The following is a 57671-nucleotide window of genomic DNA, read 5'->3' on the forward strand; positions in this document are numbered from 1 at the left end:
GTCCTCCCTGAGGGTCCGTCGGGCACGGCGTCGGAAAACTCTGGCGCAGCGGAGTTGAAGGTTCGCAGCGCCCGGACGATGTCGTCGTCGGCCATCCGCAACGCGCGCAGCCGTTCCACAAGGCCGGTCACGTTGGCGGCGGGCGCGCCGTCGACCGCCACCGGACCGAAGCAGCCGAAGCAGCCGCGGCTGTATGCGGGGCAGATCGCACCGCAGCCGGCCTGGGTGACCGGCCCCAGGCAGGGCGTCCCGTGCGCCACCATCACGCAGGTGGTGCCGCGCGCCTTGCATTCGAAGCACACGCTGTGCCGCGGGATGTTCGGTTTCCGCCCGACCAGGTAGGCGGTGAGGACCTCCAACAGCTGGCGCTTGTCGATCGGACAGCCGCGCAGCTCGAAGTCGACCCGAACGTGCGCGGACGCCGGCGTGGAACGGTCAAGGGTCTGCACGTATTCGGGACGCGCGTAGACCACTGACCGGAACTCGTCGACGTCGGCGAAGTTCCGCAGCGCCTGGATGCCGCCGGCCGTCGCGCAGGCCCCGATCGCCACCAAGACCCCGGACACCTCTCGGATCCGCTTCAACCGGTCGATCTCATCCGGTGTGGAGACCGAACCTTCGACGAGCGAGACGTCGTACGGTCCGGGCAACGATTCGCGGGAGGCCTCCAGGAAATGCGCTATGCGTACCTGTCCGGCGAGCGGCAGCAGCTCGTCCTCGCAGTCGAGCAACGTCAGCTGGCACCCGTCGCAGGAGGTGAACTTCCACACGGCCAGCGTGGGGAGGCGGCGAGCCGAGGTGTCGGTCATGACTACAACTCCCTCACGGTGAGCAGGTCGGCGGTGCGGTCGTAGGTCACCACGGGCCCGTCCCGGCAGATCAGGTACGGACCGAGCTGGCAATGTCCGCATAACCCGCCCCCGCAGCGCATGTTCCGCTCCAGCGTGAGCTGGATCCTTCCGGCCGGTACACCGAGACGCAGCAGCGCGTCGGCGGTGAACCGCATCATGACCTCTGGGCCGCAGACGTAGGCGTCGGTCAGCTCCGGATCGATCGGTGCGTCGGCCAGGAGTGTCGTCACCACGCCGGTGCGCCCCAGCCATTCGTTCGAGGCCTGGTCGACGGTGATGTCGACGTGGACATCGCTGCGTTCGCGCAGCTCGGCGATCTCCGCACCGAAGACGATGTCGCGCGGCGTGCGGGCGCCGATCAATACGGTGACCCTGCGGTGAACCCGGCGGTGGGCCAGCACGGCCTGCAACACCGGCCACACCGGTGCGATCCCGATGCCGCCGGCGACGATCACCACGTCCCGCCCGCGCGCGGCGGACAGGTCCCAGCCCACTCCGTACGGTCCGCGCAGTCCGACCACGGAACCGGGGGTAGCGTGGTACAACGCCCTGGTCACAGCGCCGACCGCGCGTAACGTCTGCGCCAGACGACCGTCCGGAGCCGCGGTGCCGCTGATCGAGATCGGCACCTCACCGATGCCGAACGCGGTCAGCATCGTGAACTGCCCTGGCGCGGACGCCGGGAGCGACCCGTCCATCGGCTCCAGCGTGAGGGTGACGGTGTCATAGGTCTCCACCTCGCGTCCGTGGACTCGGTACAGCAGCGGCAGCGCCGTCGTCATCGCGGTCCCTCCGCCCCGTCGCCCGCTGTCGTGCGCTCATCGGGTGAGCCGGCTCGCAGCATCGCCACCTCCTCGGTGATGTCGATGCCGACCGGGCACCACGCGATGCAGCGGCCGCAACCCACGCAGCCGGTCGAGCCGAACTGGTCATGCCAGGTGCTGAGCTTGTGCGTGATCCACTGGCGGTATCGGCTCGCGCCGGACATCCGGACGCTGCCGCCGTGGATGTAAGAGAAATCCAGGTCGAAGCAGGAGTCCCAGCGCCGCCAGCGTTCGGCGTGCTCGCCCGTGAGGTCGGTGACGTCCTCGGTGGTGGTGCAGAAACACGTCGGACAGACCATGGTGCAGTTGCCGCAGGTGACGCATCGAGCTGCGACGTCGTCCCAGTGCGGTGACTCGCGATTCTCGACCATCAGCTCGCGCAACCCGTCGGCGGGAAGCGAACGTCCCATTCGCTCAGCGGCCGCGTCGACGGCGTCGCGGGCGTGCGCCACGAGTTCGGCGTCCGCGGGTGTGGCCGGTAGTTCGGCCAGTACATCTGTCCCTGCTGGTGACCCGGAACGGATCAGGTAGGTCGGCGTGCCGGGCGAAGACGATACGCTGCCGGATCCGTCGAGGAGCTCGGTCAGCGCCAGGTCGTAACCCTCCTCGGCGGCCGGTCCGCTGCCCATCGAGCCGCAGAAGCAGGTCCGGCCGGGCTCGATGCACTCGACGGCGACGATGAAGACGCCGTCCCGGCGCCGCGCGTAGCCCTGATCCGGATGCCGGCCCTGACCCAGCACCCGGTCGAGGATGCCGAGGGCCCGCAGGTCGCACGGGCGCACGCCAAGGAACGCGTACGGACGGCGTGGCGTCTCGTCGGCCGCCACCACCGGGCCGTCGCCGTCCCGGGACCAGAGCCTCTCCCGCGCAGGATGGACGTACGACTTCCACGACTGCGGACCTGCCGCGTGTCCGAAGGCGGCGCCGTCGTCGCGCCGGCGCAGGCGGTACGTGCCGGCGTCCAGGGTCACCCCCCAACCGAACGGCAGGCGTTCGGCGGAGTCCAGCTCGTCCAGGACGATCGCGCCATCCCGGACCGTCGGCCCGATCACCGCATAGCCGCGGTCGCGTAAGACGTCGACGAGTACGCAGAGCGCCGACACATCCATCACCGATACACCTGCTGCTGTAGGTGTGCTCATGCCAGGACCTCCTCGTCTCCCACGCTTCTCCTGTCGGCGAGGATCGGGTAGATCCAGAAGTCCCGTGCGGATGTGCCACTCGGACGTGGCCGCCACTCGCCTGCGGAGCCTTGGCGTGCGCACCCGGCTATGAGGAACCTCGGTGGCGCTTCGGCGTCTCTGTGGAAGCGTGGGTGTTCGCGCACCCAGACGTTGAGGAAGCTCGGTGCACAGGCGGCGAGGAATCCGACCGCCGGTCAGCAGATGCGCGGGAGCTGCTCACCGATCAGCATGTCGACGATGCGTTCAGCGCCGATCAGCGTCCGTGCGGTCACCCGGCCGGGATGGTCTGCGACGACCTCACCGATTCGGACCGCCTGCCGTCCCGCCGGGTCCGATCGCATGGCGGCCAACACGGCGTCCGCGTCCCCCGGATCCACGAAGGCGACCAGGCAGCCTTCGTTCGCCACATGGAGCGGATCCAGCCCGAGCATCTCGCAGGCCGCGGCGACCGGCGTCGGAACCGGGACGGCCGGTTCGTCGATCACCACGCCGACCTCACTCGCCTGAGCGATCTCGTTCAGCGCGGACGCCAGGCCACCACGTGTGGGGTCCCGCATGACGTGGACTGAGCCGCCCGCCGCGTCCAGCATGGCTGCGGCGAGCCGGTGAAGCGGACGGGTGTCGGATGCGACGTCGCCGTCGAACCCGAGTCCTTCCCGGGCGCTGAGGATGGTCACGCCATGCTGGGCGATCGGTCCGGACAGCAACACAGCGTCACCTGGACGGGCGAGCGCCGCAGACAGCCGCGCCGCCGGCAGCCGGCGGCCGATGCCCGTGGTGGTGATGAACAGACCGTCCGCCGAGCCGCGGTCGACCACCTTGGAGTCGCCGGTCACCACCGGTACGCCTGCCTCGCGCGCGGCCTCGCCGACGGATGCGGTGATCCGCCGCAGATCCTCGAGCGGGAAGCCCTCCTCGATGATGAACGCGAGCGAGAGCCCCAGGGGATCGCCGCCCATCATCGCCACGTCGTTGATGGTCCCGTGGACGGCGAGCTTCCCGATGTCCCCGCCGCTGAAGAACAATGGGCTGACCACGAACGAGTCGGTGCTGACGACGACGTCCACGACGCCCAGGCCCAGCACTGCCGCGTCTTCGAGCGGGCTGGTCTCGGTGGCGCCGCCGGAGCCATGCACCTCACCGCGCGGGTCGGTGCCGGCGAGCTTTGTGGCGTCGCCGAGGGCCGGCACGATCACATCCCGGATCAGCGAGGCGGACAGTTGCCCACCTGAGCCGTGCCCGAGCAGGACCCGTTCGGTCTCGGTCAGCGGGGCCGGGCACGATCCCTGGGCCGGGTCGACTGTCTCGGTCGCCGTCTCGACGTTCATCATGACATCTCCTTGAGCGTTCGGTCCTGGACGGTTCGGCCCGCGCTGAAGAAGGCGGCACACGTTCCTTCGGTGGAGACCATGGGTGCGCCGAGTGGAGTACGGGGTGTGCACCGGGTCCCGTAGGCGGCGCAGTCGGTGGGCAGTCTCGTCCCGGTCAAGATCTCTCCGGCGATGCAGCTGGCGTTCTCCTCCGCATGCAGATCGCGCACGTCGAAGCGTTGTTCGGCGTCGTAGCCGGCGTATCGATCGGTCAAGGCGAGCCCGCTGGTCGGAATCGTGCCGATACCGCGCCAGGCACGATCGGTGATCCGGAAGACCTCGCCGACGGCGAGCTGGGCCGGACGGTTGCCGTCGCGGCGGACCGCCCGTGCGTACTGGTTCTCCACCGCGTACCGGCCGGTCTCCAACTGCCGGACCGCCATCAGGATCCCTTCCAGCAAGTCCAACGGCTCGAATCCGGTGACGACGATGGGCACCCGGTACCGTTCGGCGATCGGTTCGTACTCGGTCCATCCCATCACCGCACAGACATGCCCGGCGGCCAGGAACCCCTGCACCTGGCACGTCTCCGATTCCAGGATCGCGGTGAGCGCCGGGGGAACCAGCACGTGGCTGACCAGCAAGCTGAAATTGTCGATCCCGGCGGCCGCGGCGTGCAGCACGGCCATCGCGTTGGCCGGAGCGGTCGTTTCGAACCCGACGGCGAAGAAGACCACCTGGCGGTCCGGGTGCTGTTGGGCCAGCCTTACCGCGTCGATGGGGGAGTAGACGACGCGGACATCGGCGCCGCGCGCCTTCAGTGACAGCAGGTCCGTGTCGGAACCCGGGACACGCAGCATATCGCCGAAGCTGGTGAAGATCACTTCGGGCCGGATCGCGATCGCCATCGCTCGATCGAGCAGTTCCAGCGGTGTCACGCATACCGGGCATCCCGGACCGTGGATCATCCGCATGCCGGCAGGCAGCAGCTCGTCGATCCCTTGCCGCACCAGTGTGTGGGTCTGGCCGCCACACACCTCCATCAACGCCCATGGCTGGGTCGCGGTGGCGGCAAGTTCGTCGAGCAGCCTGCGGGCCAGCGCGGGGTCGCGATACTCGTCCAGGTACTTCATGCCCGGTTCACCCCGCCGTTCCGTCGGTGTTCCAGGCGTGTGAGGGCGCAGCCGGCATAGGGAGTGGCCGGCCGAGCTCGCCTTCGACGGCGCCGTCCATGGCGCGCAACACATCGAGCGTCCGGCGGGCCTCATCCTCATCGACCTGCGTGATAGCGAAACCAACATGCACTATCACGTAATCGCCGACGGTCACGCCGGGAACGTACGTGAGGCAGACATCCTTGCGGATGCCGCCGAAATCCACCGTGCCCATGGTGAGCTCGTTCCGCTCGGACATCTCGATGATCTGTCCCGGTATCCCCAGGCACATAGTCTGCGCCACCTTCCGTGTCATAGGTTCATCCGCGCGGACGCGACCGCGGCCTGTCCGTAGCTGATGCCGCCATCGTTCGCCGGTACCGTCTCGTTGACGTAGACGGTGAAGCCCTCATCGCCGAGCGCGGCCCGCAGCTCCGTCACCAGCCGGCGATTCTGGAACACACCACCGGACAGGCACACCGTGCTGACTTTGGAGAGCTGCGCGGCCCGGATGCACAGAGCGAGCGTCACGGCGGTGACGGTGGCGTGGAACGACGCAGCCAGCCGGTGGACCGGGGTACCGTCCGTCACGCCGCGCAGCAGGCCCATCAGCGTGGGTGCAGGGTCATACACCCACATGCCGGACGAGCTGACGACCTTCCAGGGCAGCTCGCCGGTGTCCACGGGCCGCCCGCCGGATCCGCCGGCGGTCGCTTCCAGCACGATCGCCGCTTCGCCCTCGTACGAGACGTCGTCGCACAGCCCCAGGATGCTGGCGGCGGCATCGAACAGCCGGCCTGCGCTGGAGGCATACGGGCTGTTCACGTGCCGATCGATCATTCGCCGGACGGTGGCGACCTCCTGCTCGTCGAACCGTCCGGCGAACGACGCGGCCAGCTCGGGGTCGACCATCCCGGCACCGATCCGTTCGCCCCCGAACAGGTAACCCATCGCCATCCGCGCCGGTCGGCGGACGGCGAGCTCACCACCCGGCAGCGGAGCGGTGCCGAACCGGCCCACCCGCCGATACGCCGTCAGGTCCGCGAGGAAGACCTCGCCGCCCCAGAGGGTGCCGTCGTCGCCCCAGCCCAGACCGTCGTACGCGACGCCGATGAACGGTTCGGTGACGCCGTGCTCCGCCGCGCACGAGGCGACATGCGCGTGATGGTGCTGGACCGGGAGCCGCCGATTGCGCGGCCAGCGCGCGGCGTACTGGGTGGAGATGTAGGCCGGATGGAGGTCATGTGCGACGCACGTGGGCCGGATCGACAGCAGCGTGGAAAGATGGGCCAGGCCGTCGGTGAACGCGGTGAACGTGTCCTGATTGGACAGATCGCCGATATGTGGGCTCACGATGGCGTCATCCGCGCTGGCCAGCGCAAAGGTGTGCTTCAACTGTGCGCCCACGGCCAGCAGCGGTCGCGGCGCCGGGCGTGGAAGCGGTGTCGGCGCCGGTGCGTAGCCACGGGCACGCCGCACGACGGAGCCGGTTCCGGCCACTACGCGCGCCACCGAATCGTCGTATCGCGCTCGGATCCGACGGTCGTGGGTGAGAAAGGCGTCGGCGACCTGCCCGAGCCGGGTGCGGGCCTCGTGGTCATCGATGATGATCGGTTCACCGGAACGATTGCCGCTGGTCACCACTAGTGGGCGAGCCAGGTCGTGCAAGAGCAGGTGGTGCAGTGGCGTGTACGGGAGGAACAGACCTACCTCGTCGAGCTGCGGGTGTATGCCCGCTGCCAAGGCGTGGCGGTCGCCTTGGCGGGCCAGCAGGACGATCGGCCGCGCCACCGAGGTCAGCAACTCCGCTTCCACGTCCGAGACGCGGGCCAGCTGCCGAGCCGCGGCGACGTCGGCGACCATGACGGCCAGCGGCTTGGCGGGCCGGTGCTTTCCGGCTCGCAGCCGAGCCACGGTGTCGGTTCTGGTGGCGTCGCAGACGAGCTGGTACCCGCCGAGCCCTTTGACCGCCACGATGCCACCCGAAGCGATCGTCCCGACCGCGGCAGTGAGCGCGTCGTCGCCACTGGCCGTGCTCTCGTTGCTGTCCGACGTGTCGCACGACGTCGCCCAGCGCAGTGTGGGCCCGCAGGCGGGACACGCCACCGGCTCCGCATGGAACCGGCGGTCGGCAGGGTCGGTGTATTCCGCGGCGCACGCGGCACAGAGCGGGAACGGCGCCATCGTCGTCTGGGGACGGTCGTAGGGCAACTCGGTGATGATCGTCGCCCGAGGGCCGCATGCGGTGCAATTGACGAACGGATACCGGTAGCGGCGATCCGCCGGATCGAACAGCTCCCGCAGGCACTCCTCACAGGCGGCGAGGTCGGGCGGGAAATCGCGGCGGCCGCTGCGGGCGATGCTCGCACCCACGGTGAAGCCGCGGCGCCCGTGCAGCCGCGCCATCCGGTCGTCCAGGTCGGTGACGATGACGTCGCGGACGACAGCCTGCGCCGGAGCCTCCGCAGGCAGCCGGGCGGCCAGCGCGTTCAGTGACTCGGGCGTCCCAGCGGCCTCGATGATCACGTGGCCTCCGGCGTTGCGCACCCAGCCGTTCAAGCCGAGTTCGCGTGCCAGCCGCACCACGTACGGTCGGAAGCCGACCCCCTGGACTGCGCCGTGCACATCCAACCGCCGGGCCGCCGCGTTCAGCGGCAGGGTAGAACCCTGGAGCCGGTCCTGGTAGGAGTCTGCGGTCATGCAGCAACCCTTCCGAAGGATGCGACGACCGGCGTAGGGCCGGAAGTCCCGGCCCTGCCCAGCGATCGCCCGTTACTCGACCACCAGCCGATGGCTCAGACGGCGGACGCCACCGCGGACAACTCGTCGATCGTGAGCGCCGCGATCCGGTCCAGCGCGGCCCGCACAGCAGGGGTCAGGCCGCGCCCGACGCTGAAGTCCGCACCCTCGACGGCCAGGATCACCAGCCGTCGCGGCATCCGGTCCAATGCAAGCGCCAGGTCGACCGCTTCACCCATGCCCATACCGTGCGAGCTTGCCAGCGGTCTGTGGCCGGTGAGCGGGCGATCGACCACGACGCGGTGGATCCGTCCCGGCTCGCCGCCGTCCGCGTGCAAAGCGTCGACCACCACCGCCACGTCGGCATCGCCCCACAACTCGATCAGCCGGCTGGACTCACCGTCGGTGATGGCCAGGGTCACCTGGGGCAGTGTGCACCGGTGCAGTCTGCGTACCACGGCCGCACCGACACCGTCGTCGCGGCGGTATTCGTTGCCGACGCCGATCACCACCGCCGGAGCCGTCATGGCCGGCCCTCCCCGTCGATGACCTCGCCTTCGGGCAGGCGGTCGCCGTGCATGACGATCACCGTGCAGTATGCCCGGTGCAGAAGGCTCTGGCTGACCGATCCCAAGAGCAGACCTGCCAGCCGTCCGCGCCCCCGCGAGCCGACGATGACCAGGTCCGCGCCGCGTGTCTGCTCCGGCAGCAACTCGGCCGGATCGCCCACCATGAGTCGCGTCTTGACCTGGACCGACGGATGCCGTTCGCGGTGCGCCAGCAGTGAGCTCGACAGGCCGGGAAGCACTCCGGCGAACGACAGCTCGCCGGCGCCGCTCTCCCGGCAGTGCAAGACCGTCAACGGGCGCCGGCGTTTCGCGGCCTCGGTGAACGCGTAGGCCAACGCGTGGTAGGCATCCTCCGAACCGTCCACCCCGACGACGATCGGTCGCGCCGTGCCGGCCAGCCCACCTGGGCCGCGGACCACGACGGCCGGGCAGGGTGCGTGGGCGGCGACGGTAGCGCTGACGGAGCCAAGCAGCGCGGATGCCGCGGTGGAACGTCCGCGTGAACCGACCACGACCATCGCCGCGTCCCGGGCCTCGTCGAGCAGCACACTCGTGGCTCGTCCCGGGGTGTGCACACCGCTGAGCGTCCCCGCAGGGAGACGATCGCGCGCGTACGCCATGGCACGGTCGAAGTCCTCGATCGCGCGCTTGGTCTGGGGAGGGCCCTCGACGACGAACGTCTCCGAGGTGAGCGGCGGCGTGTATGTCTGATACGTGGTCGGCTGGTCGGTGGCGAGGACGATGCGGACCGGCAGCCCGCGCAGTCGTGCTTCGTTCACCGCCCAGTGCAGCGCGAGCTGGCTGGCCGGCGTGCCGTCCACTCCGACGACGATCGGCCGTGTGGCCTGCCTGGTTCCCGATGGCCCTCGCTGGGAAGGCAAGAATTCGGTGTTCGGCTGGGTGTACGACATCGTGAACTCCTCGGGTGGCGCCGTGCCGCGCCGGGAAACGCGGGCATGTCTCGGCGTCTCCACTCTCGCGCGCGGGGTATACCTCCACCTAGTGGCGGAAGTCCCGGCGGCGGGGTCGTTCGGCCCTATCCGCTTCGATGTGGGAGGACGACTGTGAAGACATGAGACGGCTGATCGTGGGCGATGTGATGACCACCGATGTCATCACCGTGACGGCCGCGACCTCGTTCAAAGAGGTGGCGCGGCTGCTCGACGAGAACGACATCAGCGCCATGCCGGTGCTGGATGAGAATGGCCGCATCGTGGGCGTGGTCTCCGAGGCGGATCTGATGCTCAGGCATGAGTACCGGGACACCCGGCTGCGAGCGGGTTGGCTCACCTCGTCCCAGGCCCGCGCCGTGCACACGAAGGTGTGTGGGGTAGCGGCGCGGGAACTGATGAGTTCGCCCACCGTCACGATCCGGCAGACCAGTTCGGTCGCTGAGGCGGCCCGGCTGATGGACGTCCACCGCGTGAAGCGACTGCCGGTGGTGGACGGGGACGGTCGGCTGGTCGGCATCATCAGCCGGTCCGACCTGGTGACAGTGTTCCTCCGGGCGGATGACGAGATCCGGGAGAACGTTCGGCGGGAGATCTCACAGCGAGTGTTGCTGACCGAGACCGGAACCGTCTACGTCGACGTCGCCGACGGCGTCGTCGTTCTCCGCGGGGAACTGGACCGGAAGAGCAGCGTGGACATCGCCGAGCAACTGGCGCGCCACGTGGACGGCGTGGTGGATGTGGTGAACCAGTTGGGGTTCGACCGAGACGACTCGGAGAACCGGATCGCATGGAGAATCGGGACCACGTAAACCATTCCGCGTGGGAGCCGGGGCGGCGCGGAGCGTCGGCCCGTCCGGCCGATGGGGCCGTTGGGCCCGCGACCCGAGGTCCTGATCCTCTACGGTCGCCGTCGACTCGCTGGTGTGCTGGTGGCATGACAGCCAGCGACCCTGAGATGCAGAGCATTGACCGACCTGCAACGGATAACCGGCCGATCGCCGTCGGCGTCAACGATTCCGCCGGAGCCCTTCTCGCCGTCGAGTGGGCGGCGCGTGAGGCGGTCCGGCTGGGCTGTTCGCTCCGGCTGGTACATGCGTATCCGGTCAACGTGCTGCACGAACCGCTGACGGCTCCGATCGGGCATGAGCGCGCGGAGATCCTGTTCGGTGCCGCCCGCGAACGCATCCACATCCCCGCCAATGACGGCTTGCCGGTCAGCAGTACCGCTCAACAGGGCAGTGCCAAGCGCGTCTTGCTGCACGTGGCGGACGGGGCGCGGATGCTCGTTGTCGGCCGGGAACGGGTCGGACGACTCGCCGAACTGGTCCTGGGCTCGACGGCACTGGCGTGTGCCGGCCACACACCGGTTCCGGTGACGGTAGTTCCACGGATGTGGATGCCGGCGGCCCTCGACGGTGGCGCGATCATTCTCGGTGTCGACGGCTCGGTCCGCTGCCGGCCGGCGATCGAGTACGCCTTCGCCACCGCGGCACGGTGCGAGCTCCCGCTGACCGCGGTGACCGTCGTGGGCGAACGGATCGGCCCCCGGCTCGGGTGGGCCTCCGGCGACAACCCGCTCCGTAGCCGCGCCGACGGGCATCGAGTGCTGGAAGAGGCGTTGGCCGGCTTCCGCGAGACGTTCCCTTCCGTCGAGGTCCGGACCGTGGTCGATGACCGCACGCCGGTCGATGCGCTGTCTGCTCAGCTGGCTCGCACGGCCGATGCCGGGGGAGACGAATCCACGATCGCCGGAACCGGGACCGCAGGGCGGGCCGCTGCCGCTGCTCTTGCCGGACGTGTGGTGATCGGCGGACGCGGGCACGGCCTGGTGACCGGTGCGATGCTCGGCTCGGTGGCGCGCAGTCTGCTGCGCGGTCTGCCCTGCCCGGTGACGGTCGTGCACGCCGGTGAAGGAAGGAGAACGGAATGACGGTGACGCGAGAGCCCGCGCTGTATCTGGAGCGGATCGCTGGAATGATCTTCGACGTGGACGGTGTCGTGACCGACACCGCGGCGTTGCATGCCGAAGCGTGGAAGCGGACCTTCGACGAGTTCTTCGAGCGCCGTGCACAAGAGATCGGCGTCGAGTGCACCCCGTTCGACACGTCGGCGGATTACCCGCGCTTCGTCGCCGACCGGCCCCGCCGGGAAGGGCTGCGCGCGCTCCTGTCGTCTCGCGGCATCGCGCTGGCCGAACGGAACGGCCCGTCGGGCGCCGACCCGGACACCATGTGGTCGTTGGCCGAACGGAAGGACCGGTATTTCGCCGAGCAGCTTGAGGCCCACGGCGTGCGTGCGTATCGCGACGTGATCGCGCTGTTGCGCGATATCCAGTACCGAGGGGTCGCGACAGCGGCCGTCTCGGCGGGCCGCACCTGCGGGCGGCTGTTGGCGGCGTCCGGTATGACGCAGATGTTCGATGTGTGCATCGAAGGCGGGCGGGCCGACCGGCTCCGGCTGCCGGGTAAGCCCGACCCGACGGTCTTTGTCGAGGCGGCGCGTCGGCTCGGCGTCGCACCGCCGGACGCCGTGGTCGTCGAGGATGCGCCGGCCGGTGTCGAGGCCGGGCGCCGTGGTGGCTTCGGGCTGGTGATCGGGCTGGATCGCACCGGTACGTCGGCGGAGGGGTTCCTCCGGAGCGGTGCGGACACGGTGGTCGGCAGCCTGCACGATCTGATGCTCGTCGGGCAGCGCGCGGTGGCCGGGATGGCACGCACCTGACAGCTCAGCGGTGGTGCCGTCGTGGCGCGATAGCCGCGAACGTGAGCGAAAGGCGAGTGCGTTGCGGCGAAGGATGCACGCCGCGGTGCGAGGGTAGAGAAAACTTGCACAGTCAATTAGTAAGTCTTGCGAAGAAAAGTGTGTGTCAACCTCTTAACGTGCGCCGCTTGAGGCGATATGTTAACGCTCACAGGTGATTCTGCCGGGTCATCGCGTCACCCGGGCACCCACAGAGCAGGGGGTGGAGTGCAACGTCGGCCACCGGCCGCGTTTCTTGTATCGGACATCGTCGAGTTTCGTGCCCGAGATCGGCCCGGCACCGCATGGTCAATGGAACCGCATCGTCAATGGAGAGGAGTGCGGCACACATGTCGAACGATCACGCGAGAATTGGACACGATCATCCGACGCCCGGACCACAGCGGATTGCGGCCCGCGCACGGCGGCTTGTGCGCCGCGGGCGGCGGCCGGGGCGGCTACGGCGGCTCGGCCTCATCGCGGCGCTGGTGGCGGCAGCCGGACTCGTCGCGGCGCCGTCGTCGGGAGCGGATCTCAGCGCGAAACATGCCGCGCATCCGCGGCCCAGCATCTCCAGCGAGCCCTTCGGCACCTTGCCGGACGGTACCGACGTGGAGATCTACACGCTCCGGAACTCGCTCGGGATGGAGGTCACCGTCCTCACCTACGGCGGGATCCTGCAGCGGATCTCGGTGCCGGACCGCCGTGGGCGGCTGGACAACGTCACGCTCGGATTCGACAACCTCGACGACTACGTCGAACGTAACGACCCGTACTTCGGCGCCATCATCGGCCGGTACGGCAACCGGATCGCCGGCGGCGAATTCACCCTGGACGGCGTCGAGTATCAGCTGGCGACCAACAACGGACCCAACCACCTGCACGGCGGTGACGTCGGGTTCGACAAGCGGGTCTGGGAGGTGACCGACACCTTCGCCGACCGGCACAGCGCCGGACTCGAGCTGGAATACACCAGCCCGGACGGCGAGGAGGGATATCCCGGGACGCTGGAGACGACGGTCGCATACACCCTGACGAACAAGAATGAGATCGTCATCGACTACGAGGCGACGACGGACGCGCCGACCATCGTCAACCTCACCAACCATGCCTACTTCAATCTCTCCGGTGAAGGCAGCGGCACCATCGAAGACCACAGACTGCGCCTCAACGCCAGCCATTACACGCCGGTCGACGAGACGCTGATTCCCACCGGTGAGATCGCGCCCGTCGCCGGGACACCGTTCGACTTCCGCAGATCCACCGAGATCGGCGCCCGGATCCGCGAGAGCCACCAACAGCTGCTCTTCGGTCAGGGCTACGACCACAACTTCGTGCTGGACCGCGAGAGCGACGGGCTGGAGCTCGCCGCCGAACTGCGGGACCGGTCCAGTGGCCGGACGTTGTCGATCCACACCACCGAACCCGGTATCCAGTTCTACTCGGGCAACTTCCTGGACGGCTCGCTCGTCGGGACCGGCGGCCAGACCTACCGGCAGTCCGACGGACTTGCCCTAGAGACGCAGCACTTCCCGGATTCGCCGAACCAGCCGGACTTCCCGTCCACGGTGCTGCGGCCGGGCCAGACCTACGAGACCACGACCGTCTACCAGTTCTCGCCCGTCAAACGCGGACGCTAGCGATGCGTTGCCCGCGGAGGATGGCCGGAACGGACACATTCGGAGCCACGAGTAGGTCAGACGAGGAGGACACACGGCGCACGAGCACCTGAGCCGGCGGTGGAGCCGCCGGCCGGTTGGAAAGGAGTCGATGATGACGAAACAGCTGCGGACCGGGCGGCGCCGAGCCGTCCGTCCGGTCCGGGCCGGCTTGGCGGTGCTCGCCACGGCGGCGCTGGTGGCCGCGTGTACGGGTGCCGACGATAACGGCGACGAGAACGACGCACAGGACACCGAGGACGGCCAAGCCGCCGCCGACGAGGACGAGGCCGGCGGGGAGACACCCAGCGGCGACCAGTGGTGCTCCGACGTGAGCATCGCCGCGTTCCCCGGCGGCGGGCAGGGGACGCCGTTCACGAACAACGTCCATAACGGCTACATGGCGGCCGAGGCCGACCTCGGTCCGGACGTGACCTATTTCTTCTCCGAGTGGAGTGAAGAGCAGATGGTCGCGCAGTTCCGGGAGGCGATGGCGCTGGAACCGGACGGCATGGCCGTCATGGGGCACCCCGGTGACGCGGCGATGGGGCCGTTGATCGACGAGGCGTACGAGAACGACATCCAGGTGACCGTCGTCAACGTGGAACTGCCCGAGTCCCAGGAGCAGTACGCCGCCGACGGCACCGGCTACGTCGGTGCGCCGAACTACGACGCAGGCAAGCGGCTGGCCGAGGAGGCGGTCAACCGGTCCGGTGCCGAGTCCGGCGAACAGGCCTTCGTCTGGGGGCTACTCGCCCAGGAAGGGCGCGGCCAACGCACCCAGGGCATCGTCGACGGGTTCGAGGAGGCCGGCCTGGAGGTGGTGTATCAGGAGATCGACCAGGCGACCAACTCCGATGCGCCGGCCGGGACGCCGACGTTCACCGGAGCGATGGCAGCCAACCCGGACATCTCCATCGTGGTGACCGACCATGGCGACCTGACCGCCACGGCGCAGACCTATATGGAGGCGGCCGGGCTGCAGCCGGACGACGTCTACTTCGCGGGCTTCGACCTCAATCCCGCCTCAGTGGACGCGCTGGACAGCGGCTACCTCGACCTGCTGATCGACCAGCAGCCGTTCCTGCAGGGCTACCTGCCGATCCTGCAGATCTGCCTCACCCAGGTCTACGGGTTCTCGGGGCTGTTCATCGACACCGCGGGCGCGTTCATCGACGTGGACAACGTGGACGCGATCCGGGGTCTGGTCGAGCAGGAGATCCGATGACGCGGCGACGTCGTCGCACACACCAGGGAGGTGATCGGCACCACGCGTGAGGAGAGCCCGAGGGCCCCGGGGCGCAGCGTGACTCGTCAGCCGGCGCGGCGCGCCCCGGTGCCGGGCAGGCGTTTGCTCGACGGAGGTGAAGATGGACGCAACCGAACCACCGGTGATGGAACTGCGTGGCGTATCGAAGACGTTCGGCGAGGTGCGTGCGCTCAGTGACGTGGACTTCCACGTCCGGCGCGGCGAGATCGTCGGACTGCTCGGTGACAACGGCTCCGGCAAATCCACCATGGTCAAGATGATGATGGGCTACCACCGGCCGGACCCCGGGGGCGAGGTGTGGTTCGAGGGGGAGCGGGTGCAGGGCTGGTCAGTGGCGAAAGCACGCGCACTCGGCATCGAGACCGTCTACCAGGAACGCGCCCTGGCCGACCTGCAATCGGTGTGGCGGAACATGTTCATGGGGCGCGAGCCCGTGAACCGGTTCGGCCTGCTCGACATCCGGCGGATGCGCCGGGAGGCGGCGGCGCTGATGAAGGGGCACATGGGCTTCACCTCCGGCGCGGTGCACCCGGACAACGTGGTGCAGACCATGTCCGGTGGCGAGAAGCAGGGCGTCGCCATCACCCGGGCGCTGTTCTTCGAGGCCCGGCTGGTGGTGCTGGACGAGCCCACGATGGGACTATCGCTGTCGGAGACCCAGAAGACGCTGGACTTCGTCCGCTCGATCAAGGAAGCGGGGCGGTCCGCCGTGTTCATCGACCACAACGTCTACCACGTCTACCCGGTCGTGGACCGGCTCGTCCTGCTGGATCGTGGACGGATCGCCGGGGAGTTCACGCCGGCCGGCATCACGCTCGAGCAGTTGACCGACCGGCTGCGCACGGTGGCGCGCACCGGACGACTGGAGGGCTGAGATGGCCAAGACCGGTATTCCGCCGCGCGAGGAGGTCGCGGCCGAGGCGGTGCCGCGGATCACCCCTCGGTTGTTCTTGCGGCGACATGCGCTGACCACGGGCACGATCGGCATCGCCGTGGTGATGTGGACCATCTTCATCGTGGCGGCGCCGGACGTGTTCTTGAACTCGCGGATCTACAGTGCCTTCGGCATCACCACACCGCTGTGGGGCATGATGGCGCTGGCGCTGACCTTCGTCGTCATCACGCGGGAGATGGACCTGTCGTTCGTCTCGGTGATGGCGCTCGGCATGGTGGGGTTCGTCCGGGTGCACGAGTTCACCGGCAGCGTCCTGCTGGCGATACTCGCATGCCTGCTGGTGGGCCTCGCCTGCGGACTGTTCAACGGGTTCCTGGTGGCGGTGCTCGGTATCCCGTCGTTGGTCATCACGCTCGGCACGATGTTCTTCTTCCGCGGCATCGAACTCGCCTTGCTGGACGGCACCGGCGTGCCGCTCACCGACGACGCATTCGGCACGCTGCGCGACGTCCTCAACGGCAAGACCGCCGGCATCCCGAACGAGTTCGTGTGGATGGTCATCATCGGCGTGCTGCTCTGGGTGGTGCTCAACCGCACCCGCTACGGTGCACACCTCTTCGTCGTCGGGGACAACGTGGACAGCGCCCGGCTGATGGGCATCCGGGTGACGCGGGTCAAGATGACCGCGTTCGGCACGCTGGGCGTCGTCGCGGCGTTCAGCGGCATGGTGGCCAGCATGCAGTCGTCGTACCTATGGCCCACCCTGGGCGATGGATCGCTGCTGCTCCCGATCGCCGCGGTGTTCCTGGGCGGAACGTCGGTCTTCGGTGGAATCGGCACGATCTTCGGGACCTTCCTCGGCGCGCTCATGGTCGGTTCGATCCAGGCGGGCGTCATCAGCGCCGGTATCTCCGGCTTCTACACGCAGCTGTTCTTCGGCCTGATCATCATCGTCTCGCTGGTGATGCAGACGCTGATCAGCCGACGAATGCGCAGCTGACCCCGAAGCCCGCCGGACAGCGATGATCATCGAGTATTCGAGGCGCTATGGCACCGCGGATCCTTGATGATCATGGCAGATCCAGTGACGTTCGGCCCTGTCGCGGCGGGCGGAACCGCGTCACCGTGGATATGGGGGAGGAAGCGAGGACATCATGCACGCGCAGATCGGCGACCGTTTGCTCATCTGGGAGCGCTACTTGGGCAAACGTGTCCGCGACGGGGAGATCATCGAAGTCCACGGTCCGGCCGGCGCACCGCCGTATGTGGTGCGCTGGGACGACAGCGGCCGTCCCGCGCTGGTGTACCCGGGCCGCGACGCCATGGTCAGGCACCTCGCCGACACGGTACGAGCAACCGGGGAGTGACGAGCGCCCGCAGCATGGCGGGTCCTGATTCACCACATGGACACACTCGACCGATGCATGCGCCGATCGATCCGTTCGATGAGATCACTACGGATGCGCATAAGCACGCCTGCGTGATGCACAGCGTGGATGCGGGAGCCGGAGGCCGCCGCCGATGATCGCCGCGACGACGTCGCGCAGCTTGGCGCCCGCGGAGGACATGTCGACGCCCCAGTTGCGGATCCCGGCCACGACATCCTCGCCCTGCGCATCCTGCAGGTAGTCGCCGTAGATGCCGGGTTTGCCGGTGGCAGGGTCCCGCGTGAACGCCACTCCGGTGCCCGAGTCGAGGCCGAGGTTGCCGTACACCATCGCCATCACGTTGACCGCGGTGCCGAGATCATGCGGGGATGCGTTCCTGCCCGGCGGTAGATCCGCGCCCGTTCGGTGTTCCACGAGTCGAAGACCGCTCGGATGGTCATGTCCAGCTGGGCCCGTGGATCCTGAGGGAACTCGCGTCCGGTCTCGTCGATGATGATCTGCTTGAACTCCTCGACCAGTGTCTTGAGATCGGTCACGTCGAGGTCGAGATCGCTGGCGGCGTTCTTCGCCCGCTTGCGGAGCTCCAGCGCGGTGGCGAACAGCCCGCCGTCCACCCCGAGCACCGTGTCGCCGAACATCTGCAGCAGCCGGCGATAGGAGTCCCAGGCGAATCGCTCGTCGCGGGCCTCGGCGGCTAGCCCGACGACGGAGGCGTCGTTCAGTCCGATGTCGAGGACGGTGTCCATCATCCCGGGCATGGAGAACTTCGCCCCCGAGCGTACGGAGACCAGGAGCGGATCGTCTGCCGCGCCCAGTGCCTTCCCGCGCTCGCTCTCCAGCCGGCGCAGATGAACGTCGACCTCGTCGCGGAGCCCGGGTGGTTCTTCGCCGTGGGCCAGGTAATAGCGGCACGCTTCGGTGGTGATGATGAATCCCGGAGGCACAGGCAGGCCGAGATTGGTCATCTCGGCGAGGTTGGCGCCCTTCCCACCCAGGAGATCCTTGTGATCCTTGTCGCCTTCGGCGAACTCGTACACGTACCCGTGACCGTTGGTGTTCATGGGACCTCCGCAGACGCGTGCCACTCCTTGCTTCTACCGTCGTCGCAGCAGGTGAGCGCGAGATAGAGCCCAAGGTCCCGGAACGGTCGGCTAAGGTCTGGCCAGGTCCGGTCCGGGGCCAGGTCCAGATCCGCATGCGAACGCGAGCGCGGAGCACGGCGCCGTCTCGAACGTCGATGGCGAATCCTCGGGTCTCCTGCCCGACGAGACCGCCGAGATAGTCCGCACGGAACGGGCGTCATTGCAGCGCATCGGGCGGATAATCGGAGTAGGGCAAGGGCAGCCCATGGGGGTGCATGGCCATGATCAGCAGTATCCGTCTCATGTACGCAGCCGTGTGTGCCACGACGGCGGCCTTCGCGCTGACCGTGGGCGCTCTGGTCTCCCCTGCTGCCGCCGAACCGGACACACCGGTCAGGTATCCAACCGGATCGTCGGCCAATCGCGCCGGCGGCCTGGGCTTCGACACCTGTACCGCGCCGTCGCTCGACGCGTTGCGGGCTTGGAAGTCGTCACCGTATCGGACCGTGAACATCTACTTCGGTGGAATCAACCGTGGCTGCACCCAACCGAACCTGACGGCTGCGTGGGTGCGCGAGGTCGCCGCGATGGGGTGGAAGCTGCTGCCGACCTATTTCGGTCGGCAGCCGTTCTGCAAGTTCGGTTCCAGCAAGCCGTACCGCTACACGGCGTCGAACGCGGCCTACTATGGGCGGCTGGGTGCGCAGATCGCCGTCGGCAACGCGAAGGATCTGGGATTGCTGCCCGGCAGCGCGCTCTACGCCGACGTCGAACACTATGACCGTACGAACGCGGACTGCCGCAGGGCGGTGCGTCGCTACGTCTCGGCGTGGACGACGACGCTGCACGCGTCCGGCTACCTGGCCGGTGTCTACGTCCATCAGGACTCCGGCCTGCGGGACCTGTCCTATACGTACAACTCCACCACCTACGCACGCCCGGACGCGGTGTGGATGGCGCGGTGGGACGGGAACACATCGCTCACCGGGTGGCCGACCGCGCCCGACTCGCACTGGGCGGTACACCAGCGTGCGAAACAGTATCGCGGCGATCACGACGAGACGTGGGCAGGCGTGCGGCTGAACATCGACAGCGACTCGCTGAACGCGCCGGTAGCCCTGGTGGCCCGCTCGTACAAGGTCACCAGCAGCACAGCGCTGAACGCGCGCAGTGGGCCGTCGACGTCGTACCCGGTGGTGCGCACACACGCCCCCGGCAGCACACTACGAGTGACGTGTCAGGGCCACGGTCAGAAGGTCGGCACCAGCGCGGTCTGGGATCGGCTGAGCAACGGCACCTGGGTCAGCGACTACTACGTCTCCACCTCGTCCAGCACCGGCTTCTCGTCGGCGCTGCCGCGGTGCACGTATCCGGGTCAGGTGACCGCGAAGGTGGCGCTGAACGCCAGGACGGGGCCCGGCTCGTCATATCCGAAGACCGGCACGCCGCTACCACGAGGTTCGCTCGCATGGGTGATGTGCCAGAAGAGCGGCAGCAAGGTGCAGACCTCGAGTGTGTGGAACCGGCTTTCGGACGGGCGATGGGTCAGTGACTACTACGTGTCCAACAGGTCCGACACCAGTTGGAGCGCGCCGATCCCGCGGTGCCCGTGACGATCCGCGTCGTACCCACGACGGCGTGCGTGGCGGTGACGATCAGTCGGCGGATTCCGCCTCGGAGGCGTGCCGCATCAGGCGCGCGGCCAGTTCGCGCGCCTCCTGCGGGCTGAGGCTGAGCCAGAGGTCGTCGTACTCCGGGTTGTCCCGCGGGACATCGAGGATGACGCGGTCGACCGGAGCCGTCAGGCCGGGCAGCCGAAGCCTGCCGACCTCAACTGTGCGTCCGTAGCTGGTGCGCATCGTCTCGTGGCCAATGCTGTTCGACATCTCGTCCCGTCCTCTTCCTCTTTCGCTCTCGTGCAGAGACCTACCCACGGCGGTGCGGGCCTAAGCTTCGATCGCCTGGGCGAGTCACGTTCCCGCATGGTGTTGGACGCCTGGCGACTGCATTGGGTTCACTCGTGTGGAACATGAGTCTTCGCCGTGAGACGTGCTCGGCCCGGGGAGCACTCGACAGTGCAGGTCAGGAGTGAAAGACTAGGCTGAATGCCAGGGGAGGGTAAGGCATAAGAGGATGGATCACGAGGCCGGGCAACTGCTGCCGAAGCTGCCGCTAGACGAGTTGCTGACAGAAGTCCAGACGCGGCTGCAGGCGGTTGTGGCCGCGCGCGACGGCGTGCATTCGCTGCTGGAAGCCGTGGTGGCGATCGGCCGGGACCTGGAACTGGAGACGGTCCTCGGACGGATCGTGGAATCGGCGACGAACCTGGTGGACTGCCGTTACGGAGCGCTGGGCGTCATCGGCGACGACGGCCAGCTGGCCCAGTTCATTCCGGTGGGTCTCAGCGAGGAGGAGATCGCGCGGATCGCCGAGTGGCCACACGGCCGCGGACTGCTGGGCATGCTCATCAAGGAGCCGCAGGCGCTGCGGTTACAGGAGATCTCCGACCACCCGGAGTCGTACGGGTTCCCACCTGGGCACCCGCCGATGCGCAACTTCCTGGGCGTGCCGATCCGAGTCCGGGACGAGGTGTTCGGCAACCTCTACCTGACCGAGAAGAACGGCGACCGGGACTTCGACGAGCAGGACGAGACCATCGTGTCGGCGCTGGCGACGGCGGCCGGGATCGCCATCGAGAACGCCCGTCTCTACGACGAGACGAGACGCCGCGAGACCTGGTTGAACGCCTCAGCCGAGCTCACTCAGGCACTGCTGTCCGGTACCGAGCTGGACGAGGCGTTCCGGTTGGTGGCCAGGCGTGCCCGGGAGATGGCCGGCGCGGACACGTCGGTGGTGGCCGTGCCGGGCGGTGCGATGGACCTGATGACGGTGCTCGCCGTCGACGGGGAGCGCGCCGAACAACTGGCTGATGTGGAGTTCTCCTCGACCGGGACCCTGGCCGGTGCCGTGATGGAAGCGGGGGAGCCGCGTGCGGTCAACGAACTCCGCACGGGTGGCGAACCGTCACCGCTGGTCGAAAGGTTGCCGTCCGGTCCGGGCCTGATCGTGCCGCTGGGCACGAAGCAGCATGCTCGGGGCGTGCTCCTGCTGTCTAAACGTAGAGGAGGGTCGCCGTTCTATCCGGCGACGCTGCGGATGCTCAGCGCGTTCGCCGACCAGGCCGCCGTCGTGCTGGAGCTCGCGGATGCGCGCAAGGAGACCGAACGGCACGGCCTGGTCGACGACCGCGAACGGATCGCCCGGGACCTGCACGACGTCGTCGTCCAGCGGTTGTTCGCCAGCGCGATGACGCTGACGGCAGCGGTCAGATTGATCGACCGCCCTGAGGTCGCCGAGCGGGTACAGCGCACCGTGGACGACCTCGACACCACCATCAAGCAGATCCGGTCCACCATCTTCGCCCTGCAACCGGCCCGGGAATCGGCGACGGCGACGCTGCGCGGGCGCGTGGTGGCGCTCGTCGAGTCGGCGACGGAACAGCTCGGTTTCGCGCCGTCGTTGCAGATGGAAGGGCTCCTGGACACGGCCGTCACGGAGGACGTGGAACAGGATCTGACCGCCGTGCTGCAGGAGTCGCTGTCGAACGTCGCCCGGCACGCCCAGGCGTCCAAGGTGAACGTGCGGCTGGCCGTCTCGGACGGGACACTGCGGCTGCAGGTCGAGGACAACGGCGTCGGGGTCCCGGAGCGACCCCGACGCAGCGGGCTGGCCAACATGGCCGAGCGTGCGGATCGCCGCGACGGCAGTTTCGATGTGCAGTCCGAGAAGGGCGCCGGGACCATGCTCCGCTGGCAGGTCCCGGTGAGGTGATCGCGTATCTGGTGAATTGTCCGCCTAGGGCGCCTAGTAGTGCCGGTCGCTCTTGGTCGACTCGGCTTTGAGCTGTGCGGCCAATGCGGCCGCCTGGGTGCGGCGGCTCATGTCCAGCTTGGACAGCAGGTTGGACACGTAGTTCTTGACCGTCTTCTCCGCCAGGAACATCCGCTCGCCGATCTGCCGGTTGGTCAGACCCTCGCCTATGAGATCCAGGATCTTCCGCTCCTGCTCGGACAGCGCGGCGAGCGGATCCGGCCGGTCCGCCTTGTGGCGCAGCCGGTCCAACATGCGTGCCGTGCTCTCCGGGTCCAGCAGCGATTTGCCCGCGGCGAGCGCCCGTACCGCACCCACCAGGTCCGTGCCGTGGATCTGCTTCAGCACGTATCCGGACGCACCGGCCATGACGGCGTCGAACAGCGCGTCGTCGTCGGCAAACGAGGTGAGCATCAGGCAGTGCAGCTCGGGCATCCGGGAGCGTACCTCTCGGCAGACGGTGACGCCGTCGCCGTCGGGCAGCCGCACATCCAGAATGGCGACGTCCGGCCGCAGCGCGGGTATGCGCGCGACGGCCTGATCCGCGGTGCCCGCTTCACCGACCACCTCGATGTCGGGCTCGGACTCCAGCACGGCGGCGACGCCCCGACGGACCACCTCGTGGTCGTCGAGCAGGAACACCTTGATCACGCGGTCACCCACGGTAGTGCCCTCAGCAATGTTCTCATCGGTCACACTGTCGACATTATCGCCCACGGCAGGCCGATGGGCAGGTCCGAAAGTCCCGAGTCGGTGGCATCCCGCCGGTCAGACGTCACGCACCCGCCTGTCGGCCCGATCAGCGGCGACGCGCCGGATCGTCTTCTCGGCACCGACCACCAGGTAGGCCACGACGGCGAAGGCGAGCGCGCGGAGCCAGCTGGCGGCGTCGATCGGCGCCGTGTGGAACAACTCGTTCATCCACGGGGCGTACGTCAGCAGTGCCTGCAGCGCCAGCATCGTACCGATGCCGACGCCCACCCACGGGTTGCTGAACACGCCGACCCGGACGAACGACCTCTCCAGCGAGCGGCAGCTCAACAGGTAGGCCGCCTGCACCAGCATGAAGACGGTGACCGCGACGGTCCGCGCCTCCTCCAGCGACGCGCCGTGGTCCAGCTCCCACTCGAACGCCCAGTACGCGCCGGCCAGCAGGACACCGGACACGAGCAGAATCCGCATGACCAGATCCCTGGTGAGCAGCGGACGGGACGGGGGAACGGGAGGCTGCGTCATCACCCGGGGTTCGACCGGCTCGAACGCGAGTACCAGACCCAGCGCCACGGCAGTGATCATGTTCACCCAGAGCACCTGGACCGGAAGGATCGGCAGCTGGGTCCCGAGCACGATGGCGGCGAGCACCACCAGACCTTGCCCCATACTGGTCGGCAGCGTGAACGTGATGAACTTGCGGAGATTGTTGAAGACGCCGCGACCCTCCTCCACGGCGGCTTCGATCGAGGCGAAGTCGTCATCGGTCAGGACCATGTCGGAGGCTTCCTTCGCCACTTCCGTGCCGCTGACGCCCATCGACACCCCGATGTCGGCGCGCCGCAGGGCCGGCGCGTCGTTGACGCCGTCGCCGGTCATCGCGACGACATGCCCGTCGGCCTGCATGGCCTCGACGAGTCGTAGCTTCTGCTCCGGGCTGACCCGTGCGAACACGGTGGTGCGGCGCACCGCCTCGGCGAGCTCTGGCTGTGAGTAGGCGGCCAGCTCTCGGCCCGTCGTGATGACGACGCCGCGTCCGTCGTGATCACCCAGGCCGAAGCGCTCCGCGATGGCGCGGGCGGTGGCGGCGTGGTCGCCGGTGATCATCTTGACCTCGATGCCGGCCCGAAGGCAGGTCGCGACGGCCTCGATGGCGTCCGGCCGCGGCGGGTCGAACATCGCCTGCAGCCCGAGCAGGGTGAGCCTGCCGGTGAACAGCTCTTCGGTCAGTTCGGGCGGTTCCGGCTCGGTGGACAGGAACTCCATCGACGCGAGGGCGAGCACCCGCAAGCCGGAGGAGGCGAGCCGCTCCATCTCCGCGATGACCGCGTCCGGCTCGAGCGCAACGGTGTGGCCGTGTTCGTCGAGCTGGTGCGCGGCCATGCTCACCATCCGCTCCACGGCGCCCTTCAGATAGGCGACGAGGCTGCCGTCCGGCCGGCGGTGCAACGTGGCCATGTAACCGCGCCCGGAGTCGAACGGTAGCGCGCCGAGGCGCGGAAACTGCGCCTGCGCGGCGAGTTGGTCGATGCCGGCCTTGGCCGCCGCCGTGATCAAGGCTGCCTCGGTGGGATCGCCGATCACGCCGTAGCGGTCGTCGTTCATGGTCAGGCGCGAGTCGTTGCAGAGCACCCCGGCGAGCAGGCAGGCGTGCAGGGCCGGGTGGGCCGGCAGCGTCGCCGTCGTGACGGTGTCCGGCGTGCTGTCGGCGGTCGTCGCCGCCGGACGGATCTCGCCCTCGGGCGCGTAACCGGCGCCGGTGACGTTGTAGCGGAGCGCGTGCCGGCTGGACGATCGGGTCGCGATGGTGGTGACCGTCATCTCGTTCCTGGTCAGCGTGCCGGTCTTGTCCGTGCCGATCACCGTGGTGCTGCCGAGCGTCTCCACCGCCGGCAGCTTGCGGATGATCGCCCTCCGACGGGCCATCCGTGCGACGCCGATGGCCAGCGTGATGGTCACCACTGCTGGGAGACCTTCCGGAATGGCGGCAACGGCCAGCGCGACGGCGGCCGTGAGCATGTCGGCGGCGCCTTCCCCACGCACGACGCCGAGCAGGAACGCCACCACGGCGAGACCCAGAATGGCCACCGTGAGTGCTCGACTGAACCGGGCTATCTTGCGGGTCAGCGGCGTCTGCAGCGTCTTCGCCTCGCCGACCAGGCGGTGGATGGTGCCGATCTCGGTGTCCGCTCCGGTCGCCACCACGATGCCGCGGCCGCGGCCGCGGCTCACCAGACTGCTGGAGTAGGCCATGTTCAGGCGGTCGCCCAAGGTGGTGTCCGCAGGGAGCTCCATCTGCTGTTTCGCGACCGGGACCGATTCTCCGGTCAGTGCCGACTCGTCGATCTGCAGTTCTCGCACGGCCGACAGCCGCAGGTCGGCGGGCACCTTGTCGCCGGTTTCCAGCACGATCAGGTCGCCGGGGACGACGTCGTCGGAGATGATGCGGCGCCGCGCACCGTTGCGGATGACGGTCGCCTCGGTACGGACCATGGACACCAGCGCGTCGAGCGCCTTCTCCGCGCGAGCCTCTTGGACGTAGCCGATGATGCCGTTGAGCACGACGACGCCGAGGATGACGCTGGCATCCACCAGTTCTCCGATCAGCACGGTCGCGACCGCGGAGGCGAGTAGCACGTAGATCAGCGGGTTGTGGAACTGCAGCAACATCCGCACGATCGGGCCGCGACGGTCGAGCCGGGGCAGGGCGTTCGGGCCGAAACGGTCGCGGCGCTCGGCCGCCTCCTTCTCACTCAGGCCGCTCTCATGGTCGGTGTCGAACAGCAGCAAGACCTCGTGGACGGGCAGTTCGTGGTGAGCGCGTCCGGATTCGTTCCGGGCCGACGTGGCGGTGGCCATCAGGCGTCGTCGTCCGGATCGGCGGAGCCGTCGTGGACGACCACCGTGGGGCTGTGCGCCGCGTGCAGAACCCGCTGGCTCACCGACCCGAGCAGGAGGCCGCGCAAGGCCCCGCGCCCGCGCGATCCGACGACGGTCAGCGCGGCGCCGCTGCTGTCGGCGATCAAGGCCTCCGCCGGGTCCAACGGCGTGACGTCGGCGGTGACCCGGAGACCTTCCGGGATGGCGTCGAGGTGTCGGCGCAGGATGGCGTCGACGTGGTGCTCGGCAGCCTCGCGATCCGGCGCGCGTCGGCCGGCCGGCATGTCGGCGGGGGTATCCACGTCCTCCATCGGTGACGACCCGGGGCGCGCTCGGTAGGCGTGCAGTAGCCGGACCGCGGTGCTGCGTCGTTGAGCCTCACTCAGGGCGAATCGCACGGCCGCGTCGCTGTGTTCGGACCCGTCCACGCCGACGAGCACCGGTCCCGACCCGTCCACGTCATGATCGGCACGGACCACCACGGTCGGGCATGCCGACCGCGCGGCGAGGCGCATGCTGACCGATCCCAGGAACGCCGCACCGAGGCTGCCCAGCCCACGATGGCCGACGACGATCATCCGGGACTTCTCCGCAGCAGCCAGCAACGCCAGCACCGGGGGCTGGACGACCAGCTCGGTGCGGATATCTGGCCTGGGGAGGACGTCCTCGATCTGTGTGACGGCAGCCTTGAGCAGGTCGTTTCCGTAGGCTTCCAGTTCCGCGGTGGGCGGCAGCATGACCGTACTGCTGAACGGAACCGCCACCACAGGCGTGTGCACGGCATGCAGGATGACGAGCGTGTCGCCGTATCGCCGCGCCTCGTTCACGGCCCAACGCAGGGCGTTCTCGCTGTCCTGCGAGCCGTCGATACCGACGACGATCTGTCCCATGGTGAACCTCTCTCCGGCCGGGATTCTCTACTTCGTTCTTATCCGGAACAGGCACTGTTCAACGGCAGGCAAGGGTCACCAAGGCCGGGGACTTTGGACCCTGCCGGAACCGGCCGCGCGGTGAGAACACTTCGACAGGTCAGGGGGTGACTTTCGGCCCTGATGAACCGGGTTGTTGCGGGCGGATGCTGTATTCGTGAGTGCGGATATGCGTGTAGACGTGGACTCGGCCGGGCTGGAGGTGCTCAGCCGGGAACAGTGTTATGAGTTGGTGGGGAGTGTGCCGATCGGGCGCATCGTGTTCACCGAGGGGGCGTTACCGGCCATCCAGCCGGTCAACTTCATCCTGGACGGTGAAGACGTCGTGATCCGCACCGGTGCCGGCTCCAAACTGGCCGCTGCCGCGCGTTCCGCGGTGGTGGCGTTCGAGGCGGACAGCTATGACGAGCAGACCCTGAGCGGGTGGTCGGTGGTGCTGATCGGGCGAGCCGAGGCTGTCGGTCAGGACGAGCATGGCCGCATCGCGGCCCTTCGGCTGACGCCCTGGGCGCTGGGGCCCAGGCCGCACTACATCCGGATCAGGCCGGAGATCGTGCGCGGGCGTCGGATCAACCCCTGGGCTCCGGCTGTGTGATGCCAGAGCCGTGTGATGGCCCCGACCGTGTGATGCGGGCCGGTGTGATGGCCCCGATCGTGTGATGCCGGCACGTGTGATGCCGCCTCGGCCGCTACCGCGGACCGCGGACCATGCCCGGAATGATCCACCGCTCACTCTTGACGCCGATGACCCCCGGGGATTACGTTCGAGCTAATTTGTTGTGGGTATATCGAAAACGGTGACCGGTGCGGATCGAACAGGGCTCCACGCACGAGGCGGTGCGGCGGCACAACCTCAGCGTCGTGCTGCGTCAGCTGCACCTCGCCGGGCCGCTGTCGCGGTCGGAACTGGCCATGCGAACCGACCTGAACCGCAGCACCATCAAAGCGCTCGTGGCGCAACTCGGCTCGCTCGGCCTGGTGCGGGAGAGCGACGCGGATCACCGCGGGACGCGTGGCCGACCGTCGCCGATGGTCGCCGTGCGCTCGGGCCGGCTCGTCGTCCTCGCGGTCGAGATCGCCGTCGACTTCGTCACGGTGGCGACGGTGGGTCTGGGCGGGCGCATCCACGCCGAGCAGCGCATCGATCTGGCGCACGGTGCTGCGGTGCGGCCTGCCGTGCTGGTCCGCCAGGTGCGCGACGTCGCCGCTGAGCTGGTGCGTCCGTCGCAGGTCATCATGGGGGTCGGCGTCGCGATCGTCGGTCTCGTCCGTGGTGAGGACGGTTTCGTGCACATCGCTCCCAACCTCGGCTGGGCGGACGTGCCGCTGGGTCAGCTCGTCGCTGACGAGCTCAGGGTGCCCACGGCAGTCGCCGGCGGCAGCCGGGCGGTGATCGGTCCGGATGTGCCGGTGCTGGTGGCCAACGAAGCCGATCTGGGTGTGCTGGCCGAACACGCGCGTGGCGCCGCCCAGGGCTTCGACAACGTGCTGTATCTCTCCGGAGAGGTCGGCATCGGCGGTGGCGTCGTCGTCGGCGGACGGCGGCTGACCGGCGCGAACGGCTACGCCGGAGAACTCGGGCATCTGCCGGTGAACCCGGATGGCCGGGCCTGTGGGTGCGGCGGCCGGGGGTGCTGGGAGACGGAAGCCGGGAAGCGAACCTTCCTCCGACTGGCCGGCCACGAGCAGTCCGAGCGGCCGGAGCAGCCGACCGATCCGGTCGCCCACGTGGTCGCCGCCGCGAAGGCGGGCGATCCGCAGGCGGTACGCGCCGCCGAAGAGGTCGGTCGGTGGCTCGGCATCGGGTTGGCCGGCCTGGTCAACGTCTTCGACCCGGATCGGGTCGTTTTGGGCGGCATGTACGGGCGCGCGTTCGACGTCTTCGAGGCGGCCGTCGTCGAAGTACTCAAGACGCGTGCACTCACACCGCCCACCGTCGAGCTGGTCCCGGCCGCACTGGGACCTGAGTCGTCGCTGATCGGCGCGGCCGAGCTCGCCTTCGAGCCGTTGCTCGCCGATCCCGACGGCGTGCTCACAGCTTCATTGTCCGCGCGCGACGGCGCTGCGTCGGCGCGCGTCGAGTCCAGTCCTGCACCACGCACGAAAGGAAAGAGAGATGGCTGATCAGCCAACCCGCGAGGATCGTTTCACCTTCGGCCTGTGGACCGTCGGCTGGCCGGCGCAGGACCCGTTCGGGCCGGCCACCCGGCCGCCGCTCGACCCGGTGGAGTCCGTGCACCGGCTGTCCGAACTCGGTGCTTATGGGGTGACCTTCCACGACGACGACGTGGTCCCGTTCGGGTCCGCCGACGACGAGCGGCAGCGGCACATCGACCGGTTCAAGGCCGCGCTGGAGGAGACCGGGCTGAAGGTGCCGATGGTCACCACCAACCTGTTCTCCCACCCGGTCTTCAAGGACGGCGGATTCACCAGCAACGACCGCTCCGTGCGCCGGTTCGCGCTGCGCAAGGTGATGCGGAACATGGACCTCGCCGCTGAACTGGGTGCGTCCACCTATGTGATGTGGGGCGGGCGCGAAGGCTCCGAGTCGGACGCGGCTAAGGACGTCGTCGCCGCGCTGGAGCGGTACCGGGAGGGTGTCGACACGCTCGCCCAGTACGTGATCGACCAGGGATACGGCCTGCGGTTCGCGCTGGAGCCGAAGCCGAACGAGCCGCGCGGTGACATCCTGCTGCCCACGGTCGGCCACGCGCTGGCGTTCATCTCGACCCTGGAACACTCCGACATGGTCGGGCTGAACCCGGAGGTCGGCCACGAGCAGATGGCCGGGTTGAACTTCGTGCACGGCATCGCGCAGGCCATGTGGCAGCGGAAGCTGTTCCACATCGACCTGAACGGGCAGCGCAGCATCAAGTACGACCAGGACCTGGTCTTCGGCCACGGCGACCTGCTGAACGCGTTCTTCCTGGTCGACCTGCTGGAGCACGGGCCGTTCGGCGGCGGTCCGGCGTACGACGGGCCGCGGCACTTCGACTACAAGCCGCTGCGCACCGAGAACATCGACGGCGTGTGGGCATCGGCAGCCGCGAACATGCGGACCTACCTGTTGCTCAAGGAGCGCGCCGCCGCGTTCCGGGCGGATCCGGAGGTCAAGGAGGCGCTGGCCGCGACCAAGGTGCTGGAACTGTCCGAGCCGACGCTCGGGGCGGGGGAGAGCTACCGTGACCTGCTCGCCGACCGGTCGGCCTACGAGGACTACGACGCGGACGCCGCCGGCGCCCAGGGTTACGGCGTGGTCCGCCTGAACCAGCTGGCCCTCGAGCACGTCGTCGGCGCCCGCTAACCACGCCGCTCCAAATGATCATGTGAAGTAGGTTTTCTCCAGCACTACCATGCCTACAGACCTGTTGGTGCACGAAGAAACCTACTTCACATGATCATTTAGTGGTGGGGACGGAAAGGGAGGTAAGGGATATGGCGTTGGTGGCAGGGATCGACTCGTCGACCCAGTCGTGCAAGGTGGTGCTGGTCGACGCGGACACCGGCGAGATCATCGAAACGGGCCGCGCCGACCACCCGGACGGCACGGAGGTGCACCCGCAAGCCTGGTGGGATGCGCTCATGCAGGCCGGCGACGGGCTGCTCGACCGCGCCGACGCCGTGGCGGTCGGCGGCCAGCAGCACGGCATGGTCGCGATCGACGCCGCCGGTGAGGTGGTCCGGCCGGCGCTGCTGTGGAACGACACCCGGTCGGCCGGCGCCGCCCGCGACCTCACCGCGGAGCTCGGCGGGCCGCAAGCATGGGCGGACGCCGTAGGCCTGGTGCCGGTGAACAGCTTCACCATCACCAAGTTGCGCTGGCTCGCCCAGGAAGAACCGTCCGCGGCCCAGCGTGTCGAACAGGTCATGCTCCCGCACGACTGGCTGACCTGGCAGCTCGCGGGCCGCCCGGAGGAGCCGACGACGGATCGCGGCGACGCCTCCGGCACCGGCTACTGGTCGGCCGCCACCGGCGAATACCGGCCGGACCTGCTGCGCATGGCGTTCGGCCGGGAGATCGGGGTACCTCGGGTGGCGGCGCCGTCCGAGGTCGTCGGCCGGACATCGTCGGATGCCGTGGTGGCGCCGGGCACGGGCGACAACATGGGGGCCGCTCTCGGCATGGGCATGGCGCCGGGTGACGTCGTCGTCTCGTTGGGCACCAGCGGCACCGTCTTCGCCACCTCGGACAAGCCGGTAGCCGACGCCTCCGGGATCGTGGCCGGGTTCGCCGACGCGACCGGGCGTTTCCTGCCCCTGATCGCCACGCTGAACGCCGCCCGGGTACTGTCCGCGGCGGCGGCGATGCTCGGCGCGGACCTGTCCGAACTCAACCGGCTCGCTCTGGAGGCGCCGGCGGGGGCCGGTGGCTTGGTGCTGCTGCCCTATCTCGACGGTGAACGCACGCCGGTGTTGCCGGACGCCACGGGCACGCTCGCCGGGCTGACCCGCGACTCGATGACGCCGCAGAATCTGGCCCGGGCGGCCGTCGAAGGCATGCTCTGCGGCTTGGCCGACGGCGTCGACGCGCTGCGTGAGCACGACGTGCCGGTGGAGCGGGTGCTGCTGATCGGCGGAGCGGCCCAGTCGAAGGCGGTGCGGACCGTGGCGCCCGACGTCTTCGGTGTGCCGGTGTCAGTGCCGACGCCGGGCGAGTACGTCGCGCTGGGCGCGGCACGCCAGGCAGCCTGGGCACTGGCCGGTGGCGCGGAGCCGCCGGAGTGGAGCGTCGGGGTGGAGACGGTCCTCGAGCCGCAAGGCTCGGCCGAGGCCATCCGCGACGCCTATGCCGCCGCCCGGGTGCGGATGCATCCAGAGACGGCGCGGAACTAGGGGCGCCATCGGCCGCTAGCCCATGCCGAAGAGCAGGCCGAACACCATCATCATCATCATGAGCATCCCGGCCGTGACGGTGTAGCCCATCACCAGGCCGGCGACGGCGAGGCCGCGGCCTTCCTCGCCGGTCTGGTTGATCTTCGCCAGCGCCATGTGGCCGGTGATGATGGCCGGGATAGCGCTGATACCGGTGACGAAGCCGAATCCGCCGCAGGCGACCGACGCGATGGCGAGGTCATTGGTCTTGCGCGCGGGAGCGACGTAGGCGGGCTGCCACCCGGGCATGGGCTGCATCGGTGTCAGCGCCTGCCCTGGCCCGACCCCGGCGGGACCGAGGGTACCCGGGCGTGGCGGCATCGGTTGTGGTGCCGCCGGGTTGACTCCGGACGGCAGGTCATGGACGACGCTCTCCAGCTCCCCGTAGGTGCGGGCGTTCATCACCCGCTGCACCCGGGCGCCGTGCTCGTCCCAGGTGATCCGTCCCTCGGACATGGCCGCCTTGATCACGTTGATCGCTCGTTCGCGGTCAGCGTCGGATGCCCGCATGGAGTGCCACGCTTGGTCGTACATATCTCCCCCCGGGCCGGCGAGCTCTACTCTCCAGCTTAGACGCTGCCGACCCGGATGCGGACTCACGCCTGAAGCACGTGCTCCAGCCGGTCCAGAAAGGCTTGCTGCGCAGTGATGATCTTGTTACGGGCGGTGTCGAACCGGAACCATTCGACGCGGTCGATCTCCGGGAACTCACGGATCCGGCCCGAACCTCTGGGCCACTCCATCTCGAACGTACCGGGCGTGATCTGCTCAGGGTCGAGATCAGCCTCGACGGCCCAGGCGGTGACGATCTTGCCGCTCGACTGGCGGACGTCGCCTAGCTCGATGGCGTCCGTATCGAGGTCCGGGGCCGGCAGCCCGAGCTCTTCGGTGAACTCCCGGCGGGCCGCGGCGATCGGCTCCTCGCCGCCGTCGTCGTACTCACCTTTGATCACGGACCACGCGCCGGCGTCTCGGCGGGCCCAGAACGGTCCACCCATGTGCCCGAGGAGAACCTCGACGTCCGCTGCGGTGCGGCGGAAGAGCAGAAGCCCGGCGCTGGTTCTGGCAGTCATGTGCCTATCATGCCGATCGCTGCCGGACCGGGTACTACGACCCGCTGGCCGGCGTCGGGGGAGGGAGAATCCCCAGGCTGTAAGCCCGAGTGACGGCGGCTGTCCGGTCGTCGACGTCGAGCTTGGCAAAGATGCGCAACAGGTGTGTCTTGACCGTGGCCTCGCCGATGTGCAGCTCGCGCCCGACGTCGGCGTTGGACAGCCCACGGGCGACGGCGCCGAGAACCTCGGACTCGCGACGCGTCAGGGTCGGCGGCGACGGTGCGCGCATGCGATTCATCAGCCGCGCCGCAACCGGTGGCGCCAGCACCGTCTCGCCCCGCGCGGCGGCTCGGACGGCGTCTGCGAGTGCGGTGCGCGGGGTGTCCTTGAGGAGGTAGCCGGTGGCGCCGGCCTCAACCGCGCGGACGATGTCCGCGTCCGTGTCGTACGTGGTGAGCACGAGAACGCGGGTGCCCGGCTGGTCGGCGACGATCTGTGCCGTGGCGGTGGCGCCGTCCATCTTCGGCATCCGCAGGTCCATCAGCACGACGTCGGGGGCGAGCCGACGGCTCATCGCCACGGCCTCTTCGCCGTTCGCGGCCTCCCCGACGACGTCGAGGTCGGCTTCTGCGGTCAGCATCCCGGCGAGTCCTGTACGGACCACCGGGTGATCATCGACCAGTAATATCCGGAGCGTCGCCACGGAGACAACGCTACTGAAGAACAGTGATGGCCTGAGCACGAACACGGCCGATCCTGCACGTACCCGCCGTGCTCAGATCGCTCGGGGCCGCGGAGTGGTGGCGGGTTCGGCTGCGACGTCGCGGGCACGTAACCGCCACTTGCCGCGCTGCTTCCGCACCACCCCGCGCAGCCGTGCTTCTTCCTGCAGTTCCCGCGCCCGCTGCTCGTGTATGGTCTTGAAGATCGCCTCGTTGTAGGGGTTCATCTCGGTGTCTCCGTCCGCTTCGTCCGCTGATGACACCAGAGTCGTCGTAAGACCCATGTCGGCACATCGGACGTGTGCCGCATCTTTGACGGCGAGTGCCCACCTTAGGGGCGGGTCTGAGGTGGACCGATCAGACCTAAGGTGGCCTCAGGATGCCTAAGGCCGCGGGCGGCGGCGTAAGACCTGCTGGTGCGCGCGGCACCGTATTGGCAGATCATACGTACTGGCACACCACGCGCTGGCACACCACGCGCTGGCACAGTGGCGTACTGCCCGGGCGCGTGCCGGCCGGAGGCGTGACGCCCGGCCGCGTGCTGGCGGATCGGCGCGGGTCCACCGATCGGTGGACACCCGTCTCAGTCTCCCGATGCTGGCCGCGCGCACCCGGGACACGACAGGCTGAGGGCATGGTGTCGAGCGGTAACCTCAGCGTCCAGACCGTCGAGTATGCCAGGATCGGGAGCGTGGGGGCGCCGGCAGACCGTCGTGAGCCCGGTGATGCGGACATCATCGGGCCGCTGCCGCGTCCCGCTTCACACACGAGGCCCGACGACGTCGCGTGCGCCGGCCAGCACGCACAACACGGAGTCGCCCAACACGGGGCCGCCCAGGCCGTAGCCGACGGCGGCATGGCCGATTTCGACCGTTGGTGGGAGCGGATCCTGCCGTTCTGGCACCTGCTGTACGTCGGCCTGCTGTCGCTCGCCATGCTGACCACCACCGTCAGCGGCGGTACGAGCTGGTCGCAACGGTGGGCCATCCTCGGGGTGCTCGCGTTCATGATGGCGGCGTACGGTCTGGTCGGCCGTCACCTGTTCGAAGGGCCCGGAGGCTGGCCTGCGGCCGGGTATCTGACCGTCACGTGGGGCGGCTTCTACTCGATCATTCTGATCGCCGACGGGAGCACGCCCGCGTACTTCTTACTGTTCGCGATGTTTCCGCAGGTCTGGGCGTTCCTGACACCCCGGGCGGCGGCGGTCACCTCCGTCATCGTGACCACCGGCGAAGCCCTGGTCGAGCTGCACGTGGCCGGATGGGGGTGGGAGGCGGCCGCCCGGTACACGCCGATCGCGGTGATGCAGGCGGGCTTGGTACTCCTGGTCGGCCTGCTCATGGTCGGCATGGTCCGCCAGGCGGAACGTCGCGCGACATTGATCGACGAGCTGGAGGCGACCCGGTCGGAGTTGGCCGAGACCGAACGTGCCCGCGGTGTGCTGGAAGAACGGCAGCGCCTCGCACACGAGATCCACGACACGCTCGCCCAGGGCTTCACCAGCATCCTGGCGTTGTCGCAGGCCATCGAGGTCGCGTTGGAACGCCGCCCGGAGGCGGTGCGGGATCGTCTGGCGTTGCTGGAGGAGACCGCCCGCGAGAACCTGGCCGAGGCGAGGGCGCTGATTCATGCGCTGGCCCCCGCCGACCTGCAGCAGGCGTCGCTGGCGGACGCGGTGCGGCGGGTCACCGAGCGGTTCGCCGCGGAGACCGGTGTGCAGGTGGAGCTCTCCGGCGACGCGGTCGAACGCCTGGACGACGGTGAGGCCATGCGGCTGCCGATGTCCCGCGAGATCGTGCTGCTCCGTACCGTCCAGGAGGCACTGGCGAATGTCCGGAAACACGCGGGGGCCACTCGCGTGCAGGTCACTCTCTCGTTGTATGGGAACGGTGACGGGCCGGCCTCCGTGACGGTCTCCGACGACGGTCACGGCTTCGATCCGGACAGCACCGACGGCGGCAGTGGGTTCGGACTGATCGGCATGCGCGCCCGGGCGCAGGAGGTCGGTGGCGGTCTCGACGTGCGCAGTGCGCCGGGCGCCGGCGCGACGGTACGCGTCCATGTGTCTCGGTGACGTCCGTACTCTCCGTCCCGCGCAGGCACCGACTGGAGTACCTACGAAGACGGCGTGACGCCAAGGGGCATGACTCGGCGCTTCTGGCCGGCTTTTCTCGCACGGGCCGAATAATCCTTGGGGTCGACGGCGAGCTTGAAGTCGGCGGCGTCGAGCCTGGTGTGCCGCAGGTTCAGATCACCGGCGAGGCGTCGGCCACCCAGCCATCCGGCGGTCTCGAGCTGCACGCCTTGGCCTTTGCGTTGGAACGCGACCTTGAGCGCGGGTTCCAGGTCTGTATCGTGCGTGGCGAGGATGACGACGGACGACCGCGTGTCCTCCGCAGTCGTCAACACCATCAGCGCCAGTTCCACGTCGATGCCCTTCTCGCGAGCGGGTTCGTCCGGCCAGCGCCGGGGATACTTCAACGGACGGAAGAACAACTTGACCCGGTCATCTTGGGACCACTCGGCCCGTTGAGCCTCAACGACACTGTACATACGCAGCTCGCGGTCGGATCTGGGCTGGCCTCGAAAGACGAGCACTTCATGAAGGATGACCGCAGGAACGCGAGCAGAGCCTGGACCCTGGTGCGGCCGCACCGCGAGAATGCGCTCTGCGAACGCGGCCGGATGGATCTGACTTCCTTTGAGGGGAGTTCGCCGTGACATGAACAGGTCGTGTGCCGTGAGGTGGATGTTCTGATAGTCGATCACCACATAGGCGAGTACAGGGGTCGACAAAGAAAAACCCGCCGTTCCCGGAGGACCGGCGGGTGGCAACACGTTCAATGTATACCTCCAATGAGAGAACGTCAACACAACCCCGGACGAGACGTGTAGACGCTGAGTATCGCTGGTCGATCTTGTTAAATCCCAATGATCACAGCTAATCGATCTTATGGGCGCATCTGCTTACGCTTTACTCCGTGAGCGGATGACTACGGCGAGGAGCTATGGCAAGCTGCAGGACGCGCCCCATAGCGCCGGTGAGGCTACGCGCGTCTCGGATGCGATGAGACATGCCAAGCGGACTGGCGGCCGACTCGCGGCGTCAACAGATCCGCTCGATACGAGCAGATGTGCCCATGGAGGTGTATCGGAGTAGCAGGTGTCTCTCGGGCAAACAGAACCCGCCGCTCCCATCAGGGGTCGGCGGGTGGCGATGATCTAGGTCTGGCTCGCTCAGCTGTCGCCCGTGAGCTCGGCGGGCGGCGGACACGATCTACTGACATCGTCGAGCCCATGGCAGAGACGATGTCAAGTAGATCGGCCGCGTACGGTAGCTCAGGCGCGGGCGACGGTGACCTGCACCGGGTTCCGGATGATGTCCAGCACGGGTGAGGTCCGCTGCACGTAGCCGCACAACTCGTCGATCTGTTCCGGGGACGCATCGGCGTCGACCCGGTAGGTCACCGTGATGTTCTGGTACCCGGCCCGGGTGTCCTCCGACAGCCCGAGGAAGCCGTGCAGATCGAGCTCCCCTTCCAGTTCGAAGTCGAGGCTCCGGACCTCGATCCCCTTGGCCGCCGCGTTGTACACGAACCCGACGCTCAGGCAGGACGCCAGGGCGTGCAGTACCGCTTCGACGGCGTTGGGTGCGTGGTTGCTGCCGAGCAGCACCGGCGGTTCGTCGCCGTCGAGTGTGAACGGCTCCTGCCGGGACGCATCCTCCTGGCCGGCGCCCCAGAACCCGTCGATGGAGGTCCGGCTGTGGCCACCGCCTAGCCAGGTGTTCGTGGCGCGGAACCGGAACGTCGCCAGCTCGGGGTCGTTCTGGATGGCGCCGACGGTCTCGACAAGCTGCGTGACGTTGACGCCGTTGTGGGTCTCTTGGGTGGTGGTGGACATCGTCGTCCTCCTTCTGATCGGTGGTGGTGGGCAGCGGTGCTGGCACAGCGCTGCCCGTCGGTCCAGGCCGGTTGCCGGAACCGTTGGTGTGTGCTCTCGGGACTGGTTGAGTACCGCTCGTGTCGCGGCGGGTCAAAGGGCAAGGGGCAGGGGCGTGGCTACCGGGTGTGCGACCGCGGCTCCGTGCGCTGCCGCGGCGTGCTACCCGGGCTTGACGGCTCGCATCACCATGCTGTGCGCACCGAAGCCTCGGGCGGTCTGCCGGGTCGAGTCGCTGGTGCTGGCGGCGAAATAGTCGAGACCGCTGAGCTCATCGACCTCAGCGAATCCGGCGGCGCGGAACATGTCCAGGTAGTCGATGTCGGTGGTCGCCCCGACGATGCACTCCGCCCACAGCTGCGGCTTGGCGCGGCATGCCGCCGACGGCAGATCGGTGACGACGATGTCGGCCAGCTGCACCCGGCCGCCGGGGCGCAATACCCGGTGGATCTCGGCGATCGCCGCCCGCTTGTCCGGTACCAGGTTGATCACGCCGTTACTGGTGACGACGTCGACCGACGCGTCCGGCAGCGGGATGGACTCGGCGTTGCCCTCCAGCACGTCCACGTTGATCAGACCGGCCGAGCGAGCGGTCGCCAGGCACTTCTGGCGCATGGCAGCGGTCATGTCGATGCCGACCGCGTAGCCTTCCGGACCGACCAGCTGCGCGGCCAGCAGCAGGTCCGTCCCGGAACCGGAACCGATGTCGACGACGGTGTCACCCGTGCGCAGCACCTCGGCGGCGAACGGGTATCCCACACCGGCGAACGATTCGATCGCCGCGGCCGGCAACCGGTCCAAGTATTCGGGCGGATAACCGACGTAGTCCAGGGCCCGCCGCCCCGTCGGGAAGTGGTACTCCTGTTCCGGCTGGTCCGCGACCGCCGTGTACATGGTGCGGACCGCGTCGAAGATGACGTCTCTCTGGTCTGAGGTGATGACGACCATGGGATTTCCCCCCAATTCGGTGATGTGGGTGTCTAGCGGTCGCCCGCGACGGTGAACTCGCGGATCAGCGTGTGCACCCGCGCTGACAGTCGGGGCGGCACCGGTTCATGCGCGAGTTCGGCGATGCTGGCCTTCAGGTGCGCCTCGAACTCCGCGCGGGAGTAGCAGCTCCGGCACCTTTGAAGATGTCTCTCCATCTCGCCGTGCTCGTGCTCCTCCAGCTCAGTGTCGAGGTAGGCGGCGAGCAGGCGTAGCGCTTCGGTGCAGCTGGTGATCTCAGTCCCCGTCATCGGGCCCTTCTTCCTCTCGCCGGGACGGTGCTGGTCCCGTGGTGATGCCGGCGTCGTGCGCGTTCTCCCACAACGCCTTCTGCAGCCGGCTGCGAGCACGTGCCAGCCTGGATCGGACCGTGCCGACCGGTACGTCGAGCGCTGTCGCCGCCTCCCGGTAGCTCAGGGCCTGGACGTCGATCAAGATGACGACGGTCCGCAAGCAGTCCGGCAGCCGATCGATGGCCTGCACCAGCTCATCCCGCAGCAATCGGTTGAGGAAGTCCTGCTCGGGATTTCCCCACCACAGCAGGATGGGCTGGTGCAGCTGCTCGAACAAGGAGAACGCGTCGTCGTCGGCATCCAGGGATTCGATGTCGCCGTGTGTGCGACTCGACCGGTACTGCGAGATGTAGGTGTTGGTGAGGATCCGGAAGACCCAGCCGCGAAAGGCGTTGCGCGTGCGCAGACTCGGTAACCCCTCCCACGCCTTGGCGACCGCCTCGGCGACGAGGTCCTCTCCCTCGGTACGGTCTCGGCACAGGCGCACCGCGGCTCCGTACAGGTCCGGTAGTAGCGCCGTGATCTGATCGGCGAACCAGGCCTGATCGGTTCGGTCCATCGGCGCGGTTGCGACGTCGGCCATGAGGAACCTCGCCATCTCGATGTCGGATGCGTTCTTCCCTTACCAATGCAGACGCATTACCGAACCAAAAGTTCCATCTGCTCAAGTATGGCCGCAGCGCCTGCCCCGGCAACAGGGCTCACGCACCCGCCGCCGACGACGATGGGCGCCACCACCGGCAGCCATCACACACGGCGGGCGCCCCTGCCGGCGCGTGCCAGGCGTGGTCAGAGGCGGCCGAGTTCGGTGTCCAGGTGCTGCAAGGTGAACCGCCGGATCGGCTCGTACTCGTCCGGATAGTCGCGGGTCGCGCCCTCGGTCACCATGATCAGGTAGAGATAGATGCGGTAGAGGCGCAGCCGCGTCGACTCGGATCCGGTCAGCGGTCGACCCAGGAACCCGTCCAGCAGTCCCGGCATCTGGGCCGGGTCGGTGTAGATGGCGAGTGAGGTGAGCTCGGCGATCGGATCGCCGTAGAAAGCGCGCTCGCCGTCGATGACACCTTCGACGCGGTAACCGTCGCCGTCCGGAACGACGAACACGTTTCCGTCCCACAGATCGAAATGGACGAGCACGGGCGTCGTCACCTCGTCGAGCACGTCGGCGCGCTGCGCGATCAGCCGTCTGACGGTGCCCGCGGGCGCGGGCAGTTCACGCTGGTATTCCACGGCATCGGTCAGGATGTCGTCCACCATCGTCAGAAATGAGGTCCGCCAGCGGTCGGACTGGCTGTGCCCGTCTCGGCGTGGATAGCCGAAGACCGGCCCGGTGGCCCGTCCGAGCCGGCTGCAGAGCTCGCCCAGCTCGCGGCGGACGGTTTCGAGCTGAGCAGCGGTCATCGAGCGCTTGGTGCTCTCCAGCGACGTTCCGGTCAGCCGTTCCAGGAGTAGGTATCCCTCGTCCGGGTCGGCGGCGATGACACCGGGAACGGGAACGCCGACCTCCGCCGCCCGGGCGAAGAACTCCCACTCCGCGTGCATGAGATCGACTTCGTACCGCAGCAACGTCACCGCGGGGTCGGGGGCGATCTTCAGCACGGCATCCCGGCCGTCGTCCAACGTCACCGCGTACACCGCGTTGAAGTATCCGTCGGTGAACTCGGACGCCACATCCGCGCCCATCCCCGTGGCACGTTTGACCAGCTCGACGAGTTCGGCCGCGGGAAGGCGGCGCTTAGTGCGGCTGTCCATCGAGACAGTATCGCCGGGGCATGATCCACTGCGGAAGGGGCCGGGCGAAGAACTTCCGGTCGCTCATCCGATGGTCAGGGCCGGCCCAGCCGAACGAGTCTGCGTACGCTTGCCTACCGCGTGGCCGATCCAGGGTGGGCAGAGCGGTAGCGTGCCGCTTTTGCCTGGTTTCCGCAGGTTTTCATGCTGCACCACCGGCGACGACGGCCGCGGGAGGTGTCGATGAAGAACCAGCCGCAGCGATCACAGGCACGCACCGGTTGCGGCAATGGGCTCAATGCCAGCCGGATTCCGCGCAGCGCGAGGACGGTGAGCGCACCGTGAGCGGTGCGGGGCGTCGTGGAACCGTCTGGGCCCACGGCGACGTTGCCGTCGATGCCGCGGCGCGCCGTATCGAGGAGACCGGCGAGGGCGTTCGTAGGCAACTCGCGACCGTCGTGCTGCGCCTCGAAGATCGCCCAGAAGCGCTCACGTATGCCGCGCGCCTCGCGCAGTGCGGCCGCGGCGTCGTCGAAGCCGTGCCCCGCGTCGTCGAAGCCGTGCCCCGCGTCGTCGAAGCCGTGCTCCGCGTCGTCGTGTGCGGGCAACAGCTCGGCGCGACGGAGCCAGCCAGTCAGGGCGTCGGCGCTGTCGAGAAGTTCGGCGCCGATCTCCGGTGTGCGGCGGTAGACGGTGTTCGCGAAGTCGAGTGCGACCTCACCGGCGATGAAGTGGTCCTCGCTCCAGGCGGTGGGCGTGCTCACCGCAGTGAGTATCGCATCACGGGGCGATCGCGTCGCGGACGAGCGATCTCGGTGAACCCGGCGGCGCGGAACGCGCTGGCTATACCGGTCATCGCGTTGTCCGCACCCGCCCTGCGACCCGCGGCCGGTTCCACCGGATAGGCCTCGACCGTCGGTGCCTCAGCGGTTTCGGCGAGGTAGTCGCACACGGCGACGATCAACTCGGAGGACAGGCCTTCCCCGCGATGGCCCTTCTTGACGAACAGGCACGTCACAGAGATGACGGGCTCGTCGTCGATGGGTTTCAGCAGTGAGGATCGCTGCATGCGCGGGAACTCGGATCGGTCGCCGAACCCGCACCACGCGATCGGCTCGTCATCCAGGTACGCCACGACCCCCGGTGGAGTCTCACGTGCGGCGAGATTCCGCATGGCGGCCTTGTTGCCGTCGCCTTTGCCCTCCATCCACTCCTCGATGCTCAGGCGCCAGTGCATGCACCAGCAGCCGCGGGCTCCGCCGTTGGCGCCCATGACGGTCTCGAAGTCATCCCAGGTGTCGGACGTCAGCGGCCTGACTGTGAGGTTCACCGTGCGTGTCGCTGCGGGCTGCATGGGGCTCCCTTCGACGTCGGGATCTTCCACCCCCAAGCATAACCTTTTTGAGACTTTTTAAAGGTTACTCCCTCGCCTGGGCGGTCCGATGGTCGGTGGAGCGCCGGGCGAGGGCCCTGTAGTGCTCTCCGACGACGTCCTGCGCCGGCTTGGCATACACGCAGTAGTCGTCGTTGTGCGCGGCCTCGTCGATGGCGTACAGGCGGGGCGGCCAGTCCCAGAGCATGAAGCCCTGCATCCACGGCCGCCCTGTGCACGCCTCGAACATCTCCCGGTAGTACCGTTCCTGCTCCGCCGGCGACGCGGCGCCGGCGAGCGTCCAGTCGTTCGGGCGCGCCGCGGAACCCTCTCGGCTGGGGCAGCCGGCCTCCATGAAGAAGAACGGCTTGCCCCACCGCTCGACGACGCCCTCGATCCGGTCCAGGTGCTCGGTCCAGGTGCCGGACGGGTAGTAGCCGCTGGAGGTGATCACGTCCACCGCGTCCCACCAGGTCAACCGGTCTTCCTGGTACTTGTCGCAGTTGTAGGTGACCAGTCCGTCGTAGACGCGGCGGACGTCGGCGATCAGCTCCCGCCAATGCCGCTCCTGCCGGTCCGCCTGCACCATCTCGCAGCCGATACAGAGCAGCTCGCAGTCTTCCTGCTGCGCGATCCGCGCGTAGTGCAGGATGAACTCGCGATACGAGGCGAACCATTCGGTCCAGCTGGGTTCGCCGGGCACGTCCTGATCGAAGAAGGCGATGAACGCCCGCCAGGTGCCGTCGGCGCAGTTGACCGTCGGCTTGAGGCACACCCGTAGTCCCAGCTCACGGGCGCGCCGGATCGCCCAGCGGAGTTCGTCATCGGTCACCGTCGGTGGCTCGGTGAACGGGATCCGCGTCGAATGCGCGGTCTCCTGCAGCGCTGCGAACGCGATCGTCACCCAGGTGACGCCGCCGACGGCCGCGAGCTCGCGCAACGACTGCTCCGCCTGCGGTGTCGCCCAGGTGCCGCGGACGCCGGTCCAGCCCCACGTCATACCGCACACCTGGCCGAGCGCACGTCGCGCCGTCTCCGGGTGGTGGCCGCCGCGCTGGTCGCTCTCGGTGGTCAACGACGATCTCCTCGCTCGGCCGCGACGAGATCGTTGGCGCTGCGGAGGACTGCCGGCGCGGTGAACGCGTCCGGGTCGAGCCCACCGGGAGCGTCGATGTGGAAGGTCGCGCTCTCGCCGGGCAGCAGCGTCACCAGCATGTCGTCCGCGACCGCGTCCGGATGCACTTTGTCCGCCAGCACCGCGACGTCACGCACCAGGTTCTCCGCGGTGACGTGGATCCGGTACCCGCTCGGGCCGGCGTCGGCGGTGGGTTCCGCCTGTACCGTCAGGCGCGCGCTGGTGAGCCGCGAATCGATGTACTCGGCGAAGAACCACAGTGCTCGCTCATCGCCGAGGGTGGCGACGACGAGTTCGGCTCCGTCGTCGGCCGGCGTGGCGACCTCGGCCGGGATCGGTGTGGCCGCCGAGGCCCGGGCACCGACCTCGACCGGCACCTTGGTGGCGGCGAGCTCGGTTCCGTCGTAGGACAGACGCCGGACGACGACGTCACCCGCCCAGCGGTCCGCGGAGTCGTTCACGGCGACGACGGCGAGCCCGTCCGGTCGCGGCTGGATGGTGAGCAGCCGATCGGCGTAGGCGTGTGCGATGGCGTACAGCAGCGGCTTCGGACGGCCGTCGCCGTCGACGGCGGCCCAGGAGGTGACCGGCCAGCAGTCGTTGAGCTGCCAGACGATGCTGCCCGCGCAACGCGGGCTCCACGACCGCAGGTGTTCGATGCCCAGCCGCACGGCCGCCGCCTGGTTCAGCGACATCGCCCAGTGCCAGTCCTCCATGTCGTCGGGCAGCGGCAGGTGCCGGGCCAGGCCCTTGGTGAGTTTGTCGTTGCCGTCGAAGGCCTTCTGGTGGATGATCATGCCGGGTGACTCCGGGGTCAGCGGATCATCCGATATGGCCCGGCGCAGCGTCGCCCACGTGGGCGGTCCCTGCCAGCCGAACTCCGCGACGAATCGGGGCCGGTAGGTTCGGTACTCCACGTAGTCGCGCTGGTTCCACATGTCCCACAGGTGCGACGAACCGTGGTCCGCGTCGTTGGGATAGATGTCCAGCGTGCCGGACCACGGGCTCGCCGGCGTGTACGGCCGGTGCGGATCCAGTTCGGCGAGTACCTGCGGCAGCAGCTCGGTGTAGTAACCCAGACCCCAGCTTTTGCCCTGCACCTGGAGTTCCCAGTTCCAGTCGTGGCACAGCCAGATGTTCTCGTTGTTGCCGCACCACAGCACCAGGCTGGGGTGGGGGAGCAGCCGGACGATGTTGTCGCGGGCCTCGGCCTCGATCTCGCCGCGGAGCGGTTCCTCCTCGGCGTACGCCGCACACGCGAAGAGGAAGTCCTGCCAGGTCATGATGCCGCGTTCGTCGCACAACTCGTAGAAGTCGTCGGACTCGAAGATGCCGCCGCCCCAGACCCGCAGCAGGTTGATGTTGGCCTGCTCCGCCTGGGCGATCCGCCGCGCATAGCGGTCGCGGTCGACGCGGTGGACGAACACGTCGTCCGGGATCCAGTTCGCGCCCCGGACGAACACCGGCTGGTCGTTGACGACGATGACGAACGACGTGCCGTCCTCGTCGGGGGTCATGTCCAGCCGGACGGTGCGGAAGCCGACCCGGCTCTGCCAGGCGTCGACCGCGGTGCCGTCGTCGCTCTCCAGCCGCACCTCCACCTGGTAGAGCGGCTGATCGCCGTAACCGCGTGGCCACCAGCGACGCGCGTCCGGCACGTCGACCTCGACCACGGCCGACGTCTCGCCGGGGCCGACGGCGATCCGGGACGTGTGCTCGCCGACCGTCACGACGAGGTCATGTGCCGGGGCCGGATCGGACGGCACCGGTCGTGTGGAGGCACTCGGCTCGTCGCCTCGCCACTCGATGTCGATGTGGACGGCGACGTGACCGGTGTTCCCCTGGACGGTGGCCAGCGGCCGCACCGCGGCGAGGCGGGCCGTGGACCAGCTGTGCAGCGTGACCGGCCGCCAGATGCCCGCCGTCGCCAGGTCGGGCCCCCAGTCCCAGCCGAAGTTGCAGGCCGTCTTCCGGATCGCGTTGTACGGGTGGTGGTTGACGTGCGGCCGGTAGCCGAGTTCCAGGCTCTGCCGGTCCGCATACCGGATCGGCGACGCGAACCGCACCACCAGCTCGTTCGCTCCGTCGAGCAGCGCATCGTCAGCGCTGAGCCGGTAGGTGCGGTGCTGGTTGGCGGTGCGCGCCAGTTCGTGACCGTTCAGCGTGACCGTCGCGACCGTGTCCAACCCGTCGAAGACGAGGTCGTGCCGGTCGTGCCCGTCGGGTGACCAGCTGAACGTCGTCCGGTACTCCCAGTCGCAGCGGCCGATCCAGGCGACCAGGCGCTCGTGGTCGTCGAGGTACGGATCGGGGATCAGTCCGGCCGCGAGCAGGTCGGTGTGGACGCTCCCGGGCACGGTCGCGGGGACGTCGCGGCCGGCCACGTCCGGCGGCACGGGGCCGCCGGCCGCTCGCAGCATCCAACCGTCGTGGAGCGGGCGTCGGGTCGCGGTGGCATCAGCAAGGTGGGTCACTTAGTGGCTCCCGAGGTGAATCCGTTGTAGATGTAGCGCTGCAGGAAGAGGAAGGCGATGAGGGTCGGGACGATGACGAGGATGGCGCCGGCGGCGATCACCTCCCACTGTGCCCCGAACGGACCCTTGAACCGGAACAGCGATGTCGAGATCACCCCGAGCTCGCTGGAGGGCATATACAGGAACGGTATGTAGAACTCGTTGTAGACGGCGATGCCCTTGATGATGACGACGGTCGCGATCGCCGGCTTGAGCAGCGGCAGGATGATCCGCCGGTAGATGGTCAGACGGTTGGCGCCATCGATCATCGCGGCTTCGTCGAGCGATCTCGGGATCGACTTCATGAACTGCAGGAAGATGTAGATGGCGACGATGTCGGTCCCCATGAACAGCGCGATCGCGGCCCAGCGGGTATTGAACAGCCCGAGTGCCTCGATGATCTGGAAGGTCGCCACCTGGGTGGTGACCCCCGGGACGAGCGTCGCCAGCAGGAACCCGACCAGGATCAGTTTGCGGCCGCGGAATGAGAATCGGTCGATCGCGTACGCGGCCATGGTGCCGATGAGGATCGCCCCGGTCACCGAGACCACGAGGAGGATGGTCGTGTTGACGAAGCCCTGGATCATGTTGCCGCGGGTGAACGCGGTGATGAAGTTGTCGACGTTGAACCAGTTGCCGGGCGGATCGAGCGGACCGGTGGTGGCGAACTCCCGGGTGTCCTTGAGTGCCGCCATGAAGACCGTGATCAGCGGCAGGATCGCCACGACGCAGGCCAACACCAGCGAGACGTACTTCAGCGTGCGGGCGACGTGGGAGCTCGCGCCGCGCGTGGATGCTCTCCCGCGTACGGCGGCGGTACTCGATGTCATACCAGGTCCACCTTGTCGTCGGCGAACAGCTTGCGTTGCAGCCAGGTGAAGACGAGCACGATCACCAGGAGCACCACGGCCATCGCGGACGCCAGCCCGACCTTGGAGAACTTGAAGGCCGTGTTGACGGTCTGGATCACGAAGGTCTCGCTGCCGTTCGCACCGCCGGTCATGATGTACGGGATCTCGAAGACGGACAGCGCTCCGGAGATGGCCAGGATGAAGGAGAGCCCGAGGATCTGCCGGATCCCCGGCAGGATGATGTAGCGGAACTTGTCCCACGAGTTGGCCCCGTCGATGTCGGCCGCCTCGTACAGTTCGCTCGGGATCGACTGGATGGCGCCGAGGAAGAGGACGAAGTTCAACCCCATGAATCGCCAGACGGATGTGGCCGCCAGCGAGTAGTTGACCATCGACGGATCACCGAGCCACTGCGGCGGTTCCTGGACGCCGGCCAGCGCCAGCACGGCGTCCAACGTCCCGCCGGGCCGAAAGAAGTACAGGAACACCAGCCCGATGGCCACACCGTTGAGCAGATAGGGGAAGAAGATGACGCCCTTGAAGAAGTTCCGGAACCGAGTCTTGAAGCTCAGCACCGTGGCGAAGTACAGCGCCAGCGCCATCTGCACGAATGAGCCGCCGACGTAGTACAGGCTGACGAAGAAGACCTCGAAGAGCTCCGGGCGGGTGAAGATCTGGACGTAGTTGTCCAGGCCCACGAACTCCTTGACCGGGTCGCGCCCGTCCCAGGAGGTGACGCTGTACCAGACCATGTTGCCCACGGGGATGTAGGTGAACACGATCAGGAAGCCGAGCGGGATGAGCAGGAACAGCCACGGCGTCGTGCGCCAACCCTGTTTGGCGTCCCGGGCGGGGGAGGCGCCGCCGGGCCCGGCGCCGTGGGCAGGAACGTGCACATCCCTGCCCGCGGCAGTCAGGACCTGTCGGCCGTGGCCAGCGCTCGAACCGTCACCGTGGCCAGCGCTCGAACCGTCACCGTGGCCAGCGCTCGAACCGTCACCGTGGCCAGCGCTCGAACCGTCACCGTGGCCAGAGCCCGGACCGTTGCCACCGTCGCCGGTGGGCCACCCCGTCGCATTGACCGCCATGGAATGCCGCCTTTCGCCAGGTCAGCCGGCCACCTGGGCGCGGGCGTCCGACCAGCGTTGGTTCAGCTCGGAGAAGTAGGACTCCTTGTCGCCGTCGGCCGCGCCACGGGCGATATCGATCATTTCCTGGTTGTAGAGCCAGCCGTCGAGGTCGATCTCGGCGGTCTTGAAGATGTCGGAGTACAGGGTCTCCTCGCCCTCAGGCGGGGGCGTGAGCTCGAAGAACTCGATGTCCAGCGGCTCGAAGTCCTGGAGGGTGTCCGGCAACTCGCCGCCCACCGTGACGGAGAGTCCGCCCTCACTCGTGGCGTAGCCGGACTCTTCCGTGTACCAGTCGATCCACGCCCGGGCGGCTTCCTTGTGCTCGGAGTGCTTGTTGATCCCCATCTTGTAGTCGCCACCGATGCGGACGCGGAACGTGCCGTCGGTCTGGGAAGGGAACGGCCAGTAGCCGATGTCGTCGCGAGAGGCGCCGACATTCTCGGCAGCGTCCTGCATCTGGGTGACGGCCCACGAGCCGAGGAACATCGTCGCGATCTCGCCGGTACCGAGGAGGTTCTTCGACTCTTCCCAGTTGGTGGTGGTGGGGTCGTCCTCGGTCAGGCCTTCGGCGACAATGTCGTATACGAGGGAGTCGATCAGGTGGATGTCCTGGCCCTCGGTCCACGGCTCGTCCATATGGGCCATGTCGATTTCGACTTCTGATCCGGTGAGGACGCCCATGTTGCCCCGTATCTGGCCCAACGGCCAGCCGTCGCCGTAATTCGTGTAGTACGGGATGGCGTCGGTGTTCTCCTCGATCGCGCGCAGCGCGTCGATGAACTCCTCCGGGGAGGCCGGAGGCTCGGTGATCCCGGCCTCCTCCCAGACGCGCTTGTTGAACACGTAACCGTTGGCGTTGCCGGTGATGGAGATGCCGTAGACATCGCCCTGGTAGCTCTGTTCCTGGACGAAGCGGTACTTCTCGCCCAGCTCTTCCACGGTGCCGAGCGGCTCGAAGTACTCGGGCAACTGATCCCTGGTCACCGCGGCTGGGATCATCAGGACGTCGCCGTACTCTTCGGTGTTGAGCCGGATGGACACGTCGCCTTCGTACTCGGTGATCGCTTCGAAGGTGATGTCGACGTCGGGGTACTTCTCCTGGAACCGGCTCTTGTAGTCCTCCAGGACGGTGTCGACGATGTCGGTGCGATGCGTCAGCACCGTGAGATCGCCGGAAATGGTGCCGTCGCCGCTGCTCGTGTCGCTGTTCTCCGACGAGTCGTCACCGCCGCACGCGGCGAGGACCAGAGCCAGCGTGGCGATGCCCACGATGTGCTTCTTTGCCATCACGGTTCTCCTACCGATGTGTGTGGAAAGGCTTGAGGCTCGGTGGTTCGAGGGGTCGATGGCTGCGGATCTGGAAATGCGTCGATCTCGGACCCGCAGCGCGACAGGTGTTGGGAGAACGTACGCCGGTGGTAGCGCTCCCGTCAACCCTCTATGTCAACGCTGACATATCTTGCCCGGTGGTGGCGCGATGCTGCTGGAATACGGCTGGCATGCGCTTATGCTTGTCGAAGCGCGGTGTAGAGCCAGTGACCTCAGATCTGCCGGTCCAGATCTGTCCGACGATGACATGTCACCTCGAGCGGCGAATTCCTGGTACGCTCTGCCGCGTGAGCGAGCCCAATACGCGGTCACCGGCGGTGGCCGGGGAACCCGATGGCGACGGCGGCCTTGAGAGTGTCGCGTTGACGCCTCCGACGCGCGTGACCAGGTCCCGGGCGACACTCGCCGACGTGGCTCGGTTGGCCGGGGTCAGTGCGAAGACGGTCTCCCGGGTGTTCTCCGGAAACGCCTACGTGGCTGACCAGACCCGTGACCGGGTCATGGCGGCCGCGAACCGGCTCCGGTTCCGCCCGAACGATCTCGCGCGCAGCCTGCGGCACGGCGGAGTCGCGAACACCGTGGGGTTCGTGATGGGTGACATCACCAACCAGTTCTACTTCCAGGTCGCCGCGGGCATGGAGCGTGAGCTGGCCAAACATGGGATCACGATGATCCTGGCCGCGACGGAAGACGACCCGGGCAGCGAGGAGCGGGTGGTGGAGACGCTGCTCAACCAGCGCGTGCGTGCGCTGGTGATCGTGCCGATCGCCGCGGATCAGTCCTACCTCGAGGGTGAACGTCAACTCGGAACGCCGGTGATCTGCGTCGACCGGCCAGCCCGCAATCTGGTCGCCGACGCGATAGTGCTACGCAACCGTTCCGGCACGGCCGACGCGGTCCGAGCGCTGGTGACCAACGGGCATCGCAGGATCGGCTTCATCTGCAGTCCTGGCGGGCTCTACACACATGAGCAGCGGCTGGCGGGTTACCGCGACGCGCTGCGCGAGGCAGGGGTGACCGACAGTCGGCGCTGGGAGCGGCTCAAGGACGTCGATGGCCGTCCGGACGAAGAGTCGGCGCGCGAGTTGATGGCGCTCCCGGATCCGCCGACTGCCATCGTGGCGGGCAACAATCACGCCAGCGCCGGCGTGATTCGGGCGCTCGGTGAGCGCCGGTCCGAGATCGCGTTCATCGGCTTCGACGACTTCGAGCTTGCCGATGCGCTCGGCATCAGCGTGATCGCCTACGACACGCTTGAGATGGGGCGACGGGCGGCGCTTCGATTGCTGGAACGCCTCGACGATCCGACTGGGCCGCCGCAGCACATCGAGGTGGACACCCACGTCATCGCGCGCGGCTCCGGGGAGATCCCGCCTGCGTCGTGACCTGGAGCCTACGTGACGTCACTCAGGTCGCGGCCCGTCGATCTGCCCGGCAAGCTCTGCAGCGGAGACTCCGAGCAGGTCGCTGCTCTCCGTGGGGCGGAAAGTCGAATCGGCACGCGTGTACCAATCGACGCTGTGCTCGCCCGGGTCGACGATCAGCACCTCTGTCACGCCGGCCTGGAAGTAGAAGTCGAACTTCTCCCGGCTCTCATCGCCCGGAGATACGATCTCGACGACGATCTCCGCAGTCGGATTGAACGCGCGTGGTGTCGTGCCCCTGGCGAAGTAGGCGCGATCGGGAACTCGGTGGTTATTGGATTCTCCGATGTTGCAGGGGCCACTGCCCCGCAAACCACTGGCTCTGGCGAGCGGTCCTATGAGTTGAGCGAGCTGGTCGTCAACATCCCCATGTTGTCCATGTGGCGCCGGCACCATGTGGTACTCGCCCTCCCACACCTCGTCGAACAGGTCCTGACCCAGGGCGCGGCGTCGTTCGAGCAGGTCATGGACCTCGGGTGGAAGCTCACCAACCAGCACAGTGCGCATGTCCACCATGGTATCGGCGAGGCCTGCGTTCATGGCACAGAACTCCAGCAGTATCCGCAGTATGAATCAATTCGACGACGGTTACGTGCATTAAGCTGTGATTGACCTCGTCGGTTGCGTTCCTTGGCTGAGTCGGTGGACAGAGCGAGGCAGAGATGCGGGAATGGTCAGCGCAGGACGTGAGCGCCCACGGGTGCTATGCCTGGTCGAGCCGGAATGCGCGAAGACCGCGAAGAGATCGGCTCCGTTCGCGGCCTTCGCGCTACCAACAGACGTCTACCTCTCGACGTGCGAGCGCGCCTAGGACGGTGCGCCGGTGAGGGTCCGTTCCGTGGGAGGCGGGCCGGCCTCGTCGACGTCCGGCACCTTCGCGAGCCGGCTCGGCCACCACATGAACCGCCCGATGTCCAGGTTGAGCGCGGTGACGAGCACCGCCCGTACGATCAGGGTGTCGAGCAGGACCCCGAACGCGACCACGAACCCGATCTCCGCCAGGAAGACCAGCGGCATGGTCAAGAACACCGAGAACGTGCCGGCTAGGACCAGTCCGGCCGAGGTGATCACACCGCCGGTAGCCGCCAAGCCGATCAGCGCGCCGCGTCTGGTGCCCACGCTGGCGGCTTCCTCCCGCACCCGGGTCATCAGGAAGATGTTGTAGTCGATGCCCAGGGCGACGAGGAACACGAAGGCGAACAGCGGGAACGACGAGTCGGTGCCCGCGAAGCCGAACACGTTCTCGAACACGAACCCGCTGACCCCGAGGGCCGCGCCGAACGACAGGATCACCGTCCCGATCAGCACCAGCGGAGCGACCAGCGAGCGCAGCAGCGCGATCAAGATCAGCAGAACCACCACCAGGACCAGCGGGATGACCACGAGGTTGTCCCGTGCCGACGCCTCCTGCATATCGACGTTGATGGCTGCCGATCCGCCGACCACCGCATCGCTGCCGTCGATCCCGTGCACGCTGGAGCGGATCTCGTCGATGGCGTCGCCCGCCTCGTCGCTATAAGGCTGGAGGGTGAGCGTGCCCTCGATGTACGCCCGGTCATCGACGACTCTGGGCTCGGTGACCGAACCGATGGCCGGATGGTCGCGCAGTGCGGCGGAGACGGCGTCGATCTGATCGGCGTTCGCGATGACGGTCACCGGGTCGCCCGCACCGACATCGAAGTGTTCGGCGAGGACCCGCTCCGCCTGGGCGAAGTCCGGCTCGCTGGTGAAACCTTCCTCCAGGGAGAGCCCGTTCGCGTTGAGTTGAGTGATGCCCAGCGTCATCGCACCGAGGATCACGGTGGTGGTCACCCACACCATGCGGGGACGGGGCCGGATCGCGTTGCCCATCTTCGCCCACAGGCCGCGCGTGGTCGGCTCGTCGCTGCCGAAATGCGGCCGCTTGGGCCAGAAGACCCAGCGCCCGAAGATCACCAGGACAGCCGGGAACAGCGTCAGCATGGCACTCATGCCGACCGCGACGCCGACGGCGAGCACAGGCCCCATCCCGGCCGTCGAGTTCATCTCGGCGACGATCAGACACAGCATGCCGAGGACCACGGTGCCGGCGCTGGCCATGACGGCCGGACCGGCTCGGTGCAGCGCGAAGTCCATCGCCTCGTGCCGGTCTTCGTGCCGACGCAGCTCCTCGCGGTAGCGGGCCACCAGAAGCAGCGCGTAGTCGATGCTGGCCGCGAGGACCAGGACGGCGAGGATGCTCGCACTCTGCGCGTTGACGGTCAGGTCCGCGTACCTGGCCAGCAGGTAGACCACGCCTTGCGCGCAGGTCACCGCGACGCCGGCGCAGATCAGGGGCAGGATCCAGAGAATCGGGCTCCGGTAGGTCAGCAGCAGGATCACGATCACGACGGAGACTGCGGCCAACAGCAGACTGCTGTCTAGATCGCCGAACGACTCGGCCTGATCGGCCACCATCGCGAGTGGCCCGGCGATCTCCACCTGGAGGTCGCCCGCGTCACTGGTCACACGCTCGCGTACCTCGTCGAGCAGGTCCGGTGCCAGCTCCCAGTCGTCCTCGATATCGACCGGGACGATCAGCTGGATGGCCTCGCCGTCCTCCGACGGGATCGGGCCGAGAACCTCGCCGTCGAGGTTCTCGAAGGTGCGGAACGCTTCAGCGTCTGCCGCCGCCTTGGCCATGTCTGCCTCGGTGACGCCGCCGTCCCGGACGTAGACGATGACGGCCGGAACGGCTTCGGTTGAGGCGAAGGTCCCTTGTTCTTTGAATGCCGCGGTCGATTCCGCGTTGCCAGGCAGCCATTCGACCGTGTCGTTCTCTTCGACGTCGGTCAGCTGGCCGGCGAAGCTTCCGCCGATGGCGGCCAGGACGAGCCAAACCACCAGCACGAGCCATTTGCCCAGGCGCCCGGTCAAACGGCCGGTGAGTGATCGTGTCATTTCTTCCCCCCTGGTGTGTGAGCAGCGGTCGATGGAACAGACCGGCCGTGTCCTGAGAACTCATCGGGAATCCGCATCTTTCTTGATGTGGATTCTGTTGTGCCCGGAATGGTGGAGCCCGCGCACGCGATCAGCAGAAAGATACCGCGCCGGGCCGACAATGTCCTCAGGGTTTTCCCCGAGGTCAGAAACGCCCAGTTAGCGACCTCAGCTGTCATGAGGTGTCATGGCGTTCACGCCGATGTGCAGGTGGCCGAGAAATTATATCCGGGCGCTCATGACCGTTTAATTGGAGGCGTGTAATCCGCAACGAGCATGCAAATTGGTCACAATCGCGACCAAGATGTCGTTCCGTTGGCGGATCCCGCCCCGAGGATCACTCTGTCTCAGGCCAGTCGATCCGGTCGGCCAGCTCGGCGGCGGAGACGCCCAGCAGATCGCTGCGGTCGACGGGCCGGAAGCCGGCGCTTGCGCGGGCGAACCACTCCACGGTTCGAGACCCCGGATCTACGATCAGGACTTCCTTGACGCCGACCTGGAAGTAGAAGCCGAACTTGTCCCGGCTCTCGTCTCCGGGTGAGACGATCTCGACCACGACCTCGGCCGTCGGATTGAACGTGCGTGGCCTCGTGCCTTCGGCGAAGTAGGCCTGATCGGGCACCCGGTAGTTGTCGGGTTCGCCGATGTTACAGACCCCGCTGCCTCGGAGCCGCGCGCAGTCGGCTCGCGCACCGAGTATTCGTACAAGTTGGTGGTCGACGTGCCCGTGCTGTCCATGTGGCGCGGGCACCATGTGGTACTCGCCCTCCCACACCTCGTCGAACAGGTCCTGACCCAGGGCGCGGCGTCGTTCGAGCAGGTCATGGACCTCGGGTGGAAGCTCACCAACCAGCACAGTGCGCATGTCCACCATGGTATCGGCGAGGCCTGGGTTCATGGGCCTGAACGTACCCGAGGCTCATATTTGAAGTCAACAGCCGCTGAATGCCTGTGTTTATCTATATGTGCGTGGGTGTAGAGTCGCTCTAAGGTGAATCGCGACTACAGTTGGCCCGCGTGGGTGATCGTGACGACGGGGTGGCCGGCGTCGTTGGAGGCGTCGAGGTCGATCTCGGCGCTGAATCCCCAGTCGTGGTCGCCGGCCGGGTCGTCGAAGATCTGCCGGACCTCCCACCGGTCGGCATGCTCGGTGATGATGAGCATCTTGGGGTTGCGTGCGTTCGGTCCGATGCCGATGTCATCGTGCTCGTCGAAGTACGGCTCGATCGCGTCAGCCCAGGCGTCGGCGTCCCATCCGGAGGCGCCGTCCAGCTCGCCCAGCTCTTCCCACTCCTCGCGGGCGGCCAGCTCCACGCGGCGGAACATCGCGTTGCGCACGGCGACGGTGAAGGCGCGCCGGTTCGCGGTGATCGGGCGCGGCGTGTCCGTGGCGCCGGCCGTCTCCAGCCCGCCGCCCGTCGTTCCGTCGCCCTCCAACTCGTCCGGATGCTGCAGCTTCTCCCACTCGTCGAGCAGGCTGGAGTCCACCTGCCGGACCAGCTCACCGAGCCATTCGATCAGATCGGTCAGTTCTTCGGTGCGGATCTCCTCGGGCACCGTCTGGCGCAGCGCGCGGAACGCGTCCGCAAGGTAACGCAGCACCAGCCCTTCGGATCGGGCCAGCTGGTAGAAGCGGACATACTCGCCGAAGCTCATCGCCCGCTCATACAGGTCACGCGCGACGGATTTCGGTGACAGCTCATAATCGGCCACCCACGGGTTGGTCTGCCGGTACATCTCGAACGCCGCTTCCAGCAGCTCTTCGAGCGGCTTCGGGTAGGTGACGTCCTCGAGCAGTTCCATCCGCTCGTCGTACTCGATGCCCTCCGCCTTCATCTCAGCGACCGCCTCGCCGCGCGCCTTGTTCTGCTGCGCCGCGAGCACCTGCCGCGGGTCGTCCAGCGTCGACTCCACGACGGAGAGCACATCCAGCGCGTACGTCGGCGACTCGGCGTCGAGCAGCTCGAACGTGGCGAGGGCGAACGGAGACAATGGCTGGTTGAGCGCGAAGTTGGACTCCGGGTCGACGGTGAGCCGCACGACGCGGCCCTCCTCATCCGGGTGATCCAGCCGCTCGACGATGCCGCTCTGCAGCAGCGACCGGTAGATCTCGATCGCGCGCCGGATGTGCCGGCGCTGCGCGGGACGCGACTCGTGATTGTCGGTCAACAGCCGGCGCATCGCGTCGAAGGCGTTGCCGGGCCGCCCGGCCACACCCAGGACCATGGCATGGCTGACGGCGAAACTCGAGGTCAGCGGCTCAGGGGGAGACTCGACCAACCGTTGATGAGTCTTCTCACCCCAGGAGACGAACCCCTCCGGCGGCTTCTTGCGGACGACCTTCTTCCTCTTCTTCGGGTCGTCGCCGGCCTTCGCGATCGCCTTCTCGTTCTCGATGACGTGCTCGGGCGCCTGGACGATGACCTCGCCGACGGTGTCGTAACCGGCGCGTCCCGCACGCCCGGAGATCTGGTGGAACTCCCGGGCCGTGAGATGCCGCGTTCTCGTGCCGTCGAATTTCGTCAGCCCGGAGAGCACGACCGTGCGGATCGGGACGTTGATCCCGACGCCGAGGGTGTCGGTGCCGCAGATGACCTTGAGCAGTCCGGCCTGGGTGAGCCGCTCGACCAGCCGGCGGTACTTCGGCAGCATCCCGGCGTGATGGACGCCGATCCCGTGCCGCACCAGCCGGTTGAGGACCTTGCCGAATCCGGCGTGGAAGCGGAACCCGCCGATCTCTTCGGCGATCCGGTCCCGTTCCGCGCGGCTGGCGACGTTGACGCTGGTGAGCGACTGAGCGCGTTCGATCGCCGCGGCCTGGGTGAAATGCACGACGTAGACCGGGGAGCGGTGCGTCGTCAGCAGTTCGTCGAGCAGTTCATGGATCGACTCGGTCGAGTACGAGAACGTCAGCGGGACCGGCCTCGTCGTCGACGCGACCACCGCGACGTCACGCCCGGTCCTGCGCTGCAGATCCTTCTCGAAGAAGCTCACGTCGCCGAGCGTCGCCGACATCAGCAGGAACTGGGTGCGCGGGAGCTCCAGCAGCGGCACCTGCCAGGCCCAGCCGCGTTGCGGGTCGGCGTAGAAATGGAACTCGTCCATCACCACCTGGCCGACGTCGGCGTCGGCGCCGTCGCGCAGGGCGATCTGTGCCAGGATCTCCGCCGTGCAGCAGATAATGGGGGCGCCGGGGTTGACGCTGGAGTCGCCGGTCATCATCCCGACGTTGTCCGCCCCGAACGTCGCGATCAGATCGAAGAACTTCTCCGACACCAGCGCCTTCAGCGGCGCGGTATAGAAGGTCCGGACGCCTTGGCTCAAGGCGGCGAAATGCGCGCCGACCGCTACCAGGCTTTTGCCGGACCCGGTCGGTGTGTTGAGGATGACGTGTGAGCCGGACACCAGCTCGATCAGCGCTTCCTGCTGAGCTGGGTACAGGTCGAAACCGCGTTCGGACGCCCAGGCGGTGAAGGCGTCGTAGAGGGCGTCGGGTTCGGCGTCGTCGGTGAGCGGCGTCAGCGTGGGTAGCATGGCAATCCGAGCCAGCCTACCCCATGATCATCAACCCTCGGGCCGGCCCTGGTGCGGGCCGGCGGTTGAAGATCACGAGGGATAGATGACCGTCTCGCGGCCGCTCTCCCGCTCTGTCTTCTTCCACGCCTGGAAGTCGTCCTCGACCATGCCGGCTCGCCAGTAGCCGGACAGGGACAGATCGCCACGCGCGACGCCCCGGTCGTCGAGCAGGTACGGACGCAGTCCTTTGACCAGGCCTGCCTCGCCGTGGATGAACACCTGGGCCCGGCCCGGCCGCCACGGCATCGCCTTGACGGCGGCGACGAGTCTGCTCACCCCGTCGTCGGACGGCGTCTGGGTACCGGTGAACGGCGTTGCGGCGTCGTTCAGGTGCGTCGGCGTCGAGCCGTCGCGGTACAGCCAGGTGATCGCCGCGTCGGCTTTGGTGGTCAGTGGCTGCTGCTCGGCGGGGCCCGCGACGTCGAGGATCACGTGTGCCGGTACGCCGTCGTCCATCGACTCCAGGGCGGACGCGATGGCGGGTAGCGCCGCTTCGTCGCCGGCGAGGAGGTGCCAGTCGGCCTTCGGATTGGGGGCGTACGCACCGGCCGGGCCGAAGAAGCGGATCTCGTCGCCCGGTTCGGCGCGGGCCGCCCAGGGGGCGGCGATGCCGGTGTCACCGTGTGTGACGAAGTCGATCGCGATCTCGCGAGCGGCCGGGTCGACGTAGCGAACGGTGTACGTGCGCTTGATCGGCCAGTGCTCGCGCGGCATCGTCGCCTGGACCTCGGCCACATCCAGCGGATTCGGGTACTCCACCCCGGGCGCCAGGAAG

General features: G+C 67.9%; 51 protein-coding genes and 1 pseudogene (2 of these 52 only partly in view). 16 read left to right on the forward strand and 36 right to left on the reverse strand.

The genetic code is table 11. The annotated features are described in order from the left end of the window. From G1H10_RS10720 to G1H10_RS10760, 9 genes are all read right to left on the reverse strand, one after another. Positions 1-809, reverse strand: partial view of an NADH-quinone oxidoreductase subunit B family protein gene (locus G1H10_RS10720; protein ID WP_163736702.1) — the 5' portion only. The gene continues 7 nt to the left of window position 1, outside the view; the window shows 809 of its 816 coding nt (coding positions 1-809); its start codon is at positions 807-809; the stop codon falls past the left edge of the window. Positions 810-811: 2 nt separating this feature from the next. Beyond that, on the reverse strand, positions 812-1633 hold the full coding sequence (locus G1H10_RS10725) for an FAD/NAD(P)-binding protein (RefSeq protein ID WP_163736706.1): 822 nt from the start codon (positions 1631-1633) through the stop codon (positions 812-814). Further along, positions 1630-2817, reverse strand: coding sequence for a 4Fe-4S dicluster domain-containing protein (locus G1H10_RS10730; protein ID WP_163736709.1), 1188 nt, complete (start codon positions 2815-2817; stop codon positions 1630-1632). The genes G1H10_RS10725 and G1H10_RS10730 overlap by 4 nt, the downstream gene beginning before the upstream one ends. Positions 2818-3053: 236 nt before the next feature. Further along, positions 3054-4190, reverse strand: coding sequence for a hydrogenase expression/formation protein HypE (gene hypE, locus G1H10_RS10735; RefSeq protein WP_246219388.1), 1137 nt, complete (start codon positions 4188-4190; stop codon positions 3054-3056). Next, the gene (gene hypD, locus G1H10_RS10740) at positions 4187-5302 is read right to left on the reverse strand and encodes a hydrogenase formation protein HypD (RefSeq protein ID WP_163736712.1); all 1116 of its coding nucleotides are present in this window, start codon (positions 5300-5302) and stop codon (positions 4187-4189) included. Before hypD ends, hypE begins: the two co-directional genes overlap by 4 nt. A gap of 7 nt (positions 5303-5309) precedes the next feature. Further along, on the reverse strand, positions 5310-5639 hold the full coding sequence (locus G1H10_RS10745; RefSeq protein ID WP_216853130.1) for a HypC/HybG/HupF family hydrogenase formation chaperone: 330 nt from the start codon (positions 5637-5639) through the stop codon (positions 5310-5312). After that, positions 5636-8023 carry a carbamoyltransferase HypF gene (gene hypF, locus G1H10_RS10750; RefSeq protein WP_163736715.1) on the reverse strand — a complete coding sequence of 796 codons (2388 nt, stop codon included), beginning with the start codon at positions 8021-8023 and terminating at the stop codon, positions 5636-5638. The genes G1H10_RS10745 and hypF overlap by 4 nt, the downstream gene beginning before the upstream one ends. Before the next feature lie 95 nt (positions 8024-8118). Then, positions 8119-8589, reverse strand: coding sequence for a hydrogenase maturation protease (locus G1H10_RS10755; RefSeq protein WP_163736718.1), 471 nt, complete (start codon positions 8587-8589; stop codon positions 8119-8121). After that, a complete protein-coding gene (locus tag G1H10_RS10760) occupies positions 8586-9542 on the reverse strand; it encodes a universal stress protein (RefSeq protein WP_163736721.1) in 957 nt (318 codons plus the stop codon). The genes G1H10_RS10755 and G1H10_RS10760 overlap by 4 nt, the downstream gene beginning before the upstream one ends. Positions 9543-9703: 161 nt before the next feature. Between G1H10_RS10760 and G1H10_RS10765 the strand changes: the two genes are divergently transcribed. The 8 genes from G1H10_RS10765 (at position 9704) to G1H10_RS10800 (ending at position 17513) form a co-directional block, all read left to right on the forward strand. Continuing rightward, the gene (locus G1H10_RS10765; protein ID WP_163736724.1) at positions 9704-10393 is read left to right on the forward strand and encodes a CBS domain-containing protein; all 690 of its coding nucleotides are present in this window, start codon (positions 9704-9706) and stop codon (positions 10391-10393) included. Positions 10394-10518: 125 nt separating this feature from the next. Then, the gene (locus G1H10_RS10770; protein WP_163736727.1) at positions 10519-11514 is read left to right on the forward strand and encodes a universal stress protein; all 996 of its coding nucleotides are present in this window, start codon (positions 10519-10521) and stop codon (positions 11512-11514) included. Then, positions 11511-12305, forward strand: a complete 795-nt coding sequence (locus tag G1H10_RS10775; RefSeq protein ID WP_163736729.1) for an HAD family hydrolase — start codon at positions 11511-11513, stop codon at positions 12303-12305. The genes G1H10_RS10770 and G1H10_RS10775 overlap by 4 nt, the downstream gene beginning before the upstream one ends. A 368-nt stretch (positions 12306-12673) precedes the next feature. Then, positions 12674-13963 (forward strand): aldose epimerase family protein, encoded by a 1290-nt coding sequence (locus G1H10_RS10780; protein WP_163736732.1) that lies wholly within the window; start codon positions 12674-12676, stop codon positions 13961-13963. Positions 13964-14096: 133 nt separating this feature from the next. Next, positions 14097-15209 carry a sugar ABC transporter substrate-binding protein gene (locus tag G1H10_RS10785; protein ID WP_163736735.1) on the forward strand — a complete coding sequence of 371 codons (1113 nt, stop codon included), beginning with the start codon at positions 14097-14099 and terminating at the stop codon, positions 15207-15209. A 142-nt stretch (positions 15210-15351) separates the two neighbouring features. Continuing rightward, positions 15352-16125: an ATP-binding cassette domain-containing protein gene (locus G1H10_RS10790; RefSeq protein ID WP_163736738.1), complete on the forward strand. Its 774-nt coding sequence runs from the start codon at positions 15352-15354 to the stop codon at positions 16123-16125. A 1-nt stretch (position 16126) separates the two neighbouring features. Next, the gene (locus G1H10_RS10795; protein WP_163736739.1) at positions 16127-17146 is read left to right on the forward strand and encodes an ABC transporter permease; all 1020 of its coding nucleotides are present in this window, start codon (positions 16127-16129) and stop codon (positions 17144-17146) included. Positions 17147-17300: 154 nt separating this feature from the next. Then, positions 17301-17513 (forward strand): DUF1918 domain-containing protein, encoded by a 213-nt coding sequence (locus G1H10_RS10800; protein WP_163736742.1) that lies wholly within the window; start codon positions 17301-17303, stop codon positions 17511-17513. A gap of 213 nt (positions 17514-17726) precedes the next feature. Here the strand turns inward: G1H10_RS10800 and G1H10_RS10805 are convergent. Next, a pseudogene (locus G1H10_RS10805) lies at positions 17727-18595 on the reverse strand (PEP/pyruvate-binding domain-containing protein); the annotation flags it as partial. Between the two features lie 302 nt (positions 18596-18897). Here G1H10_RS10805 and G1H10_RS10810 point away from each other — a divergent pair. Then, positions 18898-20229: a glycoside hydrolase domain-containing protein gene (locus G1H10_RS10810; RefSeq protein WP_216853133.1), complete on the forward strand. Its 1332-nt coding sequence runs from the start codon at positions 18898-18900 to the stop codon at positions 20227-20229. A gap of 42 nt (positions 20230-20271) precedes the next feature. Here G1H10_RS10810 and G1H10_RS10815 read toward each other — a convergent pair whose 3' ends face one another. Further along, positions 20272-20502: a hypothetical protein gene (locus G1H10_RS10815; protein ID WP_163736744.1), complete on the reverse strand. Its 231-nt coding sequence runs from the start codon at positions 20500-20502 to the stop codon at positions 20272-20274. A 247-nt stretch (positions 20503-20749) separates the two neighbouring features. On the opposite strand from G1H10_RS10815, the gene G1H10_RS10820 reads away from it, so the two are divergent. Further along, positions 20750-22447: a sensor histidine kinase gene (locus G1H10_RS10820; RefSeq protein WP_163736746.1), complete on the forward strand. Its 1698-nt coding sequence runs from the start codon at positions 20750-20752 to the stop codon at positions 22445-22447. A 33-nt stretch (positions 22448-22480) separates the two neighbouring features. Here the strand turns inward: G1H10_RS10820 and G1H10_RS10825 are convergent, their stop codons facing one another. The 3 genes from G1H10_RS10825 to G1H10_RS10835 all read right to left on the reverse strand — a co-directional run bounded on the left by G1H10_RS10825 (position 22481) and on the right by G1H10_RS10835 (position 26967). Further along, on the reverse strand, positions 22481-23182 hold the full coding sequence (locus G1H10_RS10825; RefSeq protein WP_312856565.1) for a response regulator transcription factor: 702 nt from the start codon (positions 23180-23182) through the stop codon (positions 22481-22483). Between the two features lie 72 nt (positions 23183-23254). Then, the gene (locus G1H10_RS10830) at positions 23255-26056 is read right to left on the reverse strand and encodes an HAD-IC family P-type ATPase (protein ID WP_163736749.1); all 2802 of its coding nucleotides are present in this window, start codon (positions 26054-26056) and stop codon (positions 23255-23257) included. After that, a complete protein-coding gene (locus tag G1H10_RS10835; RefSeq protein WP_163736752.1) occupies positions 26056-26967 on the reverse strand; it encodes a universal stress protein in 912 nt (303 codons plus the stop codon). Before G1H10_RS10835 ends, G1H10_RS10830 begins: the two co-directional genes overlap by 1 nt. 196 nt (positions 26968-27163) lie before the next feature. Here G1H10_RS10835 and G1H10_RS10840 point away from each other — a divergent pair, with 196 nt between their 5' ends. From G1H10_RS10840 to xylB, 4 genes are all read left to right on the forward strand, one after another. Next, the gene (locus G1H10_RS10840; RefSeq protein ID WP_216853134.1) at positions 27164-27601 is read left to right on the forward strand and encodes a pyridoxamine 5'-phosphate oxidase family protein; all 438 of its coding nucleotides are present in this window, start codon (positions 27164-27166) and stop codon (positions 27599-27601) included. A gap of 209 nt (positions 27602-27810) precedes the next feature. Next, positions 27811-29130, forward strand: coding sequence for an ROK family transcriptional regulator (locus tag G1H10_RS10845; RefSeq protein ID WP_163736756.1), 1320 nt, complete (start codon positions 27811-27813; stop codon positions 29128-29130). Further along, entirely contained in the window at positions 29123-30310 is a 1188-nt protein-coding gene (xylA, locus tag G1H10_RS10850) for a xylose isomerase (protein ID WP_163736759.1), read from the forward strand. Before G1H10_RS10845 ends, xylA begins: the two co-directional genes overlap by 8 nt. A 131-nt stretch (positions 30311-30441) precedes the next feature. After that, positions 30442-31839 (forward strand): xylulokinase, encoded by a 1398-nt coding sequence (gene xylB / locus G1H10_RS10855; RefSeq protein ID WP_163736762.1) that lies wholly within the window; start codon positions 30442-30444, stop codon positions 31837-31839. Between the two features lie 15 nt (positions 31840-31854). Here the strand turns inward: xylB and G1H10_RS10860 are convergent, their stop codons facing one another. The 4 genes from G1H10_RS10860 to G1H10_RS10875 form a co-directional block, all read right to left on the reverse strand. Continuing rightward, complete coding sequence (locus G1H10_RS10860; RefSeq protein ID WP_216853135.1) at positions 31855-32388, reverse strand: DUF1707 and DUF4190 domain-containing protein; 534 nt, start codon at positions 32386-32388, stop codon at positions 31855-31857. A gap of 86 nt (positions 32389-32474) precedes the next feature. Then, on the reverse strand, positions 32475-32951 hold the full coding sequence (locus G1H10_RS10865) for an NUDIX hydrolase (protein ID WP_163736768.1): 477 nt from the start codon (positions 32949-32951) through the stop codon (positions 32475-32477). Positions 32952-32985: 34 nt separating this feature from the next. Then, positions 32986-33636, reverse strand: a complete 651-nt coding sequence (locus G1H10_RS10870; protein WP_312856566.1) for a response regulator — start codon at positions 33634-33636, stop codon at positions 32986-32988. A 72-nt stretch (positions 33637-33708) separates the two neighbouring features. Beyond that, the gene (locus G1H10_RS10875) at positions 33709-33939 is read right to left on the reverse strand and encodes a hypothetical protein (RefSeq protein ID WP_163736771.1); all 231 of its coding nucleotides are present in this window, start codon (positions 33937-33939) and stop codon (positions 33709-33711) included. A 350-nt stretch (positions 33940-34289) separates the two neighbouring features. On the opposite strand from G1H10_RS10875, the gene G1H10_RS10880 reads away from it, so the two are divergent. Then, a complete protein-coding gene (locus G1H10_RS10880) occupies positions 34290-35729 on the forward strand; it encodes a sensor histidine kinase (RefSeq protein ID WP_163736774.1) in 1440 nt (479 codons plus the stop codon). Positions 35730-35770: 41 nt separating this feature from the next. Here G1H10_RS10880 and G1H10_RS10885 read toward each other — a convergent pair whose 3' ends face one another. From G1H10_RS10885 to G1H10_RS10950, 13 genes are all read right to left on the reverse strand, one after another. Further along, positions 35771-36493, reverse strand: a complete 723-nt coding sequence (locus G1H10_RS10885) for a PIN domain-containing protein (protein WP_163736777.1) — start codon at positions 36491-36493, stop codon at positions 35771-35773. 501 nt (positions 36494-36994) lie between these two features. Continuing rightward, a complete protein-coding gene (locus G1H10_RS10890; RefSeq protein ID WP_163736779.1) occupies positions 36995-37558 on the reverse strand; it encodes an OsmC family protein in 564 nt (187 codons plus the stop codon). A 201-nt stretch (positions 37559-37759) separates the two neighbouring features. Then, positions 37760-38545, reverse strand: coding sequence for a methyltransferase domain-containing protein (locus tag G1H10_RS10895; RefSeq protein WP_163736782.1), 786 nt, complete (start codon positions 38543-38545; stop codon positions 37760-37762). Between the two features lie 32 nt (positions 38546-38577). After that, the gene (locus G1H10_RS10900) at positions 38578-38835 is read right to left on the reverse strand and encodes an anti-sigma factor family protein (RefSeq protein ID WP_163736785.1); all 258 of its coding nucleotides are present in this window, start codon (positions 38833-38835) and stop codon (positions 38578-38580) included. Further along, entirely contained in the window at positions 38822-39460 is a 639-nt protein-coding gene (locus G1H10_RS10905; protein ID WP_216853136.1) for a sigma-70 family RNA polymerase sigma factor, read from the reverse strand. Before G1H10_RS10905 ends, G1H10_RS10900 begins: the two co-directional genes overlap by 14 nt. 206 nt (positions 39461-39666) lie before the next feature. Further along, positions 39667-40629, reverse strand: a complete 963-nt coding sequence (locus G1H10_RS10910) for a phosphotransferase family protein (RefSeq protein ID WP_163736787.1) — start codon at positions 40627-40629, stop codon at positions 39667-39669. A gap of 113 nt (positions 40630-40742) precedes the next feature. Further along, positions 40743-41372 carry a CGNR zinc finger domain-containing protein gene (locus G1H10_RS34495; RefSeq protein ID WP_163736790.1) on the reverse strand — a complete coding sequence of 210 codons (630 nt, stop codon included), beginning with the start codon at positions 41370-41372 and terminating at the stop codon, positions 40743-40745. Further along, complete coding sequence (locus tag G1H10_RS10920; RefSeq protein ID WP_163736792.1) at positions 41369-41962, reverse strand: GNAT family N-acetyltransferase; 594 nt, start codon at positions 41960-41962, stop codon at positions 41369-41371. The genes G1H10_RS34495 and G1H10_RS10920 overlap by 4 nt, the downstream gene beginning before the upstream one ends. A 64-nt stretch (positions 41963-42026) precedes the next feature. Continuing rightward, positions 42027-42980 (reverse strand): glycoside hydrolase family 113, encoded by a 954-nt coding sequence (locus G1H10_RS10925; protein ID WP_163737147.1) that lies wholly within the window; start codon positions 42978-42980, stop codon positions 42027-42029. 71 nt (positions 42981-43051) lie between these two features. Further along, complete coding sequence (locus G1H10_RS10930) at positions 43052-45535, reverse strand: glycoside hydrolase family 2 protein (protein ID WP_163737150.1); 2484 nt, start codon at positions 45533-45535, stop codon at positions 43052-43054. A gap of 50 nt (positions 45536-45585) precedes the next feature. Beyond that, positions 45586-46458 carry a carbohydrate ABC transporter permease gene (locus tag G1H10_RS10935; protein ID WP_163736796.1) on the reverse strand — a complete coding sequence of 291 codons (873 nt, stop codon included), beginning with the start codon at positions 46456-46458 and terminating at the stop codon, positions 45586-45588. Then, complete coding sequence (locus G1H10_RS10940; RefSeq protein ID WP_216853139.1) at positions 46455-47375, reverse strand: carbohydrate ABC transporter permease; 921 nt, start codon at positions 47373-47375, stop codon at positions 46455-46457. Before G1H10_RS10940 ends, G1H10_RS10935 begins: the two co-directional genes overlap by 4 nt. A gap of 213 nt (positions 47376-47588) precedes the next feature. Next, positions 47589-48896: an ABC transporter substrate-binding protein gene (locus tag G1H10_RS10950; protein WP_163736802.1), complete on the reverse strand. Its 1308-nt coding sequence runs from the start codon at positions 48894-48896 to the stop codon at positions 47589-47591. 329 nt (positions 48897-49225) lie between these two features. Here G1H10_RS10950 and G1H10_RS10955 point away from each other — a divergent pair, with 329 nt between their 5' ends. After that, entirely contained in the window at positions 49226-50323 is a 1098-nt protein-coding gene (locus G1H10_RS10955) for a LacI family DNA-binding transcriptional regulator (RefSeq protein WP_216853140.1), read from the forward strand. Positions 50324-50341: 18 nt separating this feature from the next. Here the strand turns inward: G1H10_RS10955 and G1H10_RS10960 are convergent, their stop codons facing one another. From G1H10_RS10960 to G1H10_RS10980, 5 genes are all read right to left on the reverse strand, one after another. Beyond that, complete coding sequence (locus G1H10_RS10960; RefSeq protein WP_163736805.1) at positions 50342-50869, reverse strand: Uma2 family endonuclease; 528 nt, start codon at positions 50867-50869, stop codon at positions 50342-50344. Between the two features lie 300 nt (positions 50870-51169). Further along, entirely contained in the window at positions 51170-53281 is a 2112-nt protein-coding gene (locus G1H10_RS10965) for an MMPL family transporter (protein ID WP_163736807.1), read from the reverse strand. A 376-nt stretch (positions 53282-53657) separates the two neighbouring features. After that, positions 53658-54185 carry a Uma2 family endonuclease gene (locus G1H10_RS10970; RefSeq protein ID WP_163736810.1) on the reverse strand — a complete coding sequence of 176 codons (528 nt, stop codon included), beginning with the start codon at positions 54183-54185 and terminating at the stop codon, positions 53658-53660. A 137-nt stretch (positions 54186-54322) separates the two neighbouring features. Further along, positions 54323-56854, reverse strand: a complete 2532-nt coding sequence (locus G1H10_RS10975) for a DEAD/DEAH box helicase (protein ID WP_163736813.1) — start codon at positions 56852-56854, stop codon at positions 54323-54325. A 72-nt stretch (positions 56855-56926) separates the two neighbouring features. Next, positions 56927-57671, reverse strand: partial view of a siderophore-interacting protein gene (locus G1H10_RS10980; protein ID WP_163736815.1) — the 3' portion only. The gene runs 164 nt beyond the window's last position; the window shows 745 of its 909 coding nt (coding positions 165-909); the start codon falls outside the window, past its right edge; its stop codon occupies positions 56927-56929.

Origin of the sequence: Phytoactinopolyspora halotolerans (assembly GCF_010550675.1) — a bacterium.
GTDB classification, from domain to species: Bacteria; Actinomycetota; Actinomycetes; order Jiangellales; family Jiangellaceae; genus Phytoactinopolyspora; species Phytoactinopolyspora halotolerans.

Excerpts from the sequence above, each read along its gene's own strand:
- G1H10_RS10725 (WP_163736706.1), bottom strand. The coding sequence starts at position 1,633 with ATGACGACGGCGCTGCCGCTGCTGTACCGAGTCCACGGACGCGAGGTG.
- G1H10_RS10730 (WP_163736709.1), bottom strand. The coding sequence starts at position 2,817 with ATGAGCACACCTACAGCAGCAGGTGTATCGGTGATGGATGTGTCGGCG.
- hypE (WP_246219388.1), bottom strand. The coding sequence starts at position 4,190 with ATGATGAACGTCGAGACGGCGACCGAGACAGTCGACCCGGCCCAGGGA.
- hypD (WP_163736712.1), bottom strand. The coding sequence starts at position 5,302 with ATGAAGTACCTGGACGAGTATCGCGACCCCGCGCTGGCCCGCAGGCTG.
- G1H10_RS10745 (WP_216853130.1), bottom strand. The coding sequence starts at position 5,639 with ATGACACGGAAGGTGGCGCAGACTATGTGCCTGGGGATACCGGGACAG.
- hypF (WP_163736715.1), bottom strand. The coding sequence starts at position 8,023 with ATGACCGCAGACTCCTACCAGGACCGGCTCCAGGGTTCTACCCTGCCG.
- G1H10_RS10755 (WP_163736718.1), bottom strand. The coding sequence starts at position 8,589 with ATGACGGCTCCGGCGGTGGTGATCGGCGTCGGCAACGAATACCGCCGC.
- G1H10_RS10760 (WP_163736721.1), bottom strand. The coding sequence starts at position 9,542 with ATGTCGTACACCCAGCCGAACACCGAATTCTTGCCTTCCCAGCGAGGG.
- G1H10_RS10765 (WP_163736724.1), top strand. The coding sequence starts at position 9,704 with ATGAGACGGCTGATCGTGGGCGATGTGATGACCACCGATGTCATCACC.
- G1H10_RS10770 (WP_163736727.1), top strand. The coding sequence starts at position 10,519 with ATGACAGCCAGCGACCCTGAGATGCAGAGCATTGACCGACCTGCAACG.
- G1H10_RS10775 (WP_163736729.1), top strand. The coding sequence starts at position 11,511 with ATGACGGTGACGCGAGAGCCCGCGCTGTATCTGGAGCGGATCGCTGGA.
- G1H10_RS10780 (WP_163736732.1), top strand. The coding sequence starts at position 12,674 with ATGTCGAACGATCACGCGAGAATTGGACACGATCATCCGACGCCCGGA.
- G1H10_RS10785 (WP_163736735.1), top strand. The coding sequence starts at position 14,097 with ATGACGAAACAGCTGCGGACCGGGCGGCGCCGAGCCGTCCGTCCGGTC.
- G1H10_RS10790 (WP_163736738.1), top strand. The coding sequence starts at position 15,352 with ATGGACGCAACCGAACCACCGGTGATGGAACTGCGTGGCGTATCGAAG.
- G1H10_RS10795 (WP_163736739.1), top strand. The coding sequence starts at position 16,127 with ATGGCCAAGACCGGTATTCCGCCGCGCGAGGAGGTCGCGGCCGAGGCG.
- G1H10_RS10800 (WP_163736742.1), top strand. The coding sequence starts at position 17,301 with ATGCACGCGCAGATCGGCGACCGTTTGCTCATCTGGGAGCGCTACTTG.
- G1H10_RS10810 (WP_216853133.1), top strand. The coding sequence starts at position 18,898 with ATGATCAGCAGTATCCGTCTCATGTACGCAGCCGTGTGTGCCACGACG.
- G1H10_RS10815 (WP_163736744.1), bottom strand. The coding sequence starts at position 20,502 with ATGTCGAACAGCATTGGCCACGAGACGATGCGCACCAGCTACGGACGC.
- G1H10_RS10820 (WP_163736746.1), top strand. The coding sequence starts at position 20,750 with ATGGATCACGAGGCCGGGCAACTGCTGCCGAAGCTGCCGCTAGACGAG.
- G1H10_RS10830 (WP_163736749.1), bottom strand. The coding sequence starts at position 26,056 with ATGGCCACCGCCACGTCGGCCCGGAACGAATCCGGACGCGCTCACCAC.
- G1H10_RS10835 (WP_163736752.1), bottom strand. The coding sequence starts at position 26,967 with ATGGGACAGATCGTCGTCGGTATCGACGGCTCGCAGGACAGCGAGAAC.
- xylA (WP_163736759.1), top strand. The coding sequence starts at position 29,123 with ATGGCTGATCAGCCAACCCGCGAGGATCGTTTCACCTTCGGCCTGTGG.
- xylB (WP_163736762.1), top strand. The coding sequence starts at position 30,442 with ATGGCGTTGGTGGCAGGGATCGACTCGTCGACCCAGTCGTGCAAGGTG.
- G1H10_RS10860 (WP_216853135.1), bottom strand. The coding sequence starts at position 32,388 with ATGCGGGCATCCGACGCTGACCGCGAACGAGCGATCAACGTGATCAAG.
- G1H10_RS10865 (WP_163736768.1), bottom strand. The coding sequence starts at position 32,951 with ATGACTGCCAGAACCAGCGCCGGGCTTCTGCTCTTCCGCCGCACCGCA.
- G1H10_RS10875 (WP_163736771.1), bottom strand. The coding sequence starts at position 33,939 with ATGGGTCTTACGACGACTCTGGTGTCATCAGCGGACGAAGCGGACGGA.
- G1H10_RS10880 (WP_163736774.1), top strand. The coding sequence starts at position 34,290 with ATGGTGTCGAGCGGTAACCTCAGCGTCCAGACCGTCGAGTATGCCAGG.
- G1H10_RS10890 (WP_163736779.1), bottom strand. The coding sequence starts at position 37,558 with ATGTCCACCACCACCCAAGAGACCCACAACGGCGTCAACGTCACGCAG.
- G1H10_RS10895 (WP_163736782.1), bottom strand. The coding sequence starts at position 38,545 with ATGGTCGTCATCACCTCAGACCAGAGAGACGTCATCTTCGACGCGGTC.
- G1H10_RS10900 (WP_163736785.1), bottom strand. The coding sequence starts at position 38,835 with ATGACGGGGACTGAGATCACCAGCTGCACCGAAGCGCTACGCCTGCTC.
- G1H10_RS10905 (WP_216853136.1), bottom strand. The coding sequence starts at position 39,460 with ATGGCCGACGTCGCAACCGCGCCGATGGACCGAACCGATCAGGCCTGG.
- G1H10_RS10910 (WP_163736787.1), bottom strand. The coding sequence starts at position 40,629 with ATGGACAGCCGCACTAAGCGCCGCCTTCCCGCGGCCGAACTCGTCGAG.
- G1H10_RS10920 (WP_163736792.1), bottom strand. The coding sequence starts at position 41,962 with ATGCAGCCCGCAGCGACACGCACGGTGAACCTCACAGTCAGGCCGCTG.
- G1H10_RS10925 (WP_163737147.1), bottom strand. The coding sequence starts at position 42,980 with ATGACGTGGGGCTGGACCGGCGTCCGCGGCACCTGGGCGACACCGCAG.
- G1H10_RS10930 (WP_163737150.1), bottom strand. The coding sequence starts at position 45,535 with ATGCTGCGAGCGGCCGGCGGCCCCGTGCCGCCGGACGTGGCCGGCCGC.
- G1H10_RS10935 (WP_163736796.1), bottom strand. The coding sequence starts at position 46,458 with ATGACATCGAGTACCGCCGCCGTACGCGGGAGAGCATCCACGCGCGGC.
- G1H10_RS10950 (WP_163736802.1), bottom strand. The coding sequence starts at position 48,896 with ATGGCAAAGAAGCACATCGTGGGCATCGCCACGCTGGCTCTGGTCCTC.
- G1H10_RS10960 (WP_163736805.1), bottom strand. The coding sequence starts at position 50,869 with ATGCGCACTGTGCTGGTTGGTGAGCTTCCACCCGAGGTCCATGACCTG.
- G1H10_RS10965 (WP_163736807.1), bottom strand. The coding sequence starts at position 53,281 with ATGACACGATCACTCACCGGCCGTTTGACCGGGCGCCTGGGCAAATGG.
- G1H10_RS10970 (WP_163736810.1), bottom strand. The coding sequence starts at position 54,185 with ATGCGCACTGTGCTGGTTGGTGAGCTTCCACCCGAGGTCCATGACCTG.
- G1H10_RS10975 (WP_163736813.1), bottom strand. The coding sequence starts at position 56,854 with ATGCTACCCACGCTGACGCCGCTCACCGACGACGCCGAACCCGACGCC.